Source organism: Pseudomonas sp. KD5 (assembly GCF_012932895.1).
GTDB lineage: Bacteria > Pseudomonadota > Gammaproteobacteria > Pseudomonadales > Pseudomonadaceae > Aquipseudomonas.
Genome location: NZ_JDWJ01000007.1, coordinates 169778 through 226284 on the forward strand (window position 1 = coordinate 169778; position 56507 = coordinate 226284).

Genomic DNA, 56507 nt, shown 5'->3' on the forward strand with positions numbered 1-56507 from the left:
CCGGTCGGCGAGTAACCCAACGGCGACAACAGCACGATGGAGCGTTCGTCCAACAGGCGATTGATGCCCTTGCGGTCGACCCGGCGCACTTCGCCGGTGTGGTGATAATCGACACCTTCGAGCACGCCGATCGGCCGCGCAGTGACCAGATTGCCGCTGGCCACCCGCAGGCGCGAGCCCTGCATCGGCGACGAGGCCATGTCCATGGACAACCGCGCTTCGATGGCGATGCGCAGTTGGCCGACCGCATCGATCACGCACTCCAGCGTCGCCGCATCGGTGATGCGCATGCCGTGGTGGTAGTGCGGGGTCAGGCCGCGAGCAGCGAGGCGGGTTTCAATTTGTGGACGCGAACCGTGAACCAGCACCAGTCGCACGCCCAGGCTGTGCAGCAGCACCAGGTCGTGGACGATATTGCCGAAGTTCGGGTGCTCCACACCGTCGCCGGGCAGCATGACGACGAAGGTGCAATCGCGGTGGGCGTTGATGTAAGGCGAAGCGTGACGAAGCCAATTGACGTATTCGGGCATGAACCTGGGCCTGTAATAAATAGCAGCCGAAAAAAGAGTAACGCAGTAAACGCACAGCGGGCTGATGGTTATCGTCGGAACAGGCTTGGCGACACGCGCGCTCTCCTCATAAGTACGGGTAGTGACACTGGCAATTTATACGAGCGACGCCGGCGTCAGGCAGTAATGTTCGATCAGTTGACGTAATAGATGCACGGTAGGCTGCAAACGTGACATTTCGAGGTATTCCCCCGGTTGGTGGGCGCAGGCGATATCGCCGGGGCCCAAGACCAGTGTTTCACAGCCAAGGCGCTGAAGATAAGGCGCTTCTGTGCCGAACGCCACTGCTTCGGCGCGATGGCCGGTGAGCTTTTCGGCGACCTTCACCAATTCCGAGTCCTCGGCCTGCTCGAATGGCGGCACTTCGGGGAATAATGGCGCGTAATCGATCTTCACCTGGTGCCGTGCGGCAATAGGGTTGAGCTTCTGCAAAATCGCCGCGCGCAGGGCACTGGGGTCCATGCCCGGCAGCGGACGCAAGTCAAATTCCAGCGAGCACTGGCCGCAGATGCGGTTGGGGTTATCGCCACCGTGAATGCAGCCGAAATTCATCGTCGGCTGCGGCACGCTGAACTGCGGATTACGAAATTCCCGCTGCCATGCCAGACGCAAGCCGCGCAGTTCGCCGATGGCATCGTGCATGGCTTCGAGGGCGCTATGGCCCAGGCTCGGGTCCGAGGAGTGACCGCTCTGACCGAGGATGTCGATGCGCTCCATCATCACGCCTTTGTGCAGACGGATCGGTTTCAACCCCGTCGGCTCGCCAATCACCGCCGCACGACCTAGTGGTCGCCCGGCTTCGGCCAAGGCACGCGCACCGGACATCGAGCTTTCTTCATCGCAGGTCGCAAGAATCAGCAAGGGTTGCTTGAATGGTTGCTCGAGCAAGGGTTTGACGGCTTCGATGGCCAGGGCAAAAAAGCCCTTCATGTCGCAACTGCCCAGGCCCACCCAACGGCCGTCCACTTCCGTCAGTTTCAGCGGATCGGTCTGCCACAGCGCCGCGTCGTACGGCACCGTATCGCTGTGACCGGCCAGCACCAGGCCGCCGGGACCGGAACCGAAACTGGCCAGCAGGTTGAACTTGCCGGGGCTGACCTGCTGGATGTCGCAGGCAAAACCCAGCTCTCCGAGCCATGTCGCCAACAAGTCGATGACCGGCCGATTGGTTTGATCCAGATTCGGTTGGGTACAGCTGACGGACGGCGCGGCGATCAGCGCAGCGAACTGATCTTTCATGGACGGTAAAGGCATCGCTGACTCCCAACTCCCGAATTGAAGTCCATCATAGAGCCATCCGGCGACAGGAATAAACCGTCGCGGCCGTCACCAAGCGTCAACAGACCCTACAACCCTTGAGTCCTGTACACTGCACGACCTTGGCAGCCACACATTTCCCCGGCTGCGCTCCCGATCCTGGATTTTCCGGCCATGCAGAAAGAAACCGAAATCAAACTCCGCGTCAGCCGCGAAACCCTCGCCGCCCTGCGCGAGCACCCGTTACTGAAGAAACGCAACAAAAGTGGCTGGGAACGCCGTGAGTTGATGAACCAGTACTTCGACACGCCCGAGCGCGACCTGGCCCGCGCCAAGGTTGCCCTGCGCCTGCGCCGCGATGGCGAAGAAGTGATTCAGACCCTCAAGACCCGTGGCCAGAGCGTCGCCGGTCTGTCCGAACGTCACGAGTACGACTGGCACCTGCCCAAAGCCAAACTCGACGTGAAGAAGCTCGACGGCGAATGCTGGCCCGAGCAGTTGGCCGAACTGGACAAGAAAACCCTGAAAGCCATCTTCACCACCGATTTCGTGCGTGAACGCGCGGAAATCGCCTGGGGCCGTGGCAAGACCAAAGTGGTCATCGAAGCCGCGCTGGACCTGGGCCACGTGGTGGTCGGCAAGCAGAAAGAAGAAATCTGCGAGCTGGAACTGGAACTGCGCGAAGGCGAGCCGGCCGCGCTGCTGGAACTGGCCGCCGAACTGGCCGCGACCCTGCCGCTGATGCCATGCGACATCAGCAAGGCCGAACGCGGTTATCGCCTGTTCGACGCCAACAGCTACTCGCTGAGCTTGCCGGCGCCGCAGATCACCGCCGAAATGCCACTGGACGATGCGTTCGCCGCCTTGTGCTGGCATTTGCTTGGCAGCAGCCAGCGCCTGGCCGAGCAATATCGCTTTAATGGCCACTGGCGCCTGCTGCAGGACTGGGTCGAAAACCTCGCTGAAATGCGCGCGCTGATCAGTAGCCTCGGTCAAGCCGCGCCGCGTCAGTCGACTCACGATCTGCGGGTCGCGCTGGATGCCTTGCTGGAAGACTGGCGCCCGCTGGTACAGGCCGGCCTGGACGACGAAGACGTGCGCAAAGCCGCGCCGGAGCAGTTCCTCGAAGAGCTGGAAGATCCGCGCTGGGGCCTGTTCTCGCTGAACACTTCGCGCTGGTTGCTGGCCTGTACCTGGGCTGCCGATCGCAACACCCGTGGCAATCGCCAGGGCGCCGCGCAACTGGGCAGCTGGCTGCCACGCCTTCTGGGCGAAGAAGCCAACTCGCTGCAACTGCAGCGTTACCAGCAACAGCCGGAAGACCTGGCCGAACAACTGCCGCGCATCGAGCGTATCCAGGCCTGGCTGCACCACGCCCGTAGCGTGCTGGACATCCCGGAAATGGATCGCTTGTACGGTGAGTTGAAACAGCTTGCCCTGCTGGCTAACGAGCCGATCACCGATGAGTCGCTGGATGCGCGTAAGCAGCAGGCGATTGCGGTGTATCAGAATCGTGCCTGGAAAATGCTATTGCGCATGTAACACCCAACACCTGTGGCGAGGGAGCTTGCTCCCGTTCGGCTGCGAAGCAGTCGTAATCCGGGCATCGCGGTTTGTCTGGCATACCGCAATGGCCGGATTAGGAGCGCTTCGCACTCCAGCGGGAGCAAGCTCCCTCGCCACAAAGGCCCTCGAACATCATCAACGCAACACCGGCAAACTCGTCGTGGATTTGATTTCCGACAACGCCACGATCGAGTTGACCTCCTGTATCCCCGGCACCATCGACAGTTTCTCGAAGAAGAAACGCTCATAAGCCTCAATGTCTGCCGTGACGATCCGCAACAAGAAATCCACCGATCCCATCAGCACATAACATTCCAGCACTTCGGGAAAACCGCGAATCGCTTCGGTGAACTCAGTGAAGTTCGAGCGCCCGTGGGCGTTGAGTTTGATCTCGGCGAAGATTTGCGTGTTGAGGCCGATTTTCTTGCGGTCAAGCAACGTCACCTGACCGCGAATGATCCCCTCCTCCTTCATCCGCTGAATCCGCCGCCAGCAGGGCGACTGCGAGAGTCCCACCTGTTCGGCGATCTGCGCGCTGGAGAGCGAAGCGTCCTCTTGCAGCAACGCGAGAATCTTGCGGTCGTAGCCATCCAGCTCGCTATGCATAGAAAAACCTGAAATTAATATGATCTTGAATTGATCGATTCGATAAATCGTCAACAAGCCCAATCATAGATAAGAAATACCCCACACCGAATGTAAAAATTCCTCCAATGATTTTGGAGCCCGACCATGCCGCCCCTCGAAGCCGTGAACACCGCGCCCGCCCGCGCCGATGTCTGGAACGTCAGCAACACCCACTGCCGCGTTCAATACCAACTGCTGGCCGAGGCCGAGCCGGATCTGCTGTGCCGCGCGCTCAATCTGTTCGCCTTGCAGTTTCTGACGCCGCAACAGGTCAACGTGCAGCGCCTGGACGATCTGCTGTCGATCGACATCGTCATGGACGGCCTGAGCTGGCACCGAGCCCAGGTGATCGCGGAAAAACTGCGTAACCTGATCAGCGTCTGCTCGGTGAATCTGCAAGCGGCTGATTCAGCGTGGCAGGAGCCGGCGCAGGCAGCGGGCTGACCCCCTCCCCTGAAAAAACCCGACACGTGTTGGTCGGGTAGTGGCCCAACGGTCTGCGGGTGCCCAGCTATCCTTTGCGAACGGTTGTTCATAAGGAGCCCGCATGTCCGTTCAACTTGCCACTCAGGACCGCTGGCTGGACCTTAACGATTTGCTGCGTGAACTGGTCGCCCAGGGCTTTGTCAGCCAGGACTCTGCCGAACACGCACTCAACGCCCGCCGCCGTCACGCCACCAATGCTCAGCAACATCCGCTGGAGTTCATCGCCAGCCAACATCTGGACGACCTCAGCCGTCCCGGTAAACACCTCGATCTGGAAAGCCTGACGCTGTGGCTGTCCCAGCAGGCCGGCCAGCCTTACTTGCGCATCGACCCACTGAAAATCAACGTCGCCGCCATTACGCCGCTGATGTCCTATGCCTTCGCCCAACGCCACAAGATTCTGGCGGTGGCCATCGACCGCGATGCCGTCACCGTGGCCAGCGCCCAGCCCTTCGTCAGCGGCTGGGAAGTCGACCTGACCCACGTATTGAAACTGCCGATCAAGCGCGTGGTGGCCAACCCGGTGGATATCCAGCGCTTCAGCGTGGAGTTTTTCCGCCTGGCTAAATCGGTCACCGGCGCCACCAACGCCGATCAGAAGACAAGCAACCTGGGCAACTTCGAACAATTGCTCAACCTCGGCGCCAGCGACCAGGAGCCGGACGCCAACGATGCGCACATCGTCAACATCGTCGATTGGCTGTTCCAATACGCGTTCCAGCAGCGGGCCAGCGATATCCACATCGAACCCCGGCGCGAGCAAGGCACGGTGCGCTTTCGCATCGACGGCGTGCTGCACAACGTCTATCAATTCCCGCCGCAGGTGACCATGGCCATCGTCAGCCGCCTGAAAAGCCTGGGGCGGATGAACGTTGCGGAAAAACGCAAACCCCAGGACGGCCGAGTCAAGACCAAGACCCCGGACGGCGGCGAAGTCGAGCTGCGGTTGTCGACATTACCGACAGCGTTCGGCGAGAAGATGGTGATGCGGATCTTCGACCCGGAAGTGCTGCTCAAGGACTTCGATCAACTGGGTTTTTCCGCCGAGGACCTGCGCCGCTGGCAAGACATGATCCGCCAGCCCAATGGCATCATTCTGGTGACCGGGCCAACCGGTTCGGGCAAGACCACCACGCTGTACACCACCCTCAAAAAACTGGCGACGCCGGAGGTCAACCTCTGCACCATTGAAGACCCGATCGAAATGGTCGAACCGGCGTTCAACCAGATGCAGGTCCAGCACAACATCGACCTGACCTTTGCCGCCGGCGTGCGCGCGCTGATGCGACAAGACCCGGACATCATCATGATCGGCGAGATCCGCGACCTCGAAACCGCCGAGATGGCGATTCAGGCGGCACTCACCGGGCACCTGGTGCTGTCGACGTTGCACACCAACGACGCCCCCAGCGCCATCAGCCGCCTGCTGGAACTCGGCGTGCCGCATTACCTGATCAAGGCCACGGTGCTCGGAGTCATGGCCCAGCGTCTGGTGCGTACGTTATGCCCTCACTGCAAGGCCCCCTTGACGTTGGGCGAAGACGATTGGCAAACCCTGACCCGGCCTTGGCAAGCGCCACTGCCGACCAATGCCCAGCGCGCCATCGGTTGCCTGGAATGCCGCGAAACCGGCTATCGCGGTCGCGCCGGGGTTTACGAAATCATGCAGCTGACGGATGGCATCAAAGCGCTGATCAACCCCGACACCGATTTGCTGGCGGTCCGGCGTCAGGCGTTCAAGGAAGGCATGCGCAGTTTGCGGTTGTCGGGGGCGCAGAAAGTGGCGGCGGGATTGACCACGATTGAAGAGGTGTTGCGGGTGACACCGCAGAGTGAGCAGAAATAGGTTACAGATTGCGCTCGGATACTTCCCCCAAGTCGCATCCAAACCTTTTGCCCTACACTCTGGTCATCGCAACTCAATCCAGACTGGACAGGGACCGTTATGAGCATTGCACTGATTCTCTTCGTCGCGCTGGTCGTGGCCATTCTTTTCATGGGCTTCAAAGTGGTGCCCCAAGGGTTTGAATGGACGGTCGAACGCTTCGGCCGTTACACCAACACCCTCAAGCCAGGCCTGAGCATCATCATTCCGGTGATGGACCGCATCGGCCGCAAGATCAACGTGATGGAAAGCGTGCTGGACATTCCGCCCCAGGAAGTCATCACCGCCGACAACGCCACCGTGCAGATCGACGCCGTGTGCTTCTTCCAGGTGGTCAATACTGCCCAGGCCGCCTACGAGGTGAACAACCTCGAACATGCCGTGCGCAATTTGCTGCAAACCAATATCCGCACCGTGCTCGGGTCCATGGAGCTGGACGCGATGCTCAGCCAGCGCGACAACATCAACGAAAAACTGCTGCGCACCGTCGACGAAGCCACGGCGCCGTGGGGCATCAAGATCACCCGGATCGAGATCAAGGACATCAGCCCTCCCGCCGACCTGATGGCCGCCATGTCCGGCCAGATGAAAGCCGAGCGGATCAAGCGCGCACAGATTCTGGAAGCCGAAGGTTTGCGCGCCTCGGCGATCCTCACCGCCGAAGGCAAGAAGCAGGCGCAGATTCTCGAAGCCGAGGGCAGTCGTCAGGCGGCGTTCCTCGAAGCCGAGGCCCGGGAACGTCAGGCCCAGGCCGAAGCCCAGGCCACCAAAGTGGTGTCCGAAGCCATCGCCGGCGGTAACGTGCAGGCGGTCAACTACTTCGTCGCACAGAAGTACATCGATGCCTTGGGCAAACTGGCCTCGGCCAACAACAGCAAAGTGATCCTGATGCCGCTCGAAGCCGGTTCGATGATTGGTGCAGTCGGTGGCATCGGCGAAATCGTCAAGGCCACCTTCGACGGCAAGAAAGGCTGAGGTCGCCGCCCATGGAACTGTTTTCGTTCTGGAGCTGGCTGGCCCTGGGCACGCTGTTGCTGATCCTCGAGGTGTTCGGTGCCGGCGGTTATCTGCTGTGGATCGGCATGGCAGCCGCCGCCGTCGGCGTGCTGACGTTCCTGATACCGGGTTTGCCCTGGGAATGGCAGGTGCTGTTGTTTGCCGTTTTTTCGATCCTCACCGCCCTGTACTGGTGGAGACGTCAGCGCAGTGTGGTGCGGGCCAGCGATCAGCCGAACCTGAACCTGCGAGGGCAAGAGCTGATCGGCAAGGTGTTCGTGGTCACTGAAGCGATTGTCGATGGCCGTGGCAAGATCAAGGTCGCCGACGGTGTGTGGATGGCCCGAGGGCCTGATGCCGCGCCTGGCAGCCGTGTTCGGGTGATCGGACAACAAGGGGCGATTTTACTGGTGGAGCGGGCCGACTAACGTCACGGAACTCGATTGGGTTATTGGCAATCAAAGGCCGCAGTTAAAACCCAGTGGAGTCACCTTTTATGCGTCTCAAACTTGCTGTCGCTACCGTCGCCGTGTTGTCCCTTCAAGTCGGTTCGGCGATGGCTGATGACAGCTTTTTGCGTAACGTCCTTACTTCCGGTGCCACCACCGGTACGTCCTACCTGACCTCCAGGGATCACAAGCTGATCGTCGCCGCCCAGGACGACGCCGGCAGCTTTGTCGCCAGTGACGGCGCCATTCGCGGCCCCTATCTGGAATCTGCCATGCAGAAAGTCCGCGCTGAAAACCCTGGCCTGCAAGCCACGGACATGGAACTGGCGAACGCCATCCTGGCGAAGAATGCCATCGCCTCGAAGTAAGGTTCGTTGCTGAACAAAAAATGCCGCTCTAAATGAGCGGCATTTTTTTGCCCCTGATTTGTAGGAGCGAGTGATTTCAGCGGTATTCATCCACCGGCACACACGCGCAAAACAGGTTGCGATCGCCGTAGACATTGTCCACACGGTTCACCACCGGCCAGTACTTATGGGCCTTGGTGTGAGCATCCGGCGTCACCGCCTGCTCGATGCTGTACGGCCGCTCCCAGACACCGGTGATGTCGGCCAGGGTATGCGGCGAACGCTTCAGCGGGTTGTCCTCCGCCGTCCAGTTGCCGTTTTGCACCTCGTTGATTTCCGCGCGAATGCTCAGCATCGCATCGATAAAACGGTCCAGTTCCGCCTTCGATTCACTCTCGGTCGGTTCGACCATCAACGTCCCCGGCACCGGGAATGACATGGTCGGCGCATGGAAGCCGTAGTCCATCAGGCGTTTGGCAACGTCTTCTTCGCTGATCCCGGTCAGCGCCTTGAGCGGACGCAAGTCGAGGATGCATTCGTGGGCCACTCGCTCGTTGCGCCCGGTGTAGAGCACCGGAAACGCCCCGGACAAATGCTGCGCCAGGTAATTCGCGGCGAGGATCGCCACCTCACTCGCATCCGCCAGTTGCGGCCCCATCATCGCGATGTACATCCAGCTGATCGGCAGAATGCTTGCACTGCCCCAAGGGGCTGCGCTTACCGCTCCGTTCCCCGGCAGCGGGCCATCGATCGGCACCACCGGGTGATTGGCGACAAACGGCGCCAGGTGCGCCCGGACACCAATCGGGCCCATCCCCGGTCCGCCACCGCCGTGGGGAATACAGAAAGTCTTGTGCAGGTTCATGTGCGACACGTCGGCACCGATATCTGCCGGCCGCGCCAACCCGACCTGCGCGTTGAGGTTGGCGCCATCCATGTACACCTGACCGCCATGGCGGTGGATAACTTCACAGATCTCGCTGATGCCTTCCTCGTAGACCCCATGGGTCGAAGGATAAGTCGCCATCAGGCAGGCGAGTTTGTCCCCCGCCTCGATGGCCTTTTCTTTCAGGTCTTCCAGATCGACATTACCCGCCTCGTCGCACTCGACGATCACTACCCGCATCCCGGCCATTTGCGCCGAGGCCGGGTTGGTGCCGTGAGCCGAAGACGGGATCAGGCAGATATCCCGCGCGCCCTGATGACGACTCTCGTGATATTTACGGATCGCCAGCAACCCGGCGTATTCGCCCTGGGCGCCCGAGTTGGGCTGCATGCAGATTGCATCGAAACCGGTGATCGCGCAGAGCCAGCGTTCCAGTTCCTCGATCATCAGGGAATAACCCACCACCTGCTCTTTCGGCACGAACGGGTGCAGGTTGGCGAACTGCGGCCAGGTGATCGGGATCATCTCGCTGGTGGCATTGAGCTTCATGGTGCAGGAGCCCAGCGGGATCATCGACTGATTGAGCGCCAGGTCTTTGTTTTCCAGCTGCTTCAAGTAACGCAGCATTTCGGTTTCGCTGTGATGGGCGTTGAACACCGGATGACGCAGATAAGGCGTACTGCGCTGCAATCCTGCAGGAATGCCGGACGCCAGGGCCTCAGCATCCAGCTCGTCGACGTTGAGCCCATGATCGGCACCTAGAAACACATCGAACAGTTTCGCCACGGTGGTTTCGTCACTGGTTTCGTCGAGGCTCAGGCCCAATCGCCCGCGACCGAGAATGCGCAGGTTGATCTGCGCCGCCTGGGCACTTTCGATGATCGCGGTCTGAGTGCCACCGACCTCCAGGGTCAGCGTGTCGAAGAACTGTTGGTTCACACGTGTAACGCCATGGCGTTCCAGGCCGGCGGCGAGGATGCAGGTCAGCCGATGGACACGCTGGGCAATATTTTTGAGCCCTTCCGGACCATGGTAGACCGCATAGAAACTGGCGATATTGGCCAGCAGCACCTGGGCGGTGCAGATATTCGAGTTGGCCTTCTCCCGGCGAATGTGTTGCTCGCGGGTTTGCAGGGCCATGCGCAGGGCGACATTGCCGCGAGCATCTTTCGACACGCCGATGATCCGCCCGGGAATCGCGCGTTTGTACTCGTCGCGGCTGGCAAAAAACGCCGCGTGCGGGCCGCCGTACCCCATGGGCACGCCGAAGCGCTGGGATGAACCGAACACCACATCGGCACCCAACTCTCCCGGCGGAGTCAGCAACAACAGGCTGAGCAGATCGGTGGCGACGCAGGCCAAGGCTTGCTGGGCATGCAGATGATCGATCAGCGGACGCAGGTCACGAATTTCGCCATGGGTGTCGGGATATTGCAGCAACGCGCCGAACACTTGATGCTGCTTCAAGTTATCCACAGCGTCGACGATCAGGTCGAAACCGAACCCTTCGGCCCGGGTCTGCACCACGGAAATCGTCTGCGGGTGGCAGTTTTCGTCGACGAAGAACAGATTGCTTCTGGACTTGGCGACACGCTTGGCCAGCGCCATGGCCTCGGCGGCCGCCGTGGCTTCATCCAGCAGCGAAGCGTTGGCCAGTTCCAGACCGGTCAGGTCGATGGTCAGCTGTTGGAAATTCAGCAGCGCTTCGAGCCGGCCTTGGGCAATCTCCGGTTGGTAAGGCGTGTAAGCGGTGTACCAACCGGGATTTTCCAGCACGTTGCGCAGGATGACGGCCGGCGTGAGGGTGCCGTGATACCCCATGCCGATCAGGCTGGTCCAAACCTGGTTCTGCTCGGCGTAGCCGCGCAGTTTGGCCAGTGCGGCTACCTCATCGAGGGCGGGCGGCAGGTCCAGCGGTCGGTTGAGGCGGATTCCCGGCGGCACCGTCTGCTCGATCAACTCGACGCGGCTGCCAAGACCGAGGCTGTCGAGCATCGCCTGCTGCTCGGCGGCATCGGGCCCGAGGTGGCGGCGCAGGAAGGTATTGGGGTCGCGTAACTGGCTCAAGGACGGCAACTGGGACATGACGGGCTCTCTCATGACTGGCGCTCAGCGTCGATGCAACTCGGTCAAACCAGCATAGCAGTCGATACCGGCACGGATGGCGTGGCGCTGTCGGTCAATCCGGATCATTATGCTCGGCGCCTACAAACGTTCGCTGATCGGGTATCCACATTTATGAGCCAACTGTCTTTCCTGCCCTTCTCCAAACCCACCATCGATGAAGCCACGATTGCCGCTGTCGGCGATGTGCTGCGCTCGGGCTGGATTACCAGCGGCCCCAAGGTTCAGGCCTTTGAAGCGCAACTCTCGGAATACTTCGGCGGGCGCCCGGTGCGTACGTTCAATTCCGGCACCTGCACCATGGAGATCGCATTGCGAATTGCCGGCGTCGGACCGGGTGATGAAGTGATCACCACGCCGATTTCCTGGGTGGCCACCGCCAACGTGATTCTGGAAGTTGGCGCCACGCCGGTGTTTGCCGACATCGACCCAGTCACTCGCAACATAGACCTGACGCAGCTTGAAGCAGCGATTACCCCGCGCACCAAAGCCATCATCCCTGTGTTTCTCGCGGGACTGCCCGTGGACATGACGCGCCTTTACGCGATTGCAAAAAAGCATGGTTTGCGAGTGGTGGAAGATGCCGCCCAAGCATTGGGTTCGAGCTGGAACGGCCAGCGAATCGGTGCGACTGGCGATTTCGTGTCCTTCAGTTTCCAGGCGAACAAGAACGTCACCTGTTCAGAGGGCGGTTGCCTGGTATTGAATAATGCCGAGGAAGCACGGCTGGCGGAAAAGTACCGCTTGCAGGGTGTCACCCGCAGCGGTTTCGATGGGCTGGACGTTGATGTGCTGGGCGGCAAGTTCAACATGACCGATGTCGCGGCAGCCATTGGCCTGGGCCAGTTTGCCCACATCGAAGCGATCACCGCTCATCGTCGTGAGCTGGCCAAACATTACTTCGCTTGCTTCGGCGAGGACTTCGAAGCGCAATACGGTGCTCAACTGCCCCCGGCGGATTTCGAGAACAGCAATTGGCATTTGTTCCAACTGGTGCTCCCGGAACGCCAGGATGGCAAACCGGCACGGGCTACTTTCATGGAGCAGATGCAGGCACTGGGAGTGGGTATCGGCTATCACTACCCGCCGATTCACCTGCTGAGTCTTTACCGCGAACGCGGGTTCAAGGAAGGCATGTTCCCGATCGCCGAGCGGGTCGGAAGACTGATCGTCTCGCTGCCGATGTTTACGGCCATGGATAAAGCGGACGTCGAGCGTTCGGTGGCCGCGGTGAAAGCCGTCTTGCGGACTTGATCCGGCCTTTGCAGGAGCTGCCGAAGACAGCTCCTGCAAAGCGGGTATTACTCGCCGATGGCGGCCTTGTAGGCCATCGGGTCGAGCAGCTTGTCCAGCTCAGAGGTATCGCTTGGCTCCAGCTTGAAGAACCAGCTGTCATAAGGCGCGCTGTTGACCAGTTCCGGGCTGTTGGCCAACTCTTCGTTGACCGCAATGACGGTACCGGAGACCGGTGAGTAGATATCCGACGCAGCCTTGACCGACTCGACGACACCCGCAGCCTCACCGGCAGCGAACACTTTGCCGATTTCCGGCAGCTCGACGAACACCACATCACCCAAGGCTTCCTGAGCATGGTCTGAAATACCCACTTTCACGCCGCCATCATGGTCTAGACGGGCCCATTCGTGACTTTCGGCAAAACGCAGGTCGACAGGGATTTCGCTCATGTTCTGTGTCCTCAAGAAAAATGTCGGCAGTCATTGACCGCCAAAAAAGGTTAGATCAAGGTTTTGCCATGGCGTACGAAGGTCGGCTTGACCACTCGAACCGGGTACCACTTGCCACGGATTTCCACTTCGGCACGGTCAGCGGTGGCCGCTGGCACGCGCGCCAGTGCAATCGACTTGCTAAGCGTAGGAGAGAAACTACCACTGGTGATCTCCCCTTCGCCAACATCGGCGATGCGAACCACCTGATGCGCTCGCAAGACACCACGTTCTTCAAGGACCAGACCGACCAGTTTGTGCTGCACGCCAGCGGCCTGCTCGGCCTCCAGGGCGGTGCGGCCAAGGAACTGGCGCGTGGCCGGTTCCCAGGCAATGCTCCAGGCCATGTTGGAAGCCAATGGTGAAACGTCTTGATGAATATCCTGACCGTACAGGTTCATGCCGGCTTCGACCCGCAAGGTATCGCGCGCTCCGAGGCCGATCGGGGAAATACCCGCGCCCACCAGATCGTTGAAAAACCCCGGCGCCTGATCGGCCGGCAGCACGATTTCCAGACCGTCCTCACCGGTGTAACCGGTGCGGGCGATGAACCAGTCACCGTCGGCCTGACCTTCGAAATGTTTGAGCTGCTGGATCAACGTAGCTCGGGACTGGGTCACCAGTTCGGCAATCTTGTGCCGGGCGTGAGGCCCTTGAATGGCCAGCATCGCCAGTTCGGAGCGCTCGTTGAGCCGCACATCGAAGTCGCCGAGATGAGCCTGCATCCAGGCCAGGTCCTGATTGCGGGTGGAGGCGTTGACCACCAGCCGATATCCGTCATCAAGGCGATAGACGATCATGTCGTCGACGATACCGCCGTGCTCGTTGAGCATGGCGCTGTACAAGGCACGGCCGGGGCTGTGCAGGCGTTCGACGTCGTTGGCCAGCAAATATTGCAGCCAGGCCTTGGCCTGGGGGCCGTCGACATCGATCACGGTCATGTGGGATACATCGAAAACCCCACAATCTCGGCGCACCTGATGGTGTTCCTCGACCTGCGAGCCGTAATGCAGAGGCATATCCCAACCGCCAAAATCGACCATCTTCGCGCCGAGGGCGAGATGAAGGTCATACAGAGGCGTGCGCTGTCCCATGGGTTTCTCCTTCCGGGCGTGGCGAAGGTGCGGACAGCCGCTGTATGGGGTGAAATGCCTTGAAATAAAGGCTTTCAGCCGATTTCAGCAACCCGGTCTGAAAGACGGACCGCACCGAATGCCGCGCATTGTAGCCGCAAGGTGTAGGACTGACACCTAGCCGTTTCGATGCGCCGACCTTCTGATTAATCCGATGACCGGCAACAGCCCGACCAGAACCAGGGTCAGTGCCGGCAACGAGGCCCTTGCCCACTCGCCTTCGCTGGTCATTTCAAAGATCCGCACGGCCAGCGTGTCCCAGCCGAACGGGCGCATCAGCAGGGTCGCGGGCATTTCCTTGAGCACGTCGACGAACACCAGCAACGCAGCGCTCAACGTGCCCGGAAGCAGCAGCGGCAGATACACTTTGAAAAACAGTCGTGGCCCACTGACGCCAAGGCTACGTGCTGCTTCGGGCAAAGAAGGCCGTATACGCGCCAGGCTGCTTTCCAGCGGCCCGTAAGCCACGGCGATGAATCGCACCAGATAGGCCAGCAACAACGCCGACAGGCTGCCCAGCAGCAACGGTTTGCCCGCGCCGCCAAGCCAGCCCGACAGAGGAATCACCAGTTCGCGATCCAGGTAACTGAACGCCAGCATGATCGACACCGCCAATACCGAGCCCGGCAGTGCGTAGCCGAGGTTGGCCAGACTGATGCCGGAACGGATCACCCGGGTCGGTGCCAATCGACGGGCAAACGCCAGCAGCAGCGCGACGCTGACAGTAATCAACGCCGCCATGCCGCCCAGGTATAGGGTATGCACGATCAACCCGGCATAACGTTCGTCCAGATCGAAGCGCCCGCGTTGCCAGAACCACACAAGCAGTTGCAGCACGGGAATGACGAAGGCGCAGGCGAACACCAGACCACACCAGCTCATCGCCGCCAGCGCCTTGACCCCATGCAGGTGATACAGCGCCTTGACCCGCGGCCGTTCGTTGCCCGCCCGGTTGGCTCCCCGAGCCCGGCGCTCGCCATATAACACCACCATCACCACTAACAGCAGCAGGCTGGCCAGTTGCGCGGCGGTGGGGAGACTGAAAAAGCCGTACCAAGTCTTGTAGATGGCGGTGGTGAACGTATCGAAGTTGAACACCGACACCGCACCGAAATCCGCCAGGGTTTCCATCAGCGCCAACGCCACCCCCGCGCCGATCGCCGGACGCGCCATGGGCAACGCCACTCGCCAGAACGCCTGCCACGGGGATTGCCCAAGGACTCGCGCCGCTTCCATCAGGCCTTTGCCCTGAGCCAGAAATGCAGTGCGCGCCAACAGGTAAACGTAGGGATAGAAAACCAGCACCAGCACCAGAATCACGCCACCGGTGGAACGCACTCGTGGCAGCCTCAGACCACTGCCGAACCATTCGCGCAACAGGGTTTGCACCGGGCCGGCGAAATCCAGCAGGCCGACGAAAACGAAGGCCAGCACGTAGGCAGGAATCGCGAACGGCAGCATCAACGCCCAGTCCAGCCACCGCCGCCCCGGGAACTCACAGAGGCTGGTGAGCCAGGCCAGGCTGACGCCCAGCAGCGTTACGCCGAAGCCGACGCCAACGACCAGCGTGAGGGTGTTGCCCAGCAGCCGCGGCATTTGCGTGTCCCACAGGTGGGACCAGATCTGCTGATCGATGGTTTGCCAGGAAAGAAGCAGGACGCTCAGGGGCAGCAGGACCAGCGCAGCGATGGCGAAGACCAGGGGATACCAGCGGCGTTGGGCGGGGTGGGCCAAGGAAAGCTCTCGTTTAAATGATTGTGCCCACGCTCTGCGTGGGCACACATCTTGTGATGCCCTGCGTCACGCCTCGACGCAGAGCGTCGGTGGATGCATCCCCACGCAGAACGTTGGAACGATCAGGCCGGCAGGGACGCCGCCACTTCATTCGGTGGCGCAGTATATCGACAGACTCAGTTCCAGCCGACCCGATCCATCATCCGAATCGCTTCAGCCTGACGCTTGCCGGCGATTTCCACTGGCAAGGTATCGGCCACGAACTTGCCCCAGCTCGCGACTTCAGCCGAAGGCTGAACGGCAGGGTTGGCCGGGAACTCCTGGTTCACGTCAGCGAAAATCTTCTGCGCTTCAGGCGTGGTCATCCACTCCACCAGCGCCTTGGCGGCTTCCGGGTGCGGTGCATGTTTGGTCAGGCCGATACCCGACAGGTTGACGTGCACGCCACGGTCGCCCTGATTCGGCCAGAACAGTTTCACCGGCAGGTCCGGCTTCTGCTTGTGCAGACGGCCATAGTAGTAGGTGTTGACGATGCCGACGTCGCACTGACCGGCATTGATCGCTTCCAGCACGGCGATGTCGTCGGAGAACACGTCGGTGGACAGGTTGTTGACCCAGCCTTTGAGGATTTTCTCGGTTTTCTCGGCGCCATGGACTTCGATCATGGTGGCGGTCAGGGACTGGTTGTAGACCTTCTTCGCCGTGCGCAGGCACAGGCGGCCTTCCCACTGTTTATCGGCCAGCGCCTCGTAGGTGGTCAGCTCACCGGGTTTCACCCGGTCGGTGGAGTAGGCGATGGTTCGCGCCCGCAGGCTCAGGCCGGTCCAGGCATGGGAGGATGCGCGGTATTGCAGCGGGATGTTGGCGTCGATCACCTTGGAGGTGAACGGCTGGAGGATGCCCATCTGCTCGGCCTGCCAAAGGTTGCCGGCATCGACGGTCAGCAGCAGGTCGGCAGTGGCGTTTTCGCCCTCGGCCTTGATCCGCTGCATCAACGGCGCTTCCTTGTCGGTGATGAACTTCACCTGTACGCCGGTTTTCTGGGTGTAGGCATCGAAGACCGGTTTGATCAGCTCATCGATACGCGAGGAGTAAACCACCACCTCGTCGGCAGCCTGGACGGCGGTGCTGCCGATCAGGGTCAGGGCCAGTGCGGTCAGTAGACGCTTGGGTGCCAACATGGAAGCGGTCTCTCGAAATGGGGAAGTGAGGCCAAATGATAAGGACTCACATTTCGCTTCTCAATCGAACACTGGGTGGAGGAGTTACCAGATGTTGCACAATCGAATGAATGACAATGTGGCGAGGGGCTTCAGGCCTTGGCCAACGCTGGCAAATCCCCAATCAACCCAAGCGCTTCGCGCACGAACAACGCCTTGGCCTCGGGCATCTGGTCGACCATCTTCAACCCGGTATTGCGCAACCAGCGCACCGGCAACGGATCGGCCTGGAACAGCCGTTCGAAGCCTTCCATCGCCGCCATCAACGCCAGGTTGTGGGGCATGCGCCGACGCTCGTAGCGACTGAGCACCTTCACATCCGCCAACCGCTCACCGCGCGCGGCCGCTTGCAGCAGTACTTCGGCCAGCACTGCCGCATCGAGGAAACCGAGGTTCACGCCCTGTCCGGCCAGCGGATGGATGGTGTGGGCCGCGTCGCCGATCAGCGCCAGACCTTCTGCCACGTAACGCTTGGCATGACGCTGACGCAGCGGCACGCACAGACGCGGGTCGGCACTGAGCACCGTGCCGAGGCAGCCTTCGAAGGCCCGCTCCAGCTCCTTGCAGAAGCTTTCGTCGTCCAACGCCATGAGGCGTTCGGCTTCGCTCGGCGTGGTCGACCAGACAATCGAGCACCAATCCTGCTGACCGTCCCGTTCCAGCGGCAGAAACGCCAGCGGGCCGTTGTCGGTGAAACGCTGCCACGCGGTCATTTGATGCGGTTTGGAACAGCGCACACTGGTGACGATCGCGTGGTGCATGTAATCCCATTCGCGGGTCGCAACGCCGGTCAGGCGCCGCACCGCCGAGTTGGCGCCATCCGCCGCGATCACCAACGGTGCCCGCAAGGTGCGGCCATCGGCCAGGGTCAGCAGCCAATCATCACCGGAGCGGCGCATCTGCTCCAGACGCGCATTGGCCAGCATCCCGAGGTCACAGTCGTGCAGCCGATCGAGCAAGGCATCTTGAACCACGCGGTTCTCGACGATATGCCCCAGCACGTCGGCATGTACGCTGGTCGCCGAGAAATGGATTTTCCCGGTGCCGCTGCCGTCCCAGACGTGCATATCGGTGTAAGGACTGCTGCGCCGGTTGGCGATGCCGTCCCACACGCCCAGGCGTTCGAGTATTCGCTGGCTGGCCGCCGACAGAGCACTCACCCGCGGCTCGAACGGCGCCTGGCCATCGAAGGGTTTGACGCTCAGGGGGCTACCGTCCAGCAGCAGGACTTCGAGCCCGCTGTTTTGTAACGCCAGCGCCAGGGCGCTGCCGACCATTCCGGCCCCGACAATCAGCAGATCTGCGCGCATTTCCATGCTTTAGGCCTGTCTCGCTTGCGACTTGAGCCGCAGATAAAGGGTTTTCTCGACGCGCGTCACCAAAGTGCTCGCGTCGTCATGAATATTGACGTGCAAGTGCGCCCGCTTAAACATCGGGACGCGTACCCAGGCCCATGGCCTGCCGGGCGAACCAGCGCTTGGCCGGCGGCAGCAGATCGAGACCGAGCAGGCCGATGTTGCGCCCCAGGGAAACCAGCGGCTGGGTGCTGCCGAACAACCGGGTGACCTGATCGGAGAAGCCCACGGTCAGGTTCTGATCCATCCGCTGACGCTCGCGATAAGCCTGCAACGTGGTGAAATCGCCGAGCGCGGTCTCGCTGCTCAACAAGGTGTCGGCCAAAGCCTGGGCATCGCGCAGGGACAGGTTGAAGCCTTGTCCGGCAATCGGATGCAGGCTATGCGCGGCGTTGCCGAGGATCGCCAGATGCGGGCGGACTTGTTCCTCGGCTTCGATCAGCGACAACGGATACAAATTGCGGGCGCCAACCTGTTTCAGCGTGCCGAGGCGATAACCGAACACGCCCTGCAACTCGTTGAGAAAGCTGCGGTCATCAAGAGCCGCCAACCGTTGCGCGTCCATGCCCAGACGGGTCCAGACCAGGGCGCAGCGGTTTTCCGGCAGCGGCAACAAAGCCATTGGGCCGTCGTCAGTGAAGCGTTCGAAGGCCATGCCGTTGTGCGCTTCGCTCGGAGTGATGTTGGCGATCAGCGCGCTCTGGTTGTACGGGCGCTTCTTGATGCCGATCCCCAGCTGTTCACGCAGGCCCGAACGGCCGCCATCGGCCAACACCGCGAGGTCGCACTCCACCAGGGTTTCATCGTTGAGCGTCAGGCGATAGCCGTCGGTCAGCGGTTCCATGGCGGTGACTTCCGCCGGGCAACGCCAACTGATCACGTCCTTGTCCAGGCTGTGCCAGAGGCATTGGCCGAGCCAGGCGTTTTCCACCACATAACCCAGTGCTGGAACGCCCTCTTCCATCGCCGACAACCGCGCCGTGGAAAAACGCCCACGGTCGGAGACATGAATCTGCTTGATCGGCTCGGCGCGGCGGGAGATTTCCTGCCACACGCCCAGCCGTTGATAAATCTGCCGGGCGCCGAACGACAACGCTGAAGAGCGAGCGTCATAGCTCGGTTGGTACGTATCGCCAGGGGCAAAGGGTTCGATCAGCACGATCTTCCAGCCACGGGCCTTGGCCCCGGCCTGCAACGCCAACGCAAGGCTGGCGCCAACCAGGCCACCGCCGATGATTGCCAGATTGACTCGACTCATGCCGCTTGTGTCCGTGCGGCGGCCATCAGAGCCTCGATTTCGGCAACCGTTTTCGGTACGCCGCTCGTCAGGATTTCACAACCGGTTTTGGTGACCACCACGTCGTCCTCGATGCGCACGCCAATGCCGCGCCATTTCTTCGCCACGTTCTGGTTGTCCGGGGCAATGTAGATGCCCGGCTCGACCGTCAGCGCCATGCCGACTTCCAGCACGCGCCATTCGCCGCCGACCTTGTACTCGCCGACATCATGCACATCCATGCCCAGCCAGTGGCCGGCGCGGTGCATGTAAAACGCCTTGTAGGCTTCGCTGGCGATCAGTTCATCGACCTCGCCCTGCAACAGGCCCAACTTCACAAGGCCCGCGGTAATGACGCGAACCGTGGCTTCATGCGCCTGATTCCAGTGTTTGTTCGGTGCGATTTCGGCAAACGCCGCTTCCTGGGAAGCCAGCACCAGCTCGTAGATCGCCTTCTGTTCCGGTGAATACTTGCCATTGACCGGCCAGGTGCGGGTGATGTCGCTGGCATAGCAGTCGATTTCGCAACCGGCGTCGATCAGCACCAGATCGCCATCTTTGAGCACCGCGTCATTCTGCTGGTAATGCAGGATGCAGCTGTTGCGCCCGGCGGCGACGATCGAACCATAGGCCGGCATCTTCGCCCCGCCCTTGCGGAACTCGTAATCGAGCTCGGCTTCGAGGCTGAACTCATGCAAACCGGCACGGCTGGCCTGCATCGCCCGGATATGCGCCTGAGCGGAAATCCGCGCAGCTTCACGCATCACCTTCACTTCTGCCGCCGATTTATACAGGCGCATGTCGTGCAACAGATGATCCAGGGCAACGAATTCGTTCGGCGGCTGGGCACCGAGATTCGCCTTGGAGCGGATCACGTTGATCCAGTCCATCAGGTGCCGATCGAATTCCGGGTTGCTGCCCATGGCCGAATACACCCGGTCGCGGCCTTCGATCAGGCCCGGCAGGATGTCGTCGATGTCGGTGATGGGAAAAGCGTCGTCGGCGCCGAAGTCGCGGATCGCGCCTTCCTGGCCGGCGCGCAGGCCGTCCCACAGCTCACGCTCGGCATTGCGTTCACGGCAGAACAGGATGTACTCGCCATGTTCGCGACCGGGAATCAAAACGATAACGGCCTGAGGCTCGGGAAAGCCGCTGAGGTACTGGAAGTCGCTGTCCTGACGGTAAACGTGCTCGACGTCACGGTTGCGAATGGCAACCGCGGCGGCGGGCAGGATGGCGATGCTGTTGGGTTCCATCTGCGCCATCAGGGCCTTGCGGCGACGGCTGTATTCCGATTTCGGGATATGAATCATGGGCAGATGGCTTTTCCTGGCTCGCGATTAATGCAACGACGGTTTGGCGGCTGCTTCGTCGGTTTTCTTGGTTTCAGTGAACAGCAGCAACGGTGCGACGCGCAGGTACTCCATGACTTCCATGTAGTCGCTTTCGCCGTCGTCGGACTCTTCCAGGGCGTCTTGCACCTGAGAAATGGCGGCCAGATCCTGCAGCACTTCAGTCGCTTCAGCGCTGAGGGCATATTCGCGACGGGTCAGGCCGAAGCCAGTGAGGAAGCCCTGGCACCACTGGCCCAGCGCGGCTGCACGCTCGGTGAGCGGCGCGTCGTCGCTCGGCAGCAGCAGAACAACGGTCATGTCGTCGCTGGTAAGCTCGCCCTTGACCATCTCTTGCAGGCCGATCAAGGCGTTGCGAACGTTGTCTTGCGGCTCGCCTTCGAGCAGCTCGGCGGCGTCTGCCAGCCAGCTGTCGGCATCGAAACCGGCACCGGCGCAGCTACGGCCGAGCAGCAGGCCGTGCAACTCGGCAGGCGATACGGGATGGCCGCTGGTACTCAGCAGGGTGGCGAAGGCTTGGTACGGAGAATTCTGAATGGGCATGGGTAGCTAGGCGCCAGACGGCGCTATGTCTAGAATGAAGGCCTTGTATCCTACATCGACAGACTCGCCAAGACTATTAAAGGCTGTCCGCCAGCTACCTCCCATCAGACGAACACGTGGACACAATGGAAGACACCGACCTGCAAGCGCTGATGGCCAGACTCGAGCTGCTGATTACCCGAGTCGAGCAACTAAAGAGTCAAAACGCACTCTTACTAGCTCAAGAAAAGACCTGGCGCGAGGAACGCGCGCACCTCATTGAAAAAAATGAAATCGCCCGGCGTAAGGTCGAATCGATGATTTCGCGCCTCAAGGCCCTGGAGCAAGACTCATGAGTTCAAGCAATAGCGTTACCGTGCAGATCCTCGACAAAGAATATTCGATCATCTGCCCCCAGGAAGAGCGCAGCAACTTGATCAGCGCCGCCCGCTACCTGGACGGCAAGATGCGCGAAATCCGTAGCAGCGGCAAAGTCATCGGCGCCGACCGCATTGCCGTGATGGCTGCGCTGAACATCACGCACGACCTTCTGCACAAGGAAGAACGTCCGGATGTGCAGGCCAGCGGTTCGACCCGCGAACAGGTTCGCGACCTGCTGGACCGCGTCGATCTGGCGCTGTCGACCGATCCGGATGTCACCAAGGGCTGATTCGCCAGGCCGCTTGAGTTATACTCGCATCACTCCCTGGGGTGCTTGCCAGTTGACCACGTCCCTGAGCCGATTCGCACTACCCTGGAGGTTGCACGTTGGGCTGGTGTGCATGTCCGCTAGACGGAAAGCCTTAAAGCCTACTGCATCTTCCACCTTGAACTTTCGGGTTCAAGGGCTAAGTCAGCAGCGGTTCATCCGGGGAGCCTGATTTCAATCCGATGCCGGTTTTCATACCGGCATCGGCATGTTTACGGGTACGCTTTTAGTACTCGCACTTTCTGAAGCCTGAATCCATGACCGAACCTGCGCTGCTGCCCCGACCGCAACTTCGACGCATGCTGCGCAAGGCCCGCCGCGCACTGACCCCCTGTCAGCAACGCGAAGCCGCTCGCGGGCTGTATAAGCAATTGGCCCAGCACCCGCTGTTTCGCCGCGCAAAACACATCTCCCTGTACCTGCCCACCGACGGTGAAATCGACCCGCGCCTGCTGATGCGTGCCGCGCAACGTCGGGGCAAGGCGACGTACCTGCCGGTACTCAGCGCCTGGCCGCGAACCAAAATGGTGTTCCAGCGGATTCGCCCCGGCGAAAAGCTCAAACCCAACCGTTTCCGTATTCCAGAACCACGGGCCAATATCGCCCGGCAACGCAAAGTCTGGGCGCTGGATCTGGTGTTGCTGCCATTGGTGGGGTTTGACGATGTCGGCGGACGCCTGGGGATGGGCGGCGGCTTCTACGACCGAAGCCTGGCGTACCTGGCGCGCCGAAAAAACTGGCGCAAGCCGACGCTGCTGGGCTTGGCCCATGAATGTCAGAAGGTTCAACGATTGGCTCAGGCGAGCTGGGATGTACCGTTGCAGGGCACGGTCACTGACAAGGCGTGGTATTTCGCGGGCTAGACGCCACTGATCTCAGCGGCGTCCAGGCGACAGGTTCAGCGCTTGAACGCCGACGGCTGTTGCTGCGCGATCTCGACGGGAGCATCGGGTTTGTTGTTCCACAGGCTTTGGGCATAGCCGGTGGTCACGACACCAAGGCCGAATAAAATAACCAAAATCCATAGTAAATCCGGTTTGCGTTTCATCGACTGCCCCCCAAAGGCACATCAACACGATGACAGCAGCGGTTTCCGTTGTAGGTGTAGGCCGTGCAGCAGCGTCAAGCTAAGAAGGCCGGCATTTTGCGACAACGTGAACCGACACGCAAACGCTGGCGTCAACCGACTGTCGGTTTGTCATAAAATTGCCTGACCACTTGCCCACCCACCTCGCAAGGAGCAAAAACATGGCTTATTGGCTGATGAAATCCGAGCCCGACGAACTCTCCATCAAAGACCTGGAGAAGCTTGGCCGAGCGCGCTGGGACGGGGTTCGCAATTACCAGGCGCGCAACTTTTTGCGGGCCATGGCAGTGGGCGACGAGTTTTTCTTCTATCACTCCAGCTGCCCTGAGCCAGGGATTGCCGGGGTCGGAAAGATCGTCGAGGCAGCGTATCCGGACCCGACGGCGCTGGAGCCCGAGAGTCATTACTTCGATCCGAAGGCCACTGCCGAGAAAAACGCCTGGAGCGCGATCGATGTCGCTCACATCGAAACGTTTTCCAAGGTGCTGAAGCTCGACTATCTGAAACAGCAAACGGCGCTGGCCGAAATGCCATTGGTGCAGAAAGGCTCGCGACTGTCGGTGATGCCGGTGACAGCCGAGCAATGGGCGGCGGTGCTTGGCCTGCGCTAAATAATGCACAACCGCCGGTCACGCAGGCTTACCTTGCCAACCGGTCAAGCTTGCCCTTCAGTTGACTAACATCAAGGTGCTCAGGCGCGTTCCTGTCAGACTGGGACGCTATAGACGCAGGATGCCGACATGTCGACGCACAGCCGCTCTTCGCTTTTCTTCGTTTTTTTACTGGGGGCTGTATTGCTGGCCGCCGGAGGGTTTGGTTATTGGCGGTCGACCGTTAACCGACTGCCCCAAGGGTTGTCTGTCGGCAATGGTCGACTTGAAGCCACTGAAGTGCAGATCGCCAGCAAAACACCCGGTCGATTGGCTGAAGTGCTGGTGGACGAAGGCGACAAGGTAACCCAGGGGCAACTGCTGGCCCGCATGGACACCCGTACCCTCGAAGCCCAGCGCAACCAGGCTGAAGCCGAAGTGATACGCGCCCGGGAAAATCTTTCCGCGGCCCAGGCCAATGTGAAACTGCGCCAGAGCGAGCAACTGCTTGCCCAGCAAGAGCTCAAGCGCTCCCAGGCATTGTTCAATCGCGGTTTCGCCAGCGGCCAGATCATCGACCAACAGCAGTCACGCTTCGACACCGCCAACGCGGCTGTTACTGCGGCCCGCGCACAGGTGTCCGCCGTCGGCGCCGCCATTGGCGCTGCACAGGCGCAAGTGGCTCAGTTAAACAGTGAAATCGACGACAGCAGTTTGCGAGCCCCCATCGACGGGATAATTCAGCTTCGCATGGCCGAACCCGGGGAAGTGCTCGGCGCCGGAGGGCGAGTGTTGCTGCTGATTGACCCGAATGACCAATACATGAACCTCTACCTTGCAGCCTCCGTCGCCGGACGCCTGGCGGTCGGCGATGAAGCGCGAATCCTGTTGGACGCCCTGCCTGACCAGCCGTTGCCGGCAAAAATCAGCTTCGTGGCGGCCAAATCGCAGTTCACGCCCAAAGAAGTCGAGACCCGCGATGAACGTCAGAAACTGGTGTTTCGGGTCAAGCTACGCCTGACCCGTCCCAGCGCCGTGCCCCAGGCCAAACCGGGGATGCCCGGCAATGGCTACGTGCGCACCGCTCCCATTGACTGGCCGGCCAATCTTCAATGACCGGCCTGGCACTGCATGCCACCCGCCTTCGGCACCGCTATGGCGAACGGCATGCGCTGACCGACATCACGCTCAGTCTGCCCACCGGTACCCGGTGTGGGTTGATTGGCCCGGATGGCGCCGGCAAATCCAGCCTGCTGGGATTGATCGCCGGCGTGAAGACGCTACAGGAGGGCCAACTGGAAGTGCTCGGCGGTTCGATCCAGGACCGGCGCCACCGCAACAGCCTCTACTCGCGCATCGCGTTCATGCCTCAAGGCCTGGGCGGCAACCTGTACCCTGATCTGTCAATCCGCGAGAACATTCACTTCTTCGCCACGCTGTTCGGGCTGTCCGCGGCCGAAAGCGATCAGCGCATGCACAGCCTGCTGCTGGCCACCGATCTACTGCGGTTTGCCGAGCGCCCGGCCGGCAAGCTGTCGGGCGGAATGAAACAGAAGCTCGGACTCTGTTGCGCACTGATCCATGAGCCGGATTTGTTGATCCTCGATGAGCCGACCACTGGCGTCGACCCTTTGTCCCGACGGCATTTCTGGGAGTTGATCGATGATGTTCGGCGCCAACGCCCGCAACTGACGCTACTGGTCGCCACCGCGTACATGGAAGAGGCCGAGCAGTTCGAACACTGCCTGATGCTCGACGGCGGCAAACTGATCGCCGCCGGTTTGAGCCGCGATCTGGCGGCGGTAACCCCCAGCGGCAAGCTCGATGAAGCCTTCACTCACTTTCAGGGTGACACCGGCCACGACAACCAGCCGCTAGTGATCCCTCCCCGAACCAATGCTACGGCCGACATCGCCATCCAAGCCCATGACCTGACCCTGCGCTTCGGCGATTTCACCGCTGTGGATAAAGTCAGCTTCGCCATCGGCCGCGGCGAGATCTTCGGGTTTCTGGGCTCCAACGGCTGCGGCAAAACCACCACCATGAAAGTGCTTACCGGACTGATTCCGGCCAGCGAAGGCAGTGCCACGCTGCTGGGCAACCCAGTGAACGCCAAGGATCTGGCCACCCGCAAGCGCGTCGGCTTCATGTCTCAGAGCTTCTCGCTCTATGGCGAGCTCAGTGTGCGGCAGAACCTGGACCTGCATGCGCGACTGTTCGATCTGCCCCAGGCCGACAGCACTCAGCGCATCGACGAATTGATCCAGCGCTTCAGCCTGGCCAGCGTCGCCCATCAGCCGTCCGGTGCATTGCCGCTGGGTCTGCGTCAACGATTATCCCTGGCGGTGGCGGTGCTGCATCGCCCGGAAGTGCTGATCCTCGACGAACCTACCTCCGGCGTCGACCCGGCGGCGCGGGACGATTTCTGGCGACTGCTGATCGAACTGTCCCGTGAACAGGACGTGACGATCTTCCTGTCCACCCATTTCATGAACGAAGCCCAGCGTTGCGACCGCATCTCATTGATGCACGCAGGCAAGGTTTTGGCCTGCGACACCCCGGCAGCACTGCAACAGCAGTTCAACGGCCAGACACTTGAGGCCGCGTTCGTCACCTGCCTGGAACAGGCCCAGAACCCGGTCGAAACAGAGGCGCCACCAACGCCCATCGACACAACACTCGCACCCACCCCATCGATGAAAGACCGTCGCTTCAGCTTTGGGCGACTGCGGGCATTGGCGAGCCGTGAAGGCAAGGAACTGCTGCGCGATAGAGTACGCCTGGCCTTCGCTCTGCTCGGGGCGATGCTCATGATGGTGATTTTCGGCTACGGCATTTCCCTGGACGTGGAGAAACTCGCCTTCGCGGTCTACGACCAGGACCAGACCCCGCAAAGCCGGGCCTATCTGGAGGCCTTTCGCGGCTCCCGTTACTTCGACGAGCAACCCCCGATAAGCGATCCGGCGCAGTTGCATCGACGACTGCAGCGCTCGGAAATCAAACTGGCGCTGGAGATTCCCCCCGGATTCGGTCGGGATCTGTTCGCCGGTCGCCAGCCTACGGTGGCGGCCTGGCTCGACGGCGGTATGCCGTTTCGCGCTGAAACCAGCCGCAACTATGTGGAAGCGGTACACCAGGCCAACCTGGAGCAACTGGCGGATCAGTCCAGTCCCGCACCACCCCGGCAAGCGCCAGCCAGACTGGAAACCCGTTTCCGCTACAACCAGGATGTCGTCAGCGTCAACGCCATCGGCCCTGGAGTGATGGCGCTGATCCTGGCGTTCATCCCGGCCATGCTGACTGCGCTGGGCATTGTGCGGGAGAAGGAACTGGGCTCGATCACCAACTTCTACGCCACACCGCTGACCCGCCTGGAGTTCCTGTTAGGTAAACAGGTGCCGTATCTGGCCGTCAGTCTGATCAATCTCGCCGTGCTGGCGGCCATGAACCGCTGGCTGTTCGGCGTCCCTTTCAAGGGCAGCGCATTGACCCTGGCCTTCGGCGGGCTGCTCTACGTGCTGGCGACCACCAGCATGGGGATGTTGATTTCGGCGTTCACCCGAACCCAGATCGCCGCGATTCTCGGCACCATGATCATCACCAGCCTGCCGACCATCCAGTTTTCCGGTTTGATCGTGCCGCGATCGTCCCTCGATGGTGCGGCCGCGGTCATGGGGATGCTGTTTCCGGCAGGCTATTTTCTCGATATTGCTGTCGGCACCTTTACCAAGGCGCTGGATATCCGGCAGTTGTGGCCACAATGCCTGGCACTGTTCGGGTTCTTTCTCGGGTTCACCGGGCTCAGCCTGGCCATGCTGAAAAAGCAGGAGGTCTGATGCATAAGCTTGCGCACATCCTGCGTCTTGGCCTCAAGGAACTCACCAGCCTGCGACATGACAGTGTATTGCTGCTGTTCCTGTTCTACGCCTTTACAGTGGCGATCTACATGCCGGCCGCGGGCTCAGTGATCGGCGTGCACAACGCCAGTGTGGCCATGGTCGATGAAGATCACAGCCCCATGTCACGCCAACTGGCCCAGGTTCTGCGGCCGCCGGAATTTCAACCGCCCGTGCCGCTGCCTTATGGTCAGCTGGACGAGGTGCTGGACAACGGGCGGTACACCTTCGTGATCAATGTTCCAGCCAATTTTCAGGCCGATCTGCTGGGCGGCCACCAACCGGCGGTGCAGGTCAACGTCGACGCCACGGCCATGAGCCAGGCGTTCATGGGGGCAGGCTATATCGGGAGGATTTTCCAGCGCGAGCTGCTGACCTACAGTGGCCAGAGCGATGCGGCGAGCCAGACGCCCGTGCGGCTGACAACACGAGCGCTGTTCAATACCAATCTGGAGGGTGGCTGGTTCCTGGCGGTGATTCAGATCGTCAACAACATCACGATCCTGGCCATCATCCTGACGGGCACGGCGCTGCTTCGTGAACGCGAGCACGGCACCCTCGATCATTTGCTGGTGCTGCCACTGACGGCACTGGAAATCATGCTGGCGAAAGTCTGGAGCAACATGCTGGTGGTGGTGTTGTGCACCTGGGTGTCGCTGGAAGTCATTGTCAAAGGCGCTCTTGGCGTGCCGCTGGCTGGCTCCATGAGCTTTTTCTTGCTGGTAACGGCGGTTTATCTGTTCGCCAGCACGGCGCTGGGGATATTCCTCGCGACCCTCGCCCGCTCGACACCGCAGTTCGGCTTGTTGGCGATTCCGGTGATTATCCCGATGTTGCTGCTTTCCGGGGGCAGTACGCCCCTCGACAGCATGCCGCAATGGCTGCAATGGGTGATGCAGGGCTCGCCATCGACGCACTTCGTCAGCCTCAGCGCCGCGATACTGTTTCGCGACGCCGGCATCGGCGTGGTCTGGCCGGACTTGCTGGCATTAAGCGCCATCGGCCTGCTGTTCTTTACCATTGCACTGCTGCGGTTTCGCAAGAGCCTGGCGTCCTGAAGGGCCGAGTCGCCCTTCGCGGGCAAGCCCGCGCAGGGGCCGCCCCAGACAACAAAAGCCTTACTGGATAATGAGGTTGTTGAACAACAGATCCTCAACCACCGGCTTGCCGGTTTCGTCGCTCATCACTTGCTGGGTCTGCTTCAAGGCTTCCTGACGCAGCTTTTCCTTGGCCTCGACGTTGTTCATGGTTTCAGTGGTCTGCTGGGCAAACAACGCCACCAGCTGATTGCGGATCAGAGGCTCATTGGCCTTCACCGCCTTGGTCGCCTCGTCACCGGTCACCCGTAGCGCCACATCGGCCTTGTAGACCTTGAGCTTCGGCGTGCCATCCAACCCATAGTTGCCCACGAACGGCGGGCTCAGGGTGATGTAGTTGACCTTCGGGGCTTCACCTTCTTTGGCTTCTTCGGCCATCGCTGCCACAGGCAGAGACAGGGCCAGCATCAACATGATCCACGCTTTCACAATTCGCTCCTTATCCGGTTTGCGGCCTAGCATAACGACCCGCCGCTCAAGCACAAGCTTATGGCTGACTATCAGGGCCGGGCATGCTCGTTGACCCGTTAACTCACACACCTACACTTATCGGCCATCACTCCCAAAGGAATAGCCCTGATGAAAGCCGTGCTGTGCAAAGCCTTCGGCCCTGCCGAATCGCTGGTGCTGGAAGACGTCGCCAGCCCCGCCCCGAAGAAGAACGAAATCCTGCTGGACGTGCACGCCGCCGGGGTGAATTTCCCGGACACGCTGATCATCGAGGGCAAATACCAGTTCAAACCGCCCTTCCCGTTTTCACCGGGTGGCGAAGCGGCTGGCGTGGTCAGCGCTGTGGGGGAAAAGGTCAGCCACCTCAAGGTCGGTGACCGGGTCATGGCCCTGACTGGCTGGGGCAGTTTCGCCGAGCAGGTCGCGGTGCCGGGCTACAACGTGCTGCCGATCCCGCCATCGATGGACTTCAACACTGCTGCCGCTTTCAGCATGACCTACGGCACTTCGATGCACGCCCTCAAGCAACGGGGCAACCTGCAACCCGGCGAAACCTTGCTGGTGCTCGGCGCGTCCGGCGGCGTCGGCCTCGCCGCCGTGGAAATCGGCAAAGCCATGGGCGCCCGGGTGATCGCCGCCGCCAGCAGTGCGGAAAAACTCGCGGTAGCCAAAGCCGCCGGCGCCGATGAGCTGATCAACTACAGCGAAACCAGCCTCAAGGACGAAATCAAACGCCTGACCGACGGCCAGGGCGCCGACGTGATCTACGATCCGGTGGGCGGCGACCTGTTCGACCAGGCCATCCGCGCCATCGCCTGGAACGGTCGTCTTCTGGTGGTCGGTTTCGCCAGTGGACGCATCCCCGAACTGCCAGTGAACCTGGCACTGCTCAAAGGTGCCGCAGTGGTCGGCGTGTTCTGGGGCTCGTTTGCCCAGCGCCAACCACAGGACAACGCGGCGAACTTCCAGCAGTTGTTTCACTGGTTCGCCGAAGGCAAGTTGAAGCCGCTGGTGTCGCAGGTGTATCCACTGAGCAATGCGGCGCAGGCGATCAATGATCTTGGCCAGCGCAAGGCAGTGGGGAAGGTGGTCGTGCAGGTTCGCTGATCGTTTTCCAGCCAGGTCGCAGACTGCGACCTGGCTCCGTCATCCCCGTACCGACTCTCATTTATACCTGAGCGACATGTTCATAAAGGAACATGCAATCTCCAACATTTCCGCTGTTTTGCCGATGCGAACCGGTGCTATTTTCGGTAACGAAACTGTAACATTCGCATCCGCAGTCAAAACAAGAAATCTGGAGCTCTTGAATGTTTGCTTTCTTTCGTCCTGCCGCACATCAGGCTCCATTGCCTGAAGAAAAAATAGACAGCACCTACCGACGCCTTCGCTGGCAGATCTTCGCCGGGATTTTCATTGGCTATGCCGGTTACTACCTGCTGCGCAAGAACTTCACCCTGGCGTTCCCGGACCTGATCGCCCAAGGCTATACAAAAGGCCAGCTGGGTGTGGCGATGTCGGCGATTGCAATCGCCTACGGCCTGTCCAAGTTTCTGATGGGCATCGTGTCCGACCGCTCCAACCCGCGTTACTTCCTGCCCTTTGGCCTGGTGGTGTCCGCCGCGGTGATGTTCGTTTTCGGTTTCGCACCTTGGGCCACGTCCAGCGTGACCATGATGTTCATCCTGCTGTTCATCAACGGCTGGGCACAAGGCATGGGGTGGCCGCCGAGCGGGCGAACCATGGTGCATTGGTGGTCGCAGAAAGAACGTGGCGGTGTGGTTTCGGTCTGGAACACCGCGCATAACGTTGGCGGTGGCTTGATCGGCCCGCTGGCGATTCTGGGCATGGGCTGGTTCAACGACTGGCACAGCAAGTTCTACGTACCGGCTGCCGTGGCGCTGTTGGTCGCCGTGTTTGCCTTCATTGTGATGCGCGATACTCCGCAGTCGACGGGCCTGCCGCCGATTGAGAAGTACAAAAACGATTACCCGGAAGGCTACGACGCCAGTCACGAAGAGGAATTCAGCGCCAAGGACATCTTCGTCAAATACGTGCTGCGCAACAAAATGCTCTGGTTCATCGCACTGGCTAACGTTTTCGTCTACCTGCTGCGCTACGGCATTCTGGACTGGGCGCCGACCTACCTCAAAGAGGTCAAGCACTTCGACTTCGACAAGACGTCGTGGGCTTACTTCCTGTACGAGTGGGCGGGCATTCCCGGAACGCTGCTGTGCGGCTGGATGTCGGACAAGATCTTCCGTGGCAACCGTGGCCTGACCGGCATGGTCTTCATGGCGTTGGTGACCGTTGCGACGATCGTGTATTGGCTGAATCCGCCGGGCAACCCGATGATCGACATGATCTCGCTGTTCGCCATCGGCTTCCTGATCTACGGCCCGGTGATGCTGGTCGGCCTGCAGGCGCTGGAACTGGTGCCGAAGAAGGCCGCGGGTACGGCCGCAGGCTTTACCGGCCTGTTCGGTTACTTGGGTGGTTCCGTCGCGGCCAGCGCCATGATGGGCTACACCGTGGACTATTTCGGCTGGGATGGCGGCTTCATTCTGTTGGTCGTTGCCTGCCTGCTGGCGATGGCGTTCCTGGCACCCACCCTGGGCCACAAAAACGTCGCCAGTCAGGGCCGCGAAGCGCTCGCCTGATCTGCCTTTGATTTACAGCGCTTGAGCCGCGCCTCCAGATTCCGGTCTGGCATGGCGTGGCTACGCAGGGCGTGGGCGGTCTGCTCGACATACTCGCGAGTGGTGCCATAGCGCCCGCAAGCGTTCTCGAATACCTGGCTCAGCACGTGATCTGGCAGGTTGCCAGCATAGCTGGGCAGATGCCGCTCCAATACAAATCCCAATGCCTGAACCTGGTTTCCGTTTTCAAGACGGCAGTTGAGCCAGTGTGGACGATAGGAAGGGAATGGCATCTCGCGCTGCCAGAGTGCATAAAGTGAAGCCTCGAGTTGTTCTTCGGGCAAACGATAGGCGAACCCGCTGCACGAACCACCGCGATCCAGGCCAAATACCAGCCCCGGCACTTCCGGCGTGCCGCGATGCTCGTGGGACCACAGGTACAAACCACGATGGTAGCCATGCACCCGGCCGCGCACCCGCTCAACCGCCACACATTCAGGCCGCCAGATCAGCGAACCATACGCGAATAGCCAGACCGGCCCACCCTTGTGGCGCGCCATGGTCGACTGCATCGAGCTGAGCAATTGTTCGTGTGTAAGCTGCGGCCCCAGATCGAGCCGCGGAGGGTAAGCCAGATTCAAAAAAGCAGATTCAATGGCGCTCATGGCAATAAAATTTCGGCCCAGCAATTATTACAAAATATAAACAACTTTCACTTCATAGAACATATAGCAGTAATACTAAAACGAAAAGTACTAAGCGCCCTATGACCTTGCGCCCCCCATAAAAAATCCAATACTGAAGCTGGAGGGCTTGGCTATATACCCTAATATCATTTAAGAGAATTCTTAAATACCAGAACGAAATATACATAAGCATTCGGCGCGTCTAGGATAAAGCTCACTTAGGAGAAAACACCTACAAACCCTTCGGATTTACCGCCTACCCATTGCAGCTTTACGTCACGTATAACGGCCACCCAAAGACGCAAACCAAACTGCCTCAAAGGCCTGAATAATGAAAACACCATGGATTTACGGGTTACTTCTAATGCTCACGGCGCAGCACTCGCTGGCCGAGGACACCTCTGCGAAAGACACCGGCTCCTGGTATTTGCAGGCCAGCGTCTATACCAGACACTTCTCCCCCGACTCCGACCACAATAACAATCAGGACCTCATCGGTCTTGAGCGCGAGCAAGCGTCCGGTTGGTTGTTTGGTGGCGCAACTTTTCGCAACTCGTTCAGCCAGCGTTCATATTATGCGTATGCGGGCAAACGCTACGAGAGTGCTGACTATCCCGTGTACATAAAACTCACCGGTGGTCTGTTGCAAGGTTACAGCGGCAAGTCTCAGGACAAGATCCCTCTGAATCACTTCGGGGTCGCGCCGGTGATCATTCCTTCAGTCGGGGCACACTACGGACCATTGGCAGCCGAGCTGGTATTGCTCGGCTTCAATGCCGCCATGGTGACAACCGGGGTGCGCTTCTAGAACGGTTCACGCACCTATGATCGCGGGGCGTAAGCAAATACATCGGCACGCATTTGATGGGCATCCATCCCCGCTTCGACCAAAGCATCGAGCGTGCCATAGACCATGGCTGGAGAGCCGCTGGCATAGACGTGCAGTGCTTTCAGATCAGGGAAATCTTCACACACCGCCTCATGCAACATGCCGCAACGCCCCTGCCAACCACATTGATCGCTGACGACTTTATGCAGGAACAGATTGGGCAGCTTCAGCCATTCATCCCAATGTTCGATCTCATAAAAGTCTTCGGGACGACGTACGCCCCAATACAGGTGCACCGGATGCTTGAAGCCCGTGGCGCGACAATGTTCGATGAGGCTGTGGATCTGGCCCATGCCGGTACCGGCAGCAATCAGTACGAGAGGACCGTTCGGCAGTTCCGCCAGATGGGTGTCGCCGAACGGCATCTCGATCCGCACCATCGGGTTGCGTTGGAGCTGTTCGATCAGGCTCAGCGCGCTGCTTTCGCGCGCCAGCACATGAATTTCCAGGTCGCGGCCGGAATGCGGTGCTGAGGCCAGGGAAAAAGCGGATTTCTCGCCATTCTCACGCTCGATCATCAGGTACTGGCCGGCGTGATAGCGCGGTGGCTTGCCCGCTGGCGCACGCAGACGCACGCGCCAGGTATCGCCACCGACGTCCCTGCATTCAATGACCTGACACGACACGCTGCGCACCGGCAGTTCTCCCAGCGCGAGCACGCCATCCCACAACACGATGCAGTCTTCCAGCGGCTCTGCAATGCAAGTGTAGAACTCGCCATGGTCGCGCACATCGCCAGCCTGTTCGACCCGCCCTTCCACCAGCAACGCGCCGCACACATGGCAATTGCCGTTACGACAGCTTTGCGGGCATTCATAGCCCAGGCGACGCGCGCCATCGAGAATCCGCTCGCCGGGCAGAATCTCAAGCACTGCTCCGGAGGGCTGCAAGGTTACACGCATCAATCTATTCCTAACTGATTCCAGATGGCATCGATCCGTTGGGTAACGGCTTCATCCTTGACGATGACCCGGCCCCACTCGCGGGTGGTTTCGCCTGGCCATTTATGCGTGGCATCGAGCCCCATCTTCGAACCCAGGCCGGAGACCGGCGAGGCGAAGTCCAGGTAGTCGATCGGCGTGTTGTCGATCATCACCGTGTCGCGCTTGGGGTCCATGCGCGTGGTGATGGCCCAGATCACGTCGTTCCAGTCCCGTGCGTTGATATCGTCGTCGGTGACGATAACGAACTTGGTGTACATGAACTGTCGCAAAAACGACCAGACACCGAGCATTACCCGCTTGGCGTGGCCGGGATACGACTTCTTCATGGTCACGATGGCCATGCGGTACGAGCAGCCTTCGGGCGGCAAGTAGAAGTCAGTGATCTCCGGAAATTGCTTCTGCAGGATCGGCACGAACACTTCGTTCAGCGCCACACCGAGAATCGCCGGCTCATCCGGCGGACGGCCGGTGTAGGTGCTGTGGTAGATCGGCTTGATCCGATGGGTGATGCGCTCGACGGTGAACACCGGGAAGCTGTCGACTTCGTTGTAGTAGCCGGTGTGGTCGCCGTACGGACCTTCATCGGCCATTTCGCCCGGATGAATCACGCCTTCGAGGATGATTTCAGCCGTGGCCGGTACTTGCAGGTCGTTGCCGCGGCATTTCACCAGTTCGGTGCGATTTCCCCGCAGCAGACCGGCGAAAGCGTATTCGGAGAGGCTGTCCGGCACCGGTGTCACGGCGCCAAGAATGGTGGCCGGGTCAGCGCCCAGCGCCACGGACACCGGGAACGGCTGGCCGGGGTGTTTTTCGCACCATTCGCGGTAATCCAGCGCGCCGCCACGGTGGCTCAACCAGCGCATGATCACCTTGTTGCGACCGATCACCTGTTGACGGTAGATGCCGAGGTTCTGGCGATCCTTGTTCGGACCTTTGGTGACAGTCAGGCCCCAAGTGATCAGCGGGCCGACATCGCCTGGCCAGCAGGTCTGCACCGGCAACATCGCGAGGTCGACATCGTCGCCTTCGATGACCACTTCCTGGCACACTGCGTCTTTGACGACTTTCGGCGCCATCGAGATGATCTTGCGAAAGATCGGCAGCTTGGACCAGGCGTCCTTCAAACCTTTCGGCGGCTCGGGCTCCTTGAGGAACGCCAGCAACTTGCCGATTTCGCGCAACTCGCTCACCGCCTCTGCACCCATGCCCAGCGCCACGCGCTCAGGCGTACCGAACAGATTGCCGAGCACAGGGATGTCATAACCCGTGGGCTTTTCGAAAAGCAGGGCCGGGCCTTTGGCGCGCAATGTGCGGTCGCAGACCTCGGTCATTTCGAGCACTGGGGACACCGGAACCTGGATGCGCTTGAGTTCGCCGCGCTGTTCCAGGCCGCTGATAAAGTCGCGCAAGTCGCGATACTGCATGCGTGAGCCTCGTTTTGGCCGTGGCGTTCGGGGGTGGCAGTTTAGCGCCGAACCCCTCAGTTCAGAACCACGAACTGCCGTTGATCAAAAATCAGATAGCAAAAAGCCGGGTTTCCCCGGCTTTTTGGCCTGTTCGACTTACTTGCGTTTCATCGACAGGAAGAACTCGTCGTTGGTCTTGGTCTGTTTCAGCTTGTCGACCAGGAACTCGATGGCAGAGACTTCATCCATCGGGTGCAGCAGTTTGCGCAGGATCCACATACGCTGCAGTTCGTCGTCGGCTGTCAGCAACTCTTCGCGGCGAGTACCGGAACGGTTGATGTTGATGGCCGGGAACACACGTTTTTCGGCGATCTTGCGATCCAGAGGCAGTTCCATGTTGCCGGTGCCTTTGAATTCTTCGTAGATCACTTCATCCATCTTCGAACCGGTTTCAACCAGCGCGGTAGCGATGATGGTCAGCGAGCCGCCTTCTTCGATGTTCCGTGCAGCACCGAAGAAACGTTTCGGTTTCTCCAGGGCGTGGGCATCGACACCACCGGTCAGCACCTTGCCGGAGCTCGGGATCACGGTGTTGTAGGCACGCGCCAGACGGGTGATGGAGTCGAGCAGAATCACCACGTCCTTCTTGTGCTCGACCAGGCGCTTGGCCTTCTCGATCACCATTTCGGCAACCTGCACGTGGCGGGTTGGCGGCTCGTCGAACGTCGAGGCAACCACTTCGCCGCGCACGGTGCGCTGCATTTCGGTCACTTCTTCCGGACGCTCGTCGATCAACAGCACGATCAGATGAACTTCAGGATTGTTACGCGCGATGTTTGCCGCGATGTTCTGCAGCATGATCGTTTTACCGGCTTTCGGCGGAGCGACGATCAGGCCGCGCTGGCCTTTGCCTATCGGGGCGCACAGGTCGATGACACGACCGGTCAAGTCTTCGGTGGAACCGTTACCGGCTTCCATCTTCATGCGCACGGTCGGGAACAGCGGGGTCAGGTTCTCGAAGAGAATCTTGTTTTTCGCGTTCTCGGGACGATCGTAGTTGATCGTGTCGACCTTGAGCAGCGCGAAATACCGCTCGCCTTCCTTCGGAGGACGGATCTTGCCAACGATGGTGTCACCGGTGCGCAAGTTGAAGCGACGGATCTGGCTCGGCGAGACGTAGATATCGTCCGGGCCGGCGAGATAGGAAGCGTCAGCGGAGCGCAGGAAGCCGAAGCCGTCCTGGAGAATCTCCAGCACGCCATCACCGGAGATTTCCTCGCCGCTTTTAGCGTGCTTTTTGAGCAGGGAGAAAATCACGTCCTGCTTGCGCGAACGGGCCATATTTTCTATGCCCATCTGTTCGGCCAATTCGAGCAGTTCGGTAATCGGCTTTTGCTTGAGTTCAGTCAGATTCATATAGGAATGACGTAATCATTTATGGAGGGGGGAAATTAAGCTTTTGGCTTAATGAGGCCGCGCCGCAGAGAAGGCGACAGGATCGCGTACTTATTCGAAAAGGAGTGCGTCGGCGACGGCTAGCAGGGGGCAGTGGAGAAACCAGTGCGGGGCCGAATGTACCACCTGAGTTTCGGAGCGTCTAGCCCTCAATAACGAAAAGGCCCCGCATAATGCGGGGCCTTTTCATGACGCTTTATAACAACGCTTAGATGTTGGCGTCGAGGAAAGCGGCCAATTGCGACTTCGACAGCGCGCCGACCTTGGTGGCTTCGACGTTGCCGTTCTTGAACAGCATCAGCGTCGGGATACCACGCACGCCATGCTTGGCCGGGGTTTCCTGGTTCTCGTCGATGTTCAGTTTGGCAACGGTCAGCTTGCCTTTGTAGGTCTCGGCAATTTCGTCCAGGACAGGAGCGATCATTTTGCAAGGGCCGCACCACTCAGCCCAGTAGTCGACCAGTACAGCGCCTTCGGCCTTGAGTACGTCGGCCTCGAAGCTAGCGTCGCTAACGTGTTTGATAAGATCGCTGCTCATGGAAGTCTCCAGGTTGTAAGCAAAAAAACGTGGCCCATCATAGCTGCCCTTCCCCCGTTCAGGAAGCCGCAGATGATTGAGTCTCGCTATGGTGGCCCATGAATTTGGGTATAGCTCAAGTCACGAGGTGGCGGGAGCGACGAAGGCAATCCCGGTGCGCAGGGCGGCGTTGCGCACATGCTCCTGCATGGCCTTCTGTGCGGCACCGGACGATCGGCGCGCCAGTGCACGGAGGATTTTACGGTGTTCCTGCCAGGTTTCCATGGCCCGTTCGGCCCGGATGAACGGTAGCTTCTGGCTCTCCAAAAAGATGTCGGCGCTGGCTGTCAGGATGCTCAGCATCGCCTGATTACCGCTGGCCAGGAGGATGCGCCGGTGAAACTCGAAGTCCAGTCGCGCCGCTGCATCGAAGTTGGCGGCACGCAGTTCGTTGCGCATGGCGGCGACGTTGTCTTCCAGGGCATCAAGATCCTCGGTGCTCAGGGTCACGGCCGCCAAACCCGAGGCAAAACCCTCCAGCGCATAGCGCAACTGGAAGATGTCCAGCGGCGATGCCTGGGCCGCGAATGGCCAGCCCGGCACCGCATCGCCCCGGGGCAGATCGACCGGTGACTGCACGAATACGCCCTTGCCCGGCTGGATGCTGATCACGCCCAGCGCACTCAGGGACGACAACGCCTCGCGCAACGACGCCCGGCTGACCCCCAATTGCACCGCCAGGTCCCGTTGCGAGGGCAAGGCATCACCCGCCCCGAAACCTTGCTCGGTGATCAGTTTGCGGATGGCTTGCAGCGCCACTTCAGGTACTGCGCGGGAGATCGAGTTCATGGTTTCTTCAGACGAACCAGGCCAATGAGCGGCTAGTTGTAAAGCTATTCGCGACGTCCGGCAAGTCGTGCCCCATGGGGGTTCGGGAGTTTTCACGGTTGCGCCATCAAGGTGCGAAATGCCACCCAACTGTTCAGACCAGTAAGACCGAGCAACACCAGCAAAACCGTGGCCTGCAACCCCTGAAACCGAATCTTGGCATGGCCCGTGCTCTGTCGATCCGCAGAAATCACTTCCCGCCGATCCGGAGATTTGCCATGACCCAGCGTTACAGCGCCCTCCTCGCCGCCCTGTTTGCCAGCCTGATGCTGAGCCAGGCACCCGCCCACGCCGACGGTCTGGAGGATGTGGTCAAACGCGGCACCCTTAAAGTCGCCGTGCCCCAGGACTTCCCGCCGTTCGGTTCGGTCGGCCCGGACATGAAACCGCGCGGCCTCGACATCGATACCGCCAAACTGCTGGCCGACCAACTCAAGGTCAAACTTGAACTGACCCCGGTCAACAGCACCAACCGCATCCCGTTCCTGACCACCGGCAAGGTCGACCTGGTGATTTCCAGCCTCGGCAAGAACCCTGAACGTGAGAAAGTCATCGATTTCTCCCGCGCCTACGCGCCGTTCTACCTCGCCGTATTCGGTCCGCCAGACGCCGCCATCAAGGGTCTGGACGATCTCAAGGGCAAAACCATCAGCGTCACCCGTGGTGCCATCGAAGACATCGAACTGACCAAAGTCGCCCCGGAAGGCGTGACCATCAAACGCTTCGAAGACAACAACTCGACCATCGCCGCCTACCTTGCCGGGCAAGTCGACCTGATCGCCAGCGGCAACGTGGTGATGGTGGCCATCAGCGAGAAAAGCCCGAAACGCGTACCGGCCCTGAAAGTGAAGCTCAAGGACTCGCCGGTGTACGTCGGCGTGAACAAGAACGAGCCGGCGTTGCTGGACAAGGTCAATCAGATCCTCACCACCGCCAAGGCTGACGGTGCGCTGGAGAAGAACTCGCAAACCTGGCTGAAAGAACCGCTGCCGGCCGATCTCTGATCGTTCGCTCGGGAGACGACTTATGGCTTATCAGTTCGATTTTTTGCCGGTGGTGGAAAACACCGACCTGCTGCTGCGCGGTGCGTTGTTCACCCTTGAGCTGACGGCCGTTGGCGCGGTGTTCGGGGTCGCTCTGGGCATCATCGGCGCACTGGTGCGGGCGTGGAACATCCGCCCGTTCGCCGGCATTTTCGGGGTCTACGTCGAGTTGATCCGCAACACACCCTTTCTGGTGCAGTTGTTTTTCATCTTCTTCGGTTTGCCGTCGCTGGGCCTGCAGATTTCCGAATGGCAGGCGGCGGTGCTGGCGATGGTGATCAACCTGGGCGCCTATTCGACCGAGATCATCCGCGCCGGCATTCAGGCGATCCCCCGCGGGCAGCTGGAAGCCGCGGCCGCCCTGGCGATGAGCCGCTTCGAAGCCTTCCGCCACGTGGTTCTGCTGCCGGCACTGGGCAAAGTCTGGCCGGCCCTGAGCAGCCAGATCATCATCGTCATGCTCGGCTCGGCGGTCTGTTCGCAGATCGCCACCGAAGAGCTGAGTTTCGCCGCCAACTTCATTCAGTCGCGTAACTTTCGCGCCTTTGAAACCTACGCCCTGACCACGCTGCTCTACCTGTGCATGGCGCTGCTGATCCGCCAATTGCTGAACTGGATCGGCCGCCGCTACCTGTCCAAAAGCAGTGCAAGGAGCAGCCAATGAGCGATTTCACCTTCTGGGACATCCTGCGCAACCTGCTCACGGGCCTGCAATGGACGCTGGCATTGTCGCTGGTGGCGTTTATCGGTGGCGGGCTGATCGGTTTGCTGATCATGGTGATGCGGATTTCAAAGAAATCCCTGCCCAGCCACTTCGCCCGCACCTACATCGAATTGTTCCAAGGCACGCCGCTGTTGATGCAGCTGTTTCTGGTGTTCTTCGGTGTGGCCTTGGCCGGTGTGGAAATTTCACCGTGGATGGCGGCGGCGATTGCCTTGACGCTGTTCACCAGCGCCTACCTGGCAGAGATCTGGCGCGGTTGCGTCGACTCGATCCCCAACGGCCAGTGGGAAGCCTCGTCGAGCCTGGCGCTCAACCCGCTGGAGCAATTGCGTTACGTGATCCTGCCACAAGCGCTGCGCATCGCCGTGGCGCCGACCGTGGGCTTCTCGGTGCAAGTGGTCAAGGGCACCGCCGTCACCTCGATCATCGGCTTCACCGAACTGACCAAGACCGGCGGCATGCTTGCCAACGCGACCTTCGAACCCTTCATGGTCTACGGCCTCGTCGCCCTCGGTTACTTCCTGCTCTGCTACCCCTTGTCCCTCAGTGCGCGCTACCTGGAAAGGAGACTGCATGCCTCTGCTTAGAATTTCCGCCCTGCATAAATATTACGGCGACCACCATGTGCTCAAAGGCATCGATCTGAGTATCGAGGAAGGCCAGGTGGTGGCGATCATCGGTCGCAGCGGCTCGGGCAAGTCCACCTTGCTGCGCACCCTCAATGGTCTGGAATCGATCAACGACGGCGTGATCGAAGTCGACGGCGAATACCTCGACGCCGCCCGCGCCGACCTGCGCAGCCTGCGGCAGAAAGTCGGGATGGTGTTCCAGCAGTTCAACCTGTTCCCGCACCTGACCGTCGGCGAAAACGTCATGCTTGCACCACAAGTGGTGCAGAAAGTGCCGAAAGCCAAAGCCACCGAACTGGCGCGTCAGATGCTGGAACGGGTCGGGCTGGGCGAGAAATTCGACGCCTTCCCGGATCGACTCTCTGGCGGCCAGCAACAGCGGGTGGCGATCGCCCGGGCGCTGGCCATGTCGCCGAAAGTCTTGCTGTGCGACGAAATCACCTCGGCCCTGGACCCGGAACTGGTCAATGAAGTGTTGAGCGTGGTCCGGCAACTGGCCAGGGAAGGCATGACATTGATCATGGTCACCCATGAGATGCGTTTTGCCCGGGAGGTGGGCGACAAATTGGTGTTCATGCACCAGGGCAAGGTGCATGAGGTGGGAGATCCGAAGGTGTTGTTTGCCAATCCGCAGACGGCGGAGCTGGCGAACTTCATTGGGACCGTGGAGGCGGCGGGCTGACACCCCTGTGGCGAGGGGGCTTGCCCCCGTTGGGCTACGAAGTAGCCCCAAAACCTTTCACATCAACTCCAAATAGACCGCGCATGCAGGTTTTACGACTGCTGCGCAGCCGAACGGGGGCAAGCCCCCTCGCCACAGGGTTGGATCAAGGCTTTCAACTCTGCGCGTTGGCGCGAGCGTTTGATCGTGGCAGGATGTCGAGGTTATCGACCGAGACCCCCTGACCATGCCGCTATCCCAAGTCAAGAATCTGTCCCTGATCGCCGCAATCGACCTAGGCTCCAACAGCTTTCACATGGTCGTGGCCAAGGCCCAGAACGGCGAAATCCGGATTCTCGAGCGTCTCGGGGAGAAGGTTCAGCTGGCCGCCGGCATCGACGAAGAGCGTCAACTCAGCGAAGAATCCATGCAACGCGGGCTCGATTGCCTGAAGCGTTTCGCCCAACTGATCAGCGGTATGCCTCCTGGCACCGTGCGAATCGTCGGCACCAACGCCCTGCGCGAAGCCCGTAACCGCGGAGAATTCATCCATCGTGCCGAAGAAATCCTCGGCCATCCGGTAGAAGTCATCTCCGGCCGTGAAGAAGCGCGCCTGATTTACCTCGGCGTCTCCCACACCCTCGCCGACACCCCGGGCAAACGCCTGGTGGCCGACATCGGCGGCGGCAGTACCGAATTCATCATTGGCCAGCGCTTTGAACCGCTGCTGCGCGAAAGCCTGCAAATGGGTTGCGTCAGCTACACCCAACGCTATTTCAAGGACGGCAAGATCACCCCGGCCCGCTACGCCCAGGCGTACACCGCGGCGCGCCTGGAGATCATGAGCATCGAACACGCCCTGCACCGCCTGACCTGGGATGAAGCCATCGGCTCCTCGGGCACCATTCGCGCCATTGGCCTGGCGCTGAAGGCCGGCGGGCATGGCACTGGCGAGGTGAACGCCGAAGGCTTGGCCTGGCTCAAGCGCAAGCTGATCAAACTCGGTGATGTCGAGAAAATCGACTTCGAAGGCATCAAGCCCGACCGCCGGGCGATCTTCCCCGCCGGGCTGGCGATTCTCGAAGCGATCTTCGACGCCCTCGAACTGCAACGCATGGACCACTGTGAAGGCGCCCTTCGCGAAGGCGTGCTCTATGACCTGCTGGGCCGTCATCATCACGAAGATGTCCGTGAGCGCACGCTCAGCTCGCTCATGGAGCGTTACCACGTCGATCTGGAGCAAGCCGCGCGGGTCGAACGCAAGGCGCTGCATGCCTTCGATCAAGTGGCCGCGGACTGGGAGCTGGATGACGGCGTCTGGCGCGAACTGCTGAGCTGGGCAGCCAAGGTCCATGAAGTGGGCCTGGACATCGCCCACTATCAGTATCACAAACACGGCTCGTACCTGATCGAGCATTCGGACCTGGCCGGGTTCTCCCGCGAAGACCAACTGATGCTTGCGCTACTGGTGCGTGGCCACCGTCGCAATATTCCCAAGGACAGGTTTGCCGATTTTGGCGACGACGGCATCAAGCTGATTCGCCTGTGCGTGCTGCTGCGCTTTGCGATTCTGTTCCACCACATCCGTGGCACCCAGGAAATGCCACAGGTCGTGCTGCACGCCAACGGCGACAGCCTGGATGTGTTATTCCCGGAACATTGGCTGGATGACAACCAGTTGACCCAGGCCGACTTCGCCCTGGAAGCCGAATGGCTGACCCGCGTCAGCTTCGTGTTGAACGTTCGCTAAAAAACCGAAAATGGTCGCCGAACACGGTCCTGTAGGAGCCGGCTTGCTGGCGAAGGCGTCCTTGAAATGGATGCATGACTTGAAAGCCATTCGCTGGCAAGCCAGCTCCTACAAGGGACGGTGGTGGAAATGAAAATGGCGATCCACATGGATCGCCATTTTTTATCGCCCAAGGTTTGCGTTAACGCACCGCCAGAATCGGGCTGCCCAACCGCTCCAGCAAGGTGGCCTGGGCGCTGCGCGGGTTCTGGTTGCCGGTCGGCGTGTTGCGGACGTAGCGACCGTCCGACTGCAGGCTCCAGCTGTGGGTGTTGTCGGTAAGATAAAGCTCCAGCTCTTTCTTGACCCGCAAAATCAGCTTCTTGCCCTCGACCGGGAAGCAAGTCTCGACGCGCTTGTCGAGGTTGCGCTCCATCCAGTCGGCACTGGACAGGAACATCTGCTCTTCACCGCCATTGAGGAAGTAGAAGACCCGGGTGTGTTCCAGGAAACGACCGATGATCGAACGCACGTGGATGTTATGCGATACCCCGGCGATGCCCGGTCGCAGGCAGCACATGCCGCGAACCACCAGATCGATGCGTACCCCGGACTGGCTGGCCTTGTACAACGCGCGGATGACCTTTGGATCGGTCAGCGAGTTGAACTTGGCGATGATGTGCGCCGGTTTGCCGTCGAGGGCGAATTGCGTCTCCCGGGCAATCATGTCGAGCATGCCCTTCTTCAACGTGAACGGCGCGTGCAGCAGTTTTTTCATGCGCAGGGTTTTACCCATGCCGATCAACTGGCTGAACAGTTTGCCGACGTCTTCGCACAAGGCATCGTCAGAGGTCAGCAGGCTGTAGTCGGTGTACAGACGGGCGTTGGCCGCGTGGTAGTTGCCGGTACCCAAGTGAGCGTAGCGAACAATCTCGCCGGCTTCGCGACGCAGAATCAGCATCATCTTGGCGTGGGTCTTGAAGCCGACCACGCCGTAAATCACCACGGCGCCGGCCGCCTGCAGACGGCTGGCCAGCTGCAGGTTGGATTCTTCATCGAACCGCGCGCGCAATTCGATCACCGCCGTCACTTCCTTGCCGTTACGCGCCGCATCCACCAGCGCATCGACGATCTCCGAGTTGGCGCCGCTGCGATACAACGTCTGGCGAACCGCCAACACGTGTGGATCCTTGGCCGCCTGACGCAGCAAGTCGACCACCGGGGTAAAGGACTCGAACGGGTGCAGCAGCAGGATGTCCTGCTTGCTGATCACGCTGAAAATGTTCTCGCTGTTCTGCAGCAGTTTCGGGATCTGCGGGGTGAACGGCGTGTATTGCAGCTCCGGATGACTGTCCAGGCCGGTGATGCTGAACAGCCGGGTCAGGTTGACCGGACCGTTGACCTGATACAGCTCGGTTTCCTGCAGGTTGAACTGCTTGAGCAGGTAATCGGACAGGTGTTTCGGGCAGGTGTCGGCCACTTCCAGCCGCACCGCATCACCGTAGCGACGGGAGAACAACTCGCCGCGCAGGGCGCGGGCCAGGTCTTCCACGTCTTCGGTATCGACCGCGAGGTCGGCGTTCCGGGTCAGGCGGAACTGGTAGCAGCCCTTGACCTTCATGCCCTGGAACAGGTCATCGGCGTGCGCGTGGATCATCGACGACAGGAATACATAGTTGTCACCCGGGCCGCCGACTTCTTCCGGCACCTTGATGATCCGCGGCAGCAGACGCGGCGCCGGGATGATCGCCAGGCCGGAATCGCGACCGAAGGCGTCGATGCCTTCGAGCTCGACGATGAAGTTCAGGCTCTTGTTCACCAGCAACGGGAACGGGTGCGTCGGGTCGAGACCGATCGGGGTGATGATCGGCGCGATCTCGTCGCGGAAATAACGGCGGACCCAAGTCTTGAGCTTGGTAGTCCAGTAACGACGACGGATGAAGCGGACCTGATGTTTTTCCAGTTCCGGCAACAGAATGTCGTTGAGGATCGCGTATTGGCGGTCGACGTGACCGTGCACCAATTCGCTGATGCGGGCCAGGGCCTGATGCGGCTGCAGGCCATCGGCGCCGGCCTGTTCACGGGCGAAGGTGATCTGCTTCTTCAGGCCGGCCACACGAATCTCGAAGAACTCGTCCAGGTTGCTGGAGAAGATCAGCAGAAACTTCAGCCGCTCCAGCAATGGGTAGGACTCATCCAGCGCCTGTTCCAGCACGCGGATGTTGAACTGCAGTTGCGAGAGCTCGCGATGGATGTACAGGCTGCTGTCATCCAGACCGGGAATGGCAATCGCTGGCGCCGCCACAACGGGCTCGGCCACCACCGCGGGTGGAGCGGGCTCCAGCTCCGGCGGAGTTTCGGCGATTTGCTCCACCACGGGTTGAGCGTCTTTTACGGCAACTTCAGTGAGTCCTTCGGTATTCATCGAATGTTCCTGGGAGGGCTATTTTTGCTCTCGTAACAATTGAGCAGCACGGACGGCAAAGTAAGTCAGGATGCCATCAGCGCCTGCACGTTTAAAAGCGGTCAGGGATTCGAGGATAACCCCTTCGCTCAACCAGCCATTCTGGATCGCCGCCATGTGCATGGCGTATTCGCCGCTGACCTGATACACAAAGGTCGGCACTTTGAACGCTTCCTTGACCCGATAAAGAATATCCAGATACGGCATGCCTGGCTTGACCATGACCATGTCTGCGCCTTCTGACAAGTCAGCCGCCACTTCGTGCAGGGCTTCGTTGCTGTTGGCCGGGTCCATCTGATAGGAGGCCTTGTTGGCCTTGCCCAGGTTCAACGCCGAACCCACCGCATCGCGGAACGGGCCGTAGTAGGCACTGGCGTACTTGGCCGAGTAGGCCATGATCCGCACATTGACGTGCCCGGCCAGCTCCAGCGCTTCGCGGATCGCCTGTATGCGCCCGTCCATCATGTCTGACGGAGCCACCACTTGAGCGCCGGCTTCGGCGTGGGACAAAGCCTGCTTAACCAGTGCGTCGACGGTAATGTCGTTCTGCACGTAGCCTTCCTCGTCGAGGATGCCGTCTTGACCATGAGTGGTGAACGGGTCCAGGGCGACGTCGGTGATCACACCCAGCTCCGGGAACTGCGCACGCAGAGCGCGGGTAGCGCGCTGGGCGATACCGTTGGGGTTCCAGGCTTCGGCGGCATCCAGTGACTTGAGCTCCGGTGGGGTCACCGGGAACAGTGCCAGCGCAGGAATCCCCAGCTCGACCCACTTGGCCGCCTCTTCGATCAACAGATCGATGGTCAGGCGTTCGACGCCCGGCATCGACGCCACTGCTTCGCGACGGTTTTCACCGTCCAGCACGAACACCGGCAGGATCAGGTCATCGACGGTCAGTACGTTTTCACGGACCAGACGACGCGAAAAATCATCACGACGGTTGCGACGCAGGCGGGTTGCAGGAAACAAACGGTTGGCGGGGGTAAAGCTCACGGCAGACTCCTGAGCCCGCGCTGGCGGGCGAGCGTGACAGTTATAAGCGGCCATTATGACCAACGTATGACAGTTGTGTGCACCCCTGTGACAGGTAGCCGCATTCCATTGTCCTTGTAGGAAATGTTCACGTCGAGACACATTTGGACACTTTCATGAATGTGCACGAAGGGTTAGGCTGCGCGTTCATTTCGCCAGCACCCAGACAATGCTCCAACAATTCCTACATGACTTCGGCTACTTTGCCCTGTTCCTCGGCACGTTTTTCGAAGGCGAAACCATTCTGGTACTCGCAGGCTTCCTCGCGTTCCGTGGGTACATGGACATCAACCTGGTGGTGGTCGTGGCGTTCTTCGGCAGTTATGCCGGCGATCAGCTGTGGTACTTCCTGGGGCGCAAGCACGGGCGCAAATTGCTGGCGCGCAAACCGCGCTGGCAATTGATGGGCGATCGGGCACTGGAACATATCCGCAAGCACCCGGACATCTGGGTGCTGAGCTTCCGCTTTGTCTATGGCTTGCGCACCGTGATGCCGGTGGCAATCGGTCTGTCGGGCTATCCGCCGGGACGCTATCTGCTGCTCAACGGGATTGGCGCGGCCATCTGGGCTGCGGCGCTGGCAGCGGCTGCGTATCACTTCGGCGCGGTGCTCGAAGGTATGCTGGGCAGTGTCAAGAAATACGAGCTGTGGGTGCTGGGCGCCCTGCTGGTCCTGGGCTTTGTCCTGTGGCTGCGGCGGCGCTTCAAGAATGCCCGCTTGGCGAAAAAGATCTACGCCGATGAGCAGGCATTGAAAGCCGAACAGGCCAAGTCCAGCGAACCTACGACGCCCATCGAGTGACGCGGTTTCTACAGCAGTAGAGACCGATGCCGCTGAGCAGGCTGTAACTGAGCAGCACCACCCAGCCCACCGCGCTGCCCGGCCATAGCCCGACCATTGGTGCCAGCCACACCAGCGGCAGGTTCGACACCAGCCGCAACAGCTCCAGCTTCAACGCCTGCGGGCGATTCTCCAGGGCTGCACCCAACACGAACAACCCCAACGCCACGGCGCCCCAACCCAACACCAGGGCTGCGGTCGGCAGGCTCTGCTCCAAATTCATCAAGTAACTGCCCAAGGCGATGTAGGCGCAGAACTGCAGCGCCACATACCACTGCTGACGTCCGTCCAGCGGCACCTCGAATTTGCGGAACTGAGCCAGGTCCGGCTTGTTCATCGGGTATTTGGTCGCCACGTCCGCCGGCCGCCAACCGGTGCGCATGAACCAGATCCGCAGCTTGTCCCACCAGCGCTCGGCACGCCGGGCGTCATCCCACAACTGCACGTAGAACTGCACGTTCGCCCACACCGGATTCCAGCTCGCTAGCGGCGTGGTCACGCCGAAGATCACCGGTTCGTTGTCGTCCTCTTCCTGGAACGAGCCGAACAGACGGTCCCAAATAATGAACACCCCGCCGTAGTTGCGATCCATGTAGAGAGCATTCTGTGCATGGTGAGCCCGATGATTGGACGGTGTGACGAAGAACCACTCGAACCAGCCAAGCTTGGGAATATGCCGGGTATGCACCCAGAACTGGTACAGCAGGTTCAACGCCGCAACGCTGACGAACACCAGCAGCGGCACGCCGAGCACGGCCAGGGGCAGGTAGAAAATCCAGCTCAACAGAAACCCGGTGCTGGTCTGGCGCAAGGCTGTGGAGAGGTTGTAGTCCTCGCTCTGGTGATGCACCGAATGCGCGGCCCAGAGGATGTTGCGCTCATGGCCCATCCGGTGCAGCCAGTAGTAGCAGAAGTCGTAGAAGACGAATGCAAACACCCAGACCCAGACACTGTCGGCCGACAGCTCGATCAACGCCAGATGTTCCAGGGCGAAGGCATAAGTGACCAGGCCGACACCTTTGGTCAACAGGCCCGTGGTGGTCGACAATACGCCGGTGCTGAGGCTGTTGATCGCGTCTGCCACGCGGTAATTGCTCACCCCGCGCCAACGGTCGGCCAACAACTCGACCGCAATCAGCACAAAGAAAAACGGCACCGCATACAGAATGAAGTTCATGACGCGACCTGATCGGAATCGTTCAGCAGAGATTAGGTGTAACCGCGAATCAACCCTATGGCAACGAGTGACAAATTAGTGGACATTTAACGCCATGAATCTGGAGAAAAGCCCATGAGCAAAAAAATTGCAGTGATCCTTTCCGGCTGTGGCGTGTACGACGGCGCCGAGATCCACGAAAGCGTGATCACCCTGCTGCGGCTGGACCAACGCGGAGCCCTGGTGCAGTGTTTCGCACCCAACATCGCGCAGTTGCATGTGATCAACCACCTGACTGGCGAAGAAACGCCCGAATCGCGCAACGTGCTGGTGGAATCGGCGCGTATCGCCCGGGGCAACATCAAGGATATCCGTGAAGCGGACGTCGAAGATTTCGATGCGCTGATCGTTCCCGGCGGTTTCGGGGCGGCCAAGAACCTGTCGAACTTTGCCGTCGAAGGCGCTGGCTGCAGCGTTCAACCTGACGTCCTGGCGTTGACCGAAGCGTTCGCCGAGGCTGGCAAACCGGTGGGGCTGATCTGCATCTCGCCGGCCCTGGCGGCAAAAATCTACGGCCCGGGCGTGACCTGCACCATCGGCAACGATGCCGATACCGCCGCCGCGATGAACAAGATGGGCGCCACCCACGCCGAGTGCGCAGTGACCGACATCGTCGAAGACAAGGCGCGCAAGCTGGTGAGCACGCCGGCGTACATGCTCGCGCAATCGATCAGCGAAGCCGCTTCCGGCATCAACAAGCTGGTCGACCGCGTACTGGAACTGACCCACGAAAACGACGAGTAACACTCGTGATGATCGTTCCCACGCTCCGCGTGGGAATGCCTCAATGGACGCTCTGCGTCCGCTTTGGGACGCAGAGCGTCCCGGGCTGTATTCCCACGCAGAGCGTGAGAACGATCATTACCTACGCGACAACCGGGTCAGTATCCGGTCCAGCGCATTGGCGAACGCCTGTTTCTCGCGGTCGCCGAACGGCGCCGGGCCGCCGCTCATCTGCCCCTGCTCGCGCAAGTCGGTGAACAGGTTACGCACCGCGAGTCGATCGCCCATGTTCTGCGCATCGAACTCCTTGCCCCGCGGATCCAGCGCCGCAACGCCGTTTTTCACCAGCCGATCCGCCAGCGGCACATCGCTGCAAATCACCAACTCCCCTGGCACCGCGTGTTCCACCAGGTAATCGTCGGCGGCATCCGGGCCGCTGGGCACCACGATCAGTTTCACCAGCGCAAGGCCCGGCTTGATCTGCGGCTGACCGGCCACCAGTACCACTTCGAACTGGCGCTTGAGGGCGAACTTCACCACCAGATCCTTGGCTGCCCGAGGGCAGGCGTCGGCATCGATCCACACGCGCATTGTTTTTACCTCTTCAAAAAAGCTTCGCGGGCAAGCCTCGCTCCTACGGATTTATGTCGTTCGTGGAATATGTGCACGACGCAGACCTGTAGGAGCGAGGCTTGCCCGCGAATATGAGCGCAGCGAATGCTTTTAAGAAGCCGGCAACTGCCGCTTCTCGGCCATCCGGCTGCGACTGTACAGCACGATGATCGCAATGATCGCCACAGCCTGGGCACTCAGCGAATACGCGTCAGCGTGGATCCCCAGCCAGTCGAAGTCAAAGAACGGTACCGGCCGCGTGCCGAAAACCCCGGCTTCCTGCAACGCCTTCACGCCATGGCCGGCAAACACCACCGACAACGCGCACAGCAAACCGGCATTGATGCCAAAGAACAGTGCCAGCGGCAGTTTTGCCGAGCCGCGCAGAATCACCCAGGCCAGACCGACCAGCATAACCAGCGCCGTCGCGCCGCCAGCCATTACGGCGTTATGCCCTGCAGGCCCCGCCTGCAACCACAAGGTTTCGTAAAACAGGATCACTTCGAACAGTTCGCGATACACCGAGAAGAACGCCAGGATCGCAAACCCGAAACGCCCACCGCCGCTCACCAGGCTGCTCTTGATGTAATCCTGCCAGGCCGCTGCGTGGCGACGGTCGTGCATCCACACACCGAGCCAGAGCACCATGACACTGGCAAACAGCGCAGTGGCCCCTTCCAGCAGCTCACGCTGGGCCCCGCTGACGTCAATCACATATGCCGCCACCGCCCAGGTCGCCAGCCCGGCCAACAGCGCCAGGCCCCAACCGATGTTGACGCTGCGCACCGCCGATTGCTGCCCGGTATTGCGCAGGAACGCGAGGACCGCCGCGAGCACCAGAATGGCTTCCAGACCTTCGCGCAACAGAATCAACAGACCGGAAATGTAGCTCAGCGACCAGCTCAAGCCATCGCTACCAAGCAGGCCAGCGGATTCTTTCAGCTTGGCCTTGGCCACTTCCAGACGTTGCTCGACCTGGGCCACCGGCAAGCCGTCCTGCAACGACTGACGGTAAGCCATCAGGGACTTTTCAGTGTCTTTGCGCACGTTGGCGTCGACGTTGTCCAAGGAGCTTTCGACCAGTTCGAAGCCTTCCAGGTACGCCGCAACCGACAGGTCATAGGCCTGATCGTGCTCGCCGGCGCGGTAGGCGGCGATACTCTTGTCCAGCGTGGCCGCCGTGTATTCAAGCAATTGCCCCGGGCCACGCTTGACCTGCGGCGGTTGCGCTCGTTGCGCGCGGAAGGTCGCGGCCGCTTGCGGACCTTCGGCGGCCTGCACTTCGGCTGGCGTCTGACGCGCCAGGTCGGCGATGTTGTAGATTTTTTCGGATTTTGCCGCGGCAGCATCAGCGCTTAAGCCGGCGATGTAGGTCGCCAGGTCCCAACGCTGACGATCATCCAGCTGATCGGCGAAGGCCGGCATGTCAGTGCCTTCGACGCCCATGCCCAGAGTGTTGTAAAGCGCGTAGAGGCTCAGACGGTCCAGTCGCGCAGCATCGCGCAGATTGGTCGGCGGTGGCGTCATGCCGACACCTGCCGGGCCGTCACCGGTGCCCGTATCGCCATGACACACCGAGCATTGCTGGGCATACAGCGGCGCACCGCGGGTCGGGTCCGGGGTAATGACCGGAGCCTGGCTGACTTCATAGGTCACCGCCAGTTTTGCCCCCAGTTGCCGCGCCTGACGGGTGACGTCCGCGCCGTCCTTGCGAGCGGCGATCGCGGTGCGCAGACCGTTGACGCCCTGCTCCAGTTCGGAACGTTCGGGTTTGGCCGGCAAATCGGCGATCAACCCTTGCAGCTCCCCCAGGAATGTCTGTTGTTCGAGATACTCAGCCTCATCAATAACCTTGCCTCCCTCGACCGCCGTCGGGTAATCGGCGGCAATGTAATCGAGCAAATGCAAGGCCTTGGGCGCACCCTCTGCGGTTTCGGCCAGCGCATTGAAGCTGCAGAACGCGATCATCGGCAGCACGAGCCACGCCAGAAAACGAGAGGAGCCAGTCATGAATAAATCTCAAATGGAAATACGAAGTAACACATTGTTCACTTCCAATGAGTTTCGCTCAAGCTTTGTTGTGTTCGGGTTTTGCGGGTAACGAGCTGCAGCACACCATTTCATCGGACCCCAGACTTGAAATGAATGATGGCATCAATCAAAAAAACGCCCTCAAAAAGCCATTACATAGCCACCATCCCTGTTTATAATGCCGCGCCCTCGTTATCGCGATACGGCATTTAAGCTCCTCTTTTTATGAGGAATTGGCAGGACGCCAGTCCCCCTGTCGATGGGTCCCAACAGCCCGACCAGCACGCGGCTGCTTACACTCAGGGAAGAAGTACCCCTATGGCCTCCCGCGCCCTTACCTCGATCGCGCTCAGCGCTGTCACCTTGCTCTCCGGCTGTTCGGCTTTTCGCAACTACGACTCCGAACTGGCACAAACCAACCAGCAACTGGCTGCCGGCAACGTCGACGCTGCCTTGACCCTGCTGGAAAAGAACAACACCGGCACCGACAAAGACCTGCTCTATTACTTCGAGAAGGGTGAACTGCTGCGCGCCAAGGGCGACTTGTCCGGCAGCCAGAACGCCTGGACCAGCGCCGATCAGGTGGTGGGCAAGTGGGAAGACGCGGTCAAGCTCGACACCGAAAAGTACCTGGCTCAGTTCGGCAGTTTCCTGGTCAACGACAAGGTCCGTCGCTACGAAGGCTACGACTACGAAAAAGTCATGCTGACCACGCAGATGGCCCTCAACCTGCTGGCGGTGAATGACTTCGACGGCGCGCGCACCGCGATCAAGAAAACTCACGAACGTGAAGCGGTGATCGCCGACCTGCGCGACAAGGAATACCTCAAGAGCGAAGAGCAGGCCGAGAAGGAAGGCGTCAAAACCCAGTACAAGGATCTCCAGGGTTATCCGGTGGCCAGCCTCGACGCGCCAGAAGTGGTCAGCCTGAAAAACAGCTACCAGAGTGCGTTCAGTCATTACCTGGCCGGTTTCGTCTATGAAGCCCTGGGCGAGAAAGACCTGGCTGCGCCGGGTTATCGCAAAGCTGCCGAGTTGCGCCCGAACACCCCGCTGCTGGAACAGGCACTCGTGAACCTGGACAAACCCGCCAAGGACGACGACAGCGACATCCTGATCGTCGTGCAAAGCGGCCTGGCGCCGTCCCGCGACTCGATCCGCATTCCGCTGCCATTGCCGATCAGCAACCAGCTGGTGATCACACCGCTGTCGTTCCCGATCATCAAACCGGACACCTCGACCGCGCCCTTCGCCCAGATCGGCGTGGACGGTCAGCAGGTGAACCTGACGCAACTCAACAGCACCACCGCCATGTCCCGCCGCGCGCTGCGTGATGACATGCCGGGCATCATCCTGCGCACCACCGTCCGTGCCGTGACCAAAGGCGTGGCGCAGAAGAAAATCAACGAAACCAACCCGCTGGCAGGCCTGGCGGTCGGCATCTCTTCAGCCGTGCTCGAAGGTGCCGATACCCGTACGTGGCGAACCCTGCCGGACACTACTCAGGTAGTGCGTCTGCGCTTGAAGAAAGGCGAGCACCAAGTCTCCCTGCCGAGCGCCGCGGGTGGTTCGGTGGTCAAGGTCACCGTCGATCAGCGCTATCAGGTCATCAGCCTGCGTGCCGTGGGCAATAAGGTGTTCGCCAGCGGCCTGGCCGCTCATGTGATCCCGAGCGCCAACCCGACCACCGTGGCCAGCCTCAAACAACCTTAAGAACGGAGTCTTTGCATGCGCTTCAAACTCATCACTGTCGTGGCCCTGGCCTTGCTGGCCGGCTGCGCCACCCCGCCACCACCGGAGCCAGGCAGCGCTGCCAGCAAGGTCGTGGCCATGGGCAAGCTTAAGAACATCGTGGTCGGCGCCATGCGCGTGGCCCGGGAAAACGGCTTCATGACGGTCAATGCACAGCTGAGCAACACCAGCTACAACAACAAGACCTTCTACTACCGTTTTGCTTGGCTCGGCCCTGAAGGTTTCCCGGTTGCCGAAGAAGAAACCTGGAAAAGCCAGATGATGTATGGCGAGCAGACCAGTTTCATCCAAGCCATTGCGCCAACCGCCAAAGCCGTGGATTTCCGCCTCGAAATCAAAACGCCTTAAGCCCGACACCTATTCGTTCAGTTCTAGAGAGCATTCCCATGTTTGCACGCTTTTCGTTCATCGCCGTCATCGCCCTCCTGGCCAGCGGTTGCGCCAACACTTCGCCGACGCTGGGCAGCAAAAACATCAGCTACGGCGACACCAAAGCGGTTGAAACCGTGACCAACGAGTTCGGCTCCACCGACCTGCAGATGATCGCCGAATCCATGACCCGCTCCCTGGCACAGTCCGGCATCCTGCAAGGCCGTCCGGTGGTTCAGGTCTACGACGTGAAGAACAAGACCAGCGAGTACATCGATACCCGCGAAATCACCACCAGCATCAAGACCCAGCTGATGAAGTCCGGCGTCGCCCGTTTCGCCAGCGACAACACCGCAATGCAGAGCCAGGTCGACCAGCTCAAGCTGCAAAACCAGAGCGGCCTGTACAAGAAGAGCACCGTGGCCAAGACCGGCAACATGATTGCCGCCCAATACCGTCTTGAAGGTTCGATCAGCTCGATCGTCAAGCGCAGCAGCGACTACAAGGACGTCTTCTACAAATTCAGCCTGCAATTGATCGACGTTGAAAGCGGTCTGGCCGAGTGGATGGACGAAAAAGAGATCCGCAAAACCACGGAGCGTTAATCGATGCGCACATGGATTGGCATGATGGCCCTGGCTTGCACGTTCAGCGTGCAAGCGGCCCCGAAAGTTGCAGTAGCGGATCTGGCGTACCAGGAGCGCGTGGAGCAATACGTCCACACTGTTTCGGCACAGAGTAACCATAGCCAGAGCTATTACGGCGCCAGTGGTTCATCCAGTTACGAAGAGTACGAAGCCACCAGCAGCTACATCGAGCAAGGCGAGTTGCGCAAATTCACCGGCGACATCAAGGGCGAGATCCTGCGCACCGGCATGTTCCAGCTGGTGCAGGGCACGCCTTACACGGCATCGTCCAAAGGCGACGTGTATGACGTGATCAAGCGCATCAAGGCCGGTAGCTTCAAGGGTGCCGACTATGTGCTGTTCGGCACCGTGTCAGACATCGACTTCACCCGCGACATGAACGAGCTGGCCAATACCGACAGCTATTCGGCGGTGCTGGGGCTGACACTGGTGGCGGACTTCAGCCTGATCAACACCAAGACCTTCGAGATCACCTCGGCCTTCACGGCGATGGGCGAAGGTCAGGACACCAAACTGGTGAATGGCCGGGACATCCGGGTTTCCCTGAACCGCCCACGGGTGGTGCGTGACGTGTCCAAGGCGTTGGGTGAAGACGTGGCTTCACAACTGAGCCAACAGCTCGGTGGTGGCGGTTACGAGCAGCCGGGGCAGGCACCGCTGCGTAATAACCTGCCGCGGGATACGCCGCCGGTGATTCTGCACTGATATATGGCTGGCCACCCTGTGGCGAGGGAGCTTGCTCCCGTTGGGCCGCACAGCGGCCCCAAAACCATTCCGCCGGTCACATCAGGCAAACCGCATCAGCCGGTTTTACGACTGCTGCGCAGCCGAGCGGGAGCAAGCTCCCTCGCCACAAAAGCCCCCTCGCCACAAATGAAAAAGGCGACCTCGACGGGTCGCCTTTTTGTGCCTGAAGCTTTTATGTCGCTGCTTTGCGCAAAGTCGCCATGAATGCCGCCGCGCCGATGAACAGCCCGGCAAAAGTGCGGTTCATGCGTTTCTGCTGCTTGGGCGTGCGCAACAAACGCAGGACCTTGGCCGCCAGCCCGGTGTAGCCGGCCATGACGATCAGGTCGACACAGATCATGGTCACGCCAAGGATCAGGTACTGGGCCACCAGCGGCGCGTGGGGATCGATGAATTGCGGCAGCACCGCGAGCATGAACACCAAGGCCTTGGGGTTGCTGACGTTCACCAGAAAACCGCGGAACATCAGCGCCATCGGCTTGCCGATCTGCCGAATGGCAGCGTCGTCGTTCATCTCATTGGGCAG

Annotated in this window: 54 protein-coding genes and 1 other RNA gene (2 of these 55 running past the window's edge); 29 read left to right on the forward strand and 26 right to left on the reverse strand. The window is 60.4% G+C overall.

Going from position 1 to position 56507, the window contains the following annotated elements:
* Together argA and argE are read right to left on the reverse strand one after the other, a co-directional pair.
* Positions 1-530, reverse strand: the beginning of a protein-coding gene (argA, locus tag AF70_RS17090) for an amino-acid N-acetyltransferase (protein WP_028939113.1). Its footprint begins 769 nt before the window's first position; only the first 530 of its 1299 coding nucleotides appear in the window; the start codon lies at positions 528-530; its stop codon lies beyond the left edge, outside the window.
* Positions 531-665: 135 nt separating this feature from the next.
* Positions 666-1823, reverse strand: a complete 1158-nt coding sequence (gene argE / locus AF70_RS17095; protein WP_028939114.1) for an acetylornithine deacetylase — start codon at positions 1821-1823, stop codon at positions 666-668.
* Positions 1824-2000: 177 nt separating this feature from the next.
* On the opposite strand from argE, the gene AF70_RS17100 reads away from it, so the two are divergent.
* A complete protein-coding gene (locus AF70_RS17100; RefSeq protein ID WP_028939115.1) occupies positions 2001-3368 on the forward strand; it encodes an inorganic triphosphatase in 1368 nt (455 codons plus the stop codon).
* Positions 3369-3527: 159 nt separating this feature from the next.
* Here the strand turns inward: AF70_RS17100 and AF70_RS17105 are convergent, their stop codons facing one another.
* Complete coding sequence (locus AF70_RS17105; RefSeq protein WP_018927598.1) at positions 3528-3998, reverse strand: Lrp/AsnC family transcriptional regulator; 471 nt, start codon at positions 3996-3998, stop codon at positions 3528-3530.
* A gap of 126 nt (positions 3999-4124) precedes the next feature.
* On the opposite strand from AF70_RS17105, the gene AF70_RS17110 reads away from it, so the two are divergent.
* The 5 genes from AF70_RS17110 to AF70_RS17130 all read left to right on the forward strand — a co-directional run bounded on the left by AF70_RS17110 (position 4125) and on the right by AF70_RS17130 (position 8203).
* A complete protein-coding gene (locus AF70_RS17110) occupies positions 4125-4463 on the forward strand; it encodes a hypothetical protein (protein ID WP_028939116.1) in 339 nt (112 codons plus the stop codon).
* A 103-nt stretch (positions 4464-4566) separates the two neighbouring features.
* The gene (locus AF70_RS17115) at positions 4567-6351 is read left to right on the forward strand and encodes a GspE/PulE family protein (protein WP_028939117.1); all 1785 of its coding nucleotides are present in this window, start codon (positions 4567-4569) and stop codon (positions 6349-6351) included.
* A gap of 99 nt (positions 6352-6450) precedes the next feature.
* Complete coding sequence (locus AF70_RS17120) at positions 6451-7365, forward strand: SPFH domain-containing protein (RefSeq protein ID WP_007940374.1); 915 nt, start codon at positions 6451-6453, stop codon at positions 7363-7365.
* Positions 7366-7376: 11 nt separating this feature from the next.
* Positions 7377-7814, forward strand: a complete 438-nt coding sequence (locus tag AF70_RS17125; RefSeq protein WP_019580545.1) for an NfeD family protein — start codon at positions 7377-7379, stop codon at positions 7812-7814.
* Positions 7815-7882: 68 nt separating this feature from the next.
* Positions 7883-8203: a DUF2388 domain-containing protein gene (locus tag AF70_RS17130; RefSeq protein WP_019580544.1), complete on the forward strand. Its 321-nt coding sequence runs from the start codon at positions 7883-7885 to the stop codon at positions 8201-8203.
* A 76-nt stretch (positions 8204-8279) separates the two neighbouring features.
* Here AF70_RS17130 and gcvP read toward each other — a convergent pair whose 3' ends face one another.
* Positions 8280-11153: an aminomethyl-transferring glycine dehydrogenase gene (gene gcvP, locus AF70_RS17135; protein WP_028939118.1), complete on the reverse strand. Its 2874-nt coding sequence runs from the start codon at positions 11151-11153 to the stop codon at positions 8280-8282.
* 153 nt (positions 11154-11306) lie between these two features.
* On the opposite strand from gcvP, the gene AF70_RS17140 reads away from it, so the two are divergent.
* Entirely contained in the window at positions 11307-12446 is a 1140-nt protein-coding gene (locus tag AF70_RS17140; protein ID WP_026331821.1) for a DegT/DnrJ/EryC1/StrS aminotransferase family protein, read from the forward strand.
* Positions 12447-12493: 47 nt separating this feature from the next.
* Here the strand turns inward: AF70_RS17140 and gcvH are convergent, their stop codons facing one another.
* The 8 genes from gcvH to AF70_RS17180 all read right to left on the reverse strand — a co-directional run bounded on the left by gcvH (position 12494) and on the right by AF70_RS17180 (position 21529).
* Positions 12494-12877: a glycine cleavage system protein GcvH gene (gene gcvH, locus AF70_RS17145; RefSeq protein ID WP_018927591.1), complete on the reverse strand. Its 384-nt coding sequence runs from the start codon at positions 12875-12877 to the stop codon at positions 12494-12496.
* Positions 12878-12927: 50 nt separating this feature from the next.
* Entirely contained in the window at positions 12928-14010 is a 1083-nt protein-coding gene (gcvT, locus tag AF70_RS17150; protein WP_019580541.1) for a glycine cleavage system aminomethyltransferase GcvT, read from the reverse strand.
* Positions 14011-14166: 156 nt separating this feature from the next.
* A complete protein-coding gene (locus AF70_RS17155; protein WP_028939119.1) occupies positions 14167-15783 on the reverse strand; it encodes an iron ABC transporter permease in 1617 nt (538 codons plus the stop codon).
* 176 nt (positions 15784-15959) lie between these two features.
* Positions 15960-16964: an extracellular solute-binding protein gene (locus tag AF70_RS17160; protein WP_028939120.1), complete on the reverse strand. Its 1005-nt coding sequence runs from the start codon at positions 16962-16964 to the stop codon at positions 15960-15962.
* Positions 16965-17095: 131 nt separating this feature from the next.
* The gene (locus AF70_RS17165) at positions 17096-18313 is read right to left on the reverse strand and encodes a 2-octaprenyl-3-methyl-6-methoxy-1,4-benzoquinol hydroxylase (protein ID WP_167331189.1); all 1218 of its coding nucleotides are present in this window, start codon (positions 18311-18313) and stop codon (positions 17096-17098) included.
* Between the two features lie 115 nt (positions 18314-18428).
* Entirely contained in the window at positions 18429-19616 is a 1188-nt protein-coding gene (gene ubiH, locus AF70_RS17170) for a 2-octaprenyl-6-methoxyphenyl hydroxylase (RefSeq protein ID WP_028939121.1), read from the reverse strand.
* Entirely contained in the window at positions 19613-20947 is a 1335-nt protein-coding gene (pepP, locus tag AF70_RS17175) for a Xaa-Pro aminopeptidase (RefSeq protein WP_019650155.1), read from the reverse strand. Before pepP ends, ubiH begins: the two co-directional genes overlap by 4 nt.
* A 27-nt stretch (positions 20948-20974) precedes the next feature.
* Positions 20975-21529, reverse strand: coding sequence for a YecA family protein (locus AF70_RS17180; RefSeq protein WP_007940361.1), 555 nt, complete (start codon positions 21527-21529; stop codon positions 20975-20977).
* Positions 21530-21654: 125 nt separating this feature from the next.
* On the opposite strand from AF70_RS17180, the gene AF70_RS17185 reads away from it, so the two are divergent.
* The 4 genes from AF70_RS17185 (at position 21655) to AF70_RS17200 (ending at position 23080) form a co-directional block, all read left to right on the forward strand.
* On the forward strand, positions 21655-21864 hold the full coding sequence (locus tag AF70_RS17185) for a TIGR02449 family protein (RefSeq protein WP_007940359.1): 210 nt from the start codon (positions 21655-21657) through the stop codon (positions 21862-21864).
* On the forward strand, positions 21861-22178 hold the full coding sequence (locus tag AF70_RS17190; RefSeq protein ID WP_018927584.1) for a cell division protein ZapA: 318 nt from the start codon (positions 21861-21863) through the stop codon (positions 22176-22178). Before AF70_RS17185 ends, AF70_RS17190 begins: the two co-directional genes overlap by 4 nt.
* 30 nt (positions 22179-22208) lie before the next feature.
* Positions 22209-22387, forward strand: a non-coding RNA gene (gene ssrS, locus AF70_RS17195) — 6S RNA.
* Between the two features lie 87 nt (positions 22388-22474).
* On the forward strand, positions 22475-23080 hold the full coding sequence (locus tag AF70_RS17200) for a 5-formyltetrahydrofolate cyclo-ligase (protein WP_028939122.1): 606 nt from the start codon (positions 22475-22477) through the stop codon (positions 23078-23080).
* Positions 23081-23115: 35 nt separating this feature from the next.
* On the opposite strand, the gene AF70_RS17205 is transcribed toward AF70_RS17200, so the two are convergent.
* A complete protein-coding gene (locus AF70_RS17205) occupies positions 23116-23265 on the reverse strand; it encodes a hypothetical protein (protein WP_018927582.1) in 150 nt (49 codons plus the stop codon).
* 200 nt (positions 23266-23465) lie between these two features.
* On the opposite strand from AF70_RS17205, the gene AF70_RS17210 reads away from it, so the two are divergent.
* From AF70_RS17210 to AF70_RS17225, 4 genes are all read left to right on the forward strand, one after another.
* A complete protein-coding gene (locus tag AF70_RS17210; RefSeq protein WP_028939123.1) occupies positions 23466-23915 on the forward strand; it encodes an EVE domain-containing protein in 450 nt (149 codons plus the stop codon).
* 129 nt (positions 23916-24044) lie between these two features.
* Positions 24045-25010: an HlyD family secretion protein gene (locus AF70_RS17215; protein WP_019580536.1), complete on the forward strand. Its 966-nt coding sequence runs from the start codon at positions 24045-24047 to the stop codon at positions 25008-25010.
* On the forward strand, positions 25007-27730 hold the full coding sequence (gene rbbA, locus AF70_RS17220) for a ribosome-associated ATPase/putative transporter RbbA (RefSeq protein ID WP_028939124.1): 2724 nt from the start codon (positions 25007-25009) through the stop codon (positions 27728-27730). Before AF70_RS17215 ends, rbbA begins: the two co-directional genes overlap by 4 nt.
* The gene (locus tag AF70_RS17225; RefSeq protein WP_019580534.1) at positions 27730-28848 is read left to right on the forward strand and encodes an ABC transporter permease; all 1119 of its coding nucleotides are present in this window, start codon (positions 27730-27732) and stop codon (positions 28846-28848) included. Before rbbA ends, AF70_RS17225 begins: the two co-directional genes overlap by 1 nt.
* Positions 28849-28908: 60 nt before the next feature.
* On the opposite strand, the gene AF70_RS17230 is transcribed toward AF70_RS17225, so the two are convergent.
* On the reverse strand, positions 28909-29316 hold the full coding sequence (locus tag AF70_RS17230) for a flagellar basal body-associated protein FliL (protein ID WP_028939125.1): 408 nt from the start codon (positions 29314-29316) through the stop codon (positions 28909-28911).
* Between the two features lie 150 nt (positions 29317-29466).
* On the opposite strand from AF70_RS17230, the gene AF70_RS17235 reads away from it, so the two are divergent.
* Positions 29467-30444, forward strand: a complete 978-nt coding sequence (locus tag AF70_RS17235) for an NADPH:quinone oxidoreductase family protein (protein WP_019580532.1) — start codon at positions 29467-29469, stop codon at positions 30442-30444.
* Positions 30445-30647: 203 nt separating this feature from the next.
* Positions 30648-31997, forward strand: coding sequence for a glycerol-3-phosphate transporter (glpT, locus tag AF70_RS17240; RefSeq protein WP_019580531.1), 1350 nt, complete (start codon positions 30648-30650; stop codon positions 31995-31997).
* Here glpT and AF70_RS17245 read toward each other — a convergent pair.
* Positions 31973-32641: a gamma-glutamylcyclotransferase gene (locus tag AF70_RS17245; RefSeq protein WP_019580530.1), complete on the reverse strand. Its 669-nt coding sequence runs from the start codon at positions 32639-32641 to the stop codon at positions 31973-31975. The two genes, glpT and AF70_RS17245, sit on opposite strands and share 25 nt — an antisense overlap.
* A gap of 385 nt (positions 32642-33026) precedes the next feature.
* Between AF70_RS17245 and AF70_RS17250 the strand changes: the two genes are divergently transcribed.
* On the forward strand, positions 33027-33470 hold the full coding sequence (locus AF70_RS17250; RefSeq protein WP_019580529.1) for a hypothetical protein: 444 nt from the start codon (positions 33027-33029) through the stop codon (positions 33468-33470).
* Positions 33471-33484: 14 nt separating this feature from the next.
* Here the strand turns inward: AF70_RS17250 and AF70_RS17255 are convergent, their stop codons facing one another.
* The 5 genes from AF70_RS17255 to AF70_RS17275 all read right to left on the reverse strand — a co-directional run bounded on the left by AF70_RS17255 (position 33485) and on the right by AF70_RS17275 (position 38722).
* Complete coding sequence (locus tag AF70_RS17255) at positions 33485-34453, reverse strand: CDP-6-deoxy-delta-3,4-glucoseen reductase (RefSeq protein ID WP_019580528.1); 969 nt, start codon at positions 34451-34453, stop codon at positions 33485-33487.
* Positions 34453-35919 (reverse strand): 4-hydroxy-3-polyprenylbenzoate decarboxylase, encoded by a 1467-nt coding sequence (gene ubiD, locus AF70_RS17260; RefSeq protein WP_019580527.1) that lies wholly within the window; start codon positions 35917-35919, stop codon positions 34453-34455. The genes AF70_RS17255 and ubiD overlap by 1 nt, the downstream gene beginning before the upstream one ends.
* Positions 35920-36057: 138 nt before the next feature.
* Positions 36058-37317: a transcription termination factor Rho gene (gene rho / locus AF70_RS17265; protein WP_007899384.1), complete on the reverse strand. Its 1260-nt coding sequence runs from the start codon at positions 37315-37317 to the stop codon at positions 36058-36060.
* Positions 37318-37564: 247 nt separating this feature from the next.
* The gene (gene trxA / locus AF70_RS17270; protein WP_003206727.1) at positions 37565-37894 is read right to left on the reverse strand and encodes a thioredoxin TrxA; all 330 of its coding nucleotides are present in this window, start codon (positions 37892-37894) and stop codon (positions 37565-37567) included.
* A 120-nt stretch (positions 37895-38014) separates the two neighbouring features.
* Positions 38015-38722: a FadR/GntR family transcriptional regulator gene (locus tag AF70_RS17275; protein ID WP_019580526.1), complete on the reverse strand. Its 708-nt coding sequence runs from the start codon at positions 38720-38722 to the stop codon at positions 38015-38017.
* Positions 38723-38979: 257 nt separating this feature from the next.
* Here AF70_RS17275 and AF70_RS17280 point away from each other — a divergent pair, with 257 nt between their 5' ends.
* The 5 genes from AF70_RS17280 to ppx all read left to right on the forward strand — a co-directional run bounded on the left by AF70_RS17280 (position 38980) and on the right by ppx (position 43568).
* Positions 38980-39765, forward strand: a complete 786-nt coding sequence (locus AF70_RS17280) for a transporter substrate-binding domain-containing protein (RefSeq protein ID WP_028939126.1) — start codon at positions 38980-38982, stop codon at positions 39763-39765.
* A gap of 22 nt (positions 39766-39787) precedes the next feature.
* Entirely contained in the window at positions 39788-40468 is a 681-nt protein-coding gene (locus AF70_RS17285) for an amino acid ABC transporter permease (protein ID WP_019580523.1), read from the forward strand.
* Entirely contained in the window at positions 40465-41115 is a 651-nt protein-coding gene (locus AF70_RS17290) for an amino acid ABC transporter permease (RefSeq protein WP_007899375.1), read from the forward strand. The genes AF70_RS17285 and AF70_RS17290 overlap by 4 nt, the downstream gene beginning before the upstream one ends.
* Positions 41102-41839, forward strand: coding sequence for an amino acid ABC transporter ATP-binding protein (locus AF70_RS17295; RefSeq protein ID WP_018927566.1), 738 nt, complete (start codon positions 41102-41104; stop codon positions 41837-41839). Before AF70_RS17290 ends, AF70_RS17295 begins: the two co-directional genes overlap by 14 nt.
* Positions 41840-42065: 226 nt before the next feature.
* On the forward strand, positions 42066-43568 hold the full coding sequence (gene ppx / locus AF70_RS17300; RefSeq protein WP_028939127.1) for an exopolyphosphatase: 1503 nt from the start codon (positions 42066-42068) through the stop codon (positions 43566-43568).
* Between the two features lie 181 nt (positions 43569-43749).
* On the opposite strand, the gene ppk1 is transcribed toward ppx, so the two are convergent.
* Together ppk1 and hemB are read right to left on the reverse strand one after the other, a co-directional pair.
* A complete protein-coding gene (gene ppk1 / locus AF70_RS17305) occupies positions 43750-45972 on the reverse strand; it encodes a polyphosphate kinase 1 (RefSeq protein WP_018927564.1) in 2223 nt (740 codons plus the stop codon).
* A gap of 18 nt (positions 45973-45990) precedes the next feature.
* Positions 45991-47004 (reverse strand): porphobilinogen synthase, encoded by a 1014-nt coding sequence (gene hemB / locus AF70_RS17310; RefSeq protein WP_028939128.1) that lies wholly within the window; start codon positions 47002-47004, stop codon positions 45991-45993.
* A gap of 208 nt (positions 47005-47212) precedes the next feature.
* Between hemB and AF70_RS17315 the strand changes: the two genes are divergently transcribed.
* Entirely contained in the window at positions 47213-47845 is a 633-nt protein-coding gene (locus tag AF70_RS17315) for a DedA family protein (protein WP_018927562.1), read from the forward strand.
* On the opposite strand, the gene AF70_RS17320 is transcribed toward AF70_RS17315, so the two are convergent.
* On the reverse strand, positions 47826-49061 hold the full coding sequence (locus tag AF70_RS17320) for a sterol desaturase family protein (RefSeq protein WP_028939129.1): 1236 nt from the start codon (positions 49059-49061) through the stop codon (positions 47826-47828). The genes AF70_RS17315 and AF70_RS17320 overlap by 20 nt on opposite strands.
* 114 nt (positions 49062-49175) lie before the next feature.
* Between AF70_RS17320 and elbB the strand changes: the two genes are divergently transcribed.
* On the forward strand, positions 49176-49844 hold the full coding sequence (gene elbB / locus AF70_RS17325) for an isoprenoid biosynthesis glyoxalase ElbB (RefSeq protein WP_028939130.1): 669 nt from the start codon (positions 49176-49178) through the stop codon (positions 49842-49844).
* Positions 49845-49961: 117 nt separating this feature from the next.
* Here elbB and AF70_RS17330 read toward each other — a convergent pair whose 3' ends face one another.
* Positions 49962-50414: a YaiI/YqxD family protein gene (locus AF70_RS17330; protein WP_007941612.1), complete on the reverse strand. Its 453-nt coding sequence runs from the start codon at positions 50412-50414 to the stop codon at positions 49962-49964.
* A gap of 132 nt (positions 50415-50546) precedes the next feature.
* Positions 50547-52445 carry an FTR1 family protein gene (locus AF70_RS17335; RefSeq protein ID WP_028939131.1) on the reverse strand — a complete coding sequence of 633 codons (1899 nt, stop codon included), beginning with the start codon at positions 52443-52445 and terminating at the stop codon, positions 50547-50549.
* Between the two features lie 339 nt (positions 52446-52784).
* Here AF70_RS17335 and AF70_RS17340 point away from each other — a divergent pair, with 339 nt between their 5' ends.
* The 4 genes from AF70_RS17340 to AF70_RS17355 are packed head-to-tail and all read left to right on the forward strand — an operon-like array spanning position 52785 to position 55939.
* A complete protein-coding gene (locus tag AF70_RS17340; protein ID WP_028939132.1) occupies positions 52785-54179 on the forward strand; it encodes a COG3014 family protein in 1395 nt (464 codons plus the stop codon).
* Positions 54180-54194: 15 nt separating this feature from the next.
* Positions 54195-54566 (forward strand): YcfL family protein, encoded by a 372-nt coding sequence (locus AF70_RS17345; protein WP_018927555.1) that lies wholly within the window; start codon positions 54195-54197, stop codon positions 54564-54566.
* Positions 54567-54604: 38 nt separating this feature from the next.
* Positions 54605-55192, forward strand: a complete 588-nt coding sequence (gene lpoB, locus AF70_RS17350; protein WP_007941608.1) for a penicillin-binding protein activator LpoB — start codon at positions 54605-54607, stop codon at positions 55190-55192.
* 3 nt (positions 55193-55195) lie between these two features.
* A complete protein-coding gene (locus AF70_RS17355) occupies positions 55196-55939 on the forward strand; it encodes a hypothetical protein (RefSeq protein WP_028939133.1) in 744 nt (247 codons plus the stop codon).
* A 214-nt stretch (positions 55940-56153) separates the two neighbouring features.
* On the opposite strand, the gene AF70_RS17360 is transcribed toward AF70_RS17355, so the two are convergent.
* On the reverse strand, positions 56154-56507 hold the 3' portion of the coding sequence (locus tag AF70_RS17360) for a LysE family transporter (protein WP_019580514.1). 279 nt of this gene lie beyond the right edge of the window; the window shows 354 of its 633 coding nt (coding positions 280-633); its start codon lies beyond the right edge, outside the window — the gene reads right to left on this strand; it ends in the stop codon at positions 56154-56156.

What these genes read in the sequence shown, in the direction of transcription:
- argE (WP_028939114.1), bottom strand. Translation starts at nt 1,823, where the DNA reads ATGCCTTTACCGTCCATGAAAGATCAGTTCGCTGCGCTGATCGCCGCG.
- AF70_RS17100 (WP_028939115.1), top strand. Translation starts at nt 2,001, where the DNA reads ATGCAGAAAGAAACCGAAATCAAACTCCGCGTCAGCCGCGAAACCCTC.
- AF70_RS17105 (WP_018927598.1), bottom strand. Translation starts at nt 3,998, where the DNA reads ATGCATAGCGAGCTGGATGGCTACGACCGCAAGATTCTCGCGTTGCTG.
- AF70_RS17110 (WP_028939116.1), top strand. Translation starts at nt 4,125, where the DNA reads ATGCCGCCCCTCGAAGCCGTGAACACCGCGCCCGCCCGCGCCGATGTC.
- AF70_RS17115 (WP_028939117.1), top strand. Translation starts at nt 4,567, where the DNA reads ATGTCCGTTCAACTTGCCACTCAGGACCGCTGGCTGGACCTTAACGAT.
- AF70_RS17120 (WP_007940374.1), top strand. Translation starts at nt 6,451, where the DNA reads ATGAGCATTGCACTGATTCTCTTCGTCGCGCTGGTCGTGGCCATTCTT.
- AF70_RS17125 (WP_019580545.1), top strand. Translation starts at nt 7,377, where the DNA reads ATGGAACTGTTTTCGTTCTGGAGCTGGCTGGCCCTGGGCACGCTGTTG.
- AF70_RS17130 (WP_019580544.1), top strand. Translation starts at nt 7,883, where the DNA reads ATGCGTCTCAAACTTGCTGTCGCTACCGTCGCCGTGTTGTCCCTTCAA.
- gcvP (WP_028939118.1), bottom strand. Translation starts at nt 11,153, where the DNA reads ATGTCCCAGTTGCCGTCCTTGAGCCAGTTACGCGACCCCAATACCTTC.
- AF70_RS17140 (WP_026331821.1), top strand. Translation starts at nt 11,307, where the DNA reads ATGAGCCAACTGTCTTTCCTGCCCTTCTCCAAACCCACCATCGATGAA.
- gcvH (WP_018927591.1), bottom strand. Translation starts at nt 12,877, where the DNA reads ATGAGCGAAATCCCTGTCGACCTGCGTTTTGCCGAAAGTCACGAATGG.
- gcvT (WP_019580541.1), bottom strand. Translation starts at nt 14,010, where the DNA reads ATGGGACAGCGCACGCCTCTGTATGACCTTCATCTCGCCCTCGGCGCG.
- AF70_RS17160 (WP_028939120.1), bottom strand. Translation starts at nt 16,964, where the DNA reads ATGTTGGCACCCAAGCGTCTACTGACCGCACTGGCCCTGACCCTGATC.
- AF70_RS17165 (WP_167331189.1), bottom strand. Translation starts at nt 18,313, where the DNA reads ATGCGCGCAGATCTGCTGATTGTCGGGGCCGGAATGGTCGGCAGCGCC.
- ubiH (WP_028939121.1), bottom strand. Translation starts at nt 19,616, where the DNA reads ATGAGTCGAGTCAATCTGGCAATCATCGGCGGTGGCCTGGTTGGCGCC.
- pepP (WP_019650155.1), bottom strand. Translation starts at nt 20,947, where the DNA reads ATGATTCATATCCCGAAATCGGAATACAGCCGTCGCCGCAAGGCCCTG.
- AF70_RS17180 (WP_007940361.1), bottom strand. Translation starts at nt 21,529, where the DNA reads ATGCCCATTCAGAATTCTCCGTACCAAGCCTTCGCCACCCTGCTGAGT.
- AF70_RS17185 (WP_007940359.1), top strand. Translation starts at nt 21,655, where the DNA reads ATGGAAGACACCGACCTGCAAGCGCTGATGGCCAGACTCGAGCTGCTG.
- AF70_RS17190 (WP_018927584.1), top strand. Translation starts at nt 21,861, where the DNA reads ATGAGTTCAAGCAATAGCGTTACCGTGCAGATCCTCGACAAAGAATAT.
- AF70_RS17200 (WP_028939122.1), top strand. Translation starts at nt 22,475, where the DNA reads ATGACCGAACCTGCGCTGCTGCCCCGACCGCAACTTCGACGCATGCTG.
- AF70_RS17205 (WP_018927582.1), bottom strand. Translation starts at nt 23,265, where the DNA reads ATGAAACGCAAACCGGATTTACTATGGATTTTGGTTATTTTATTCGGC.
- AF70_RS17210 (WP_028939123.1), top strand. Translation starts at nt 23,466, where the DNA reads ATGGCTTATTGGCTGATGAAATCCGAGCCCGACGAACTCTCCATCAAA.
- AF70_RS17215 (WP_019580536.1), top strand. Translation starts at nt 24,045, where the DNA reads ATGTCGACGCACAGCCGCTCTTCGCTTTTCTTCGTTTTTTTACTGGGG.
- rbbA (WP_028939124.1), top strand. Translation starts at nt 25,007, where the DNA reads ATGACCGGCCTGGCACTGCATGCCACCCGCCTTCGGCACCGCTATGGC.
- AF70_RS17225 (WP_019580534.1), top strand. Translation starts at nt 27,730, where the DNA reads ATGCATAAGCTTGCGCACATCCTGCGTCTTGGCCTCAAGGAACTCACC.
- AF70_RS17235 (WP_019580532.1), top strand. Translation starts at nt 29,467, where the DNA reads ATGAAAGCCGTGCTGTGCAAAGCCTTCGGCCCTGCCGAATCGCTGGTG.
- glpT (WP_019580531.1), top strand. Translation starts at nt 30,648, where the DNA reads ATGTTTGCTTTCTTTCGTCCTGCCGCACATCAGGCTCCATTGCCTGAA.
- AF70_RS17245 (WP_019580530.1), bottom strand. Translation starts at nt 32,641, where the DNA reads ATGAGCGCCATTGAATCTGCTTTTTTGAATCTGGCTTACCCTCCGCGG.
- AF70_RS17250 (WP_019580529.1), top strand. Translation starts at nt 33,027, where the DNA reads ATGCTCACGGCGCAGCACTCGCTGGCCGAGGACACCTCTGCGAAAGAC.
- AF70_RS17255 (WP_019580528.1), bottom strand. Translation starts at nt 34,453, where the DNA reads ATGCGTGTAACCTTGCAGCCCTCCGGAGCAGTGCTTGAGATTCTGCCC.
- ubiD (WP_019580527.1), bottom strand. Translation starts at nt 35,919, where the DNA reads ATGCAGTATCGCGACTTGCGCGACTTTATCAGCGGCCTGGAACAGCGC.
- rho (WP_007899384.1), bottom strand. Translation starts at nt 37,317, where the DNA reads ATGAATCTGACTGAACTCAAGCAAAAGCCGATTACCGAACTGCTCGAA.
- trxA (WP_003206727.1), bottom strand. Translation starts at nt 37,894, where the DNA reads ATGAGCAGCGATCTTATCAAACACGTTAGCGACGCTAGCTTCGAGGCC.
- AF70_RS17275 (WP_019580526.1), bottom strand. Translation starts at nt 38,722, where the DNA reads ATGAACTCGATCTCCCGCGCAGTACCTGAAGTGGCGCTGCAAGCCATC.
- AF70_RS17280 (WP_028939126.1), top strand. Translation starts at nt 38,980, where the DNA reads ATGACCCAGCGTTACAGCGCCCTCCTCGCCGCCCTGTTTGCCAGCCTG.
- AF70_RS17285 (WP_019580523.1), top strand. Translation starts at nt 39,788, where the DNA reads ATGGCTTATCAGTTCGATTTTTTGCCGGTGGTGGAAAACACCGACCTG.
- AF70_RS17290 (WP_007899375.1), top strand. Translation starts at nt 40,465, where the DNA reads ATGAGCGATTTCACCTTCTGGGACATCCTGCGCAACCTGCTCACGGGC.
- AF70_RS17295 (WP_018927566.1), top strand. Translation starts at nt 41,102, where the DNA reads ATGCCTCTGCTTAGAATTTCCGCCCTGCATAAATATTACGGCGACCAC.
- ppx (WP_028939127.1), top strand. Translation starts at nt 42,066, where the DNA reads ATGCCGCTATCCCAAGTCAAGAATCTGTCCCTGATCGCCGCAATCGAC.
- ppk1 (WP_018927564.1), bottom strand. Translation starts at nt 45,972, where the DNA reads ATGAATACCGAAGGACTCACTGAAGTTGCCGTAAAAGACGCTCAACCC.
- AF70_RS17315 (WP_018927562.1), top strand. Translation starts at nt 47,213, where the DNA reads ATGCTCCAACAATTCCTACATGACTTCGGCTACTTTGCCCTGTTCCTC.
- AF70_RS17320 (WP_028939129.1), bottom strand. Translation starts at nt 49,061, where the DNA reads ATGAACTTCATTCTGTATGCGGTGCCGTTTTTCTTTGTGCTGATTGCG.
- elbB (WP_028939130.1), top strand. Translation starts at nt 49,176, where the DNA reads ATGAGCAAAAAAATTGCAGTGATCCTTTCCGGCTGTGGCGTGTACGAC.
- AF70_RS17330 (WP_007941612.1), bottom strand. Translation starts at nt 50,414, where the DNA reads ATGCGCGTGTGGATCGATGCCGACGCCTGCCCTCGGGCAGCCAAGGAT.
- AF70_RS17335 (WP_028939131.1), bottom strand. Translation starts at nt 52,445, where the DNA reads ATGACTGGCTCCTCTCGTTTTCTGGCGTGGCTCGTGCTGCCGATGATC.
- AF70_RS17340 (WP_028939132.1), top strand. Translation starts at nt 52,785, where the DNA reads ATGGCCTCCCGCGCCCTTACCTCGATCGCGCTCAGCGCTGTCACCTTG.
- AF70_RS17345 (WP_018927555.1), top strand. Translation starts at nt 54,195, where the DNA reads ATGCGCTTCAAACTCATCACTGTCGTGGCCCTGGCCTTGCTGGCCGGC.
- lpoB (WP_007941608.1), top strand. Translation starts at nt 54,605, where the DNA reads ATGTTTGCACGCTTTTCGTTCATCGCCGTCATCGCCCTCCTGGCCAGC.
- AF70_RS17355 (WP_028939133.1), top strand. Translation starts at nt 55,196, where the DNA reads ATGCGCACATGGATTGGCATGATGGCCCTGGCTTGCACGTTCAGCGTG.